Below are 50,441 nucleotides of genomic sequence, written 5' to 3'. Positions count from 1 at the left end.
TCCTGTATTCCAAGTATAATCACCACCACCAATAGCCGTTAACGTTACGTTTTCACCATTACATATTGAAACATCATTTCCTGCATCAGCGATAACGTCTACAACAACACTTACTGTAACTTGTTCAGTAACTTCACAACCTGTTACTGAGTAACCTGTAACCGTGTAAATTGTTGTTTCTATTGGACTTACCGAAATAGTACTTGAAGTATCACCTGTACTCCATTGATAAGTTTCTGCACCACTAGCAGCAAGGTTAACGATTTCCCCTTCAGTTATAGTTACATCTTCCGATAAGGTTAAACTTGGTAAGTCATTAACTGTCACTATTACACTATCAGTATCCGAGTTACCAAAATTATCCGTTACGGTCACTGTATAAGTCGTTGTTTCTATAGGACTCACAGTTACCGAAGCACTTGTATCTCCTGTATCCCAGAAAAATTCAGGTCCACCCGAAGCTATTAATGTCACACTTTCACCACTACATATTGAAACATCATCACCTGCATCTGCAAGAACTTCCGCTATTACAGTCACTGTAATTTCTTTAGTAATTTGACAACTATTAAAAGAAAAACCTGTTACAGAATACGTCGTTGTTTCTATAGGATTAACTTCTACTGCACTAGTAGTTTCACCAGTAGACCATACATAAGAATCAGCCCCTGATGCTTCAATTATAGTTGAACTCCCTGAAACAATTGTCATCGCATCACTCACAATTAACTCTGGTGCAGCCATAACAAACACGGCAACATCATCCGTAGCAGAACAATCATTTGCAAACACTTCAACTGTATAAATGGTATCTTCATTAGGGTTTACATTTATTGCTGTAGTTGTTTCACCAGTACTCCATAAGTAAGAATCTCCACCTTCTGCTACAAGCTCAACTGATTCACCTTGACATATTGTTTTATCTTCACCAGCAAATGCTATGGGAAGAGAGTTTACTGTAATCGTAACATCATCTGTATCCGAATTTCCAAACCCATCTGTTACTGTAACTGTGTAAGTCGTAGTTTCTGTTGGTGAAAATGTTTGTGTTGCTCCTGTATCACCTGTACTCCATGTGTAAGTTATTCCTCCTGATGCATTTAATGTAACACTTTCACCGAGACAAATTGTAATATCATTTCCGGCATTGGCCACTAAATCTTCAACCACAGTGACAACCACTTCAGCTACACTTTGACAGCCTGCTTCCGAAAATCCTGTAACAGTATATGTCGTTGTCACATCTGGACTAACGGTAATTTCTGAAGTAGATTCACCTGTACTCCACGAGTAAGTGTTTCCGCCAGTCGCGGTAAGCGTTACAGAATTGCCATTCAACACAAAAAGATCTTCGTTAATTGAAATATTTGGTAAATCATTTACAAAAACGGTAACGTCATCAGTATCGGAATAACCAAATTCATTTTCTACAGTAACTGTGTAGGTTGTTGTCTCTGTTGGACTAACGGTTAATTCTGAACCTAAATATCCAGTATTCCATATGTAATTAGATCCTCCTGACGCAGATAAAGTGATGGTCTCACCACTACAAATTGATTCATCCCCTCCAGCAATGGCTATAAGCTCTGGAATTACGGTTACAGTAACCTCTGCACTATTTAAACAACCATTTGGTCCATTAGCACTCACCGAATAAGTTGTTGTATTAATTGGATTTACTGAAATTGATTCAGTAGTTTCACCTGTACTCCATGCGTAAGTTTCACCACCACTAACTGTAAGCGTCGTTGATTCCCCTTCCATAATCACAATATTCTCAGATATCAAAATTTCTGGTGCCGTATTTACATAAATTGTGACATCATCTGAACTTGAACAATAATCATTACTTACTTCAACACTATAAGTTGTTTCATAAGTTGGACTCACTTCTATTGAAGCAGTTGTATCACCAGTACTCCATAAGTATGACGTTCCACCTGTCGCTGTTAAAATAGTCGAACTACCTTCACATATAGATTGATCTTCTCCGGCATTTGCAGCTGGAATAGGGTTTACAGTAACTGTTACACTAACATCTTCTGACTGCTCAAAATCATCAGAAACTGTAACTATAAAAGACGTAGTTTCCTCAGGTGTAACTTCAATACTCTCGGAAGTTTCACCTGTGCTCCAAACGTAACTTGTCCCACCACTCGCTGTTAGTGTGGTGCTTTCACCTTCACAAATCTGTTGGTCAACACCTGCGCTCGGATCGAGCGCTTCAGGAAAAACCGTTATTTCGGAGGTGTCCGTAAAGTCCCCATCATCTGTTGTAAATGTTATGGTGACCTCACCTATAGAAATAGGTGTTACAAGACCATTAGCATCTACAATTGCAATGTCTTCATCTCCGGATGTCCATGTGCCTTCTTGATTAGTGGCATTTGATGGTGTAAATGTTGCTGTTAATTGTAGGCTATCGGTTATTATAAGTTCTGCAGTACTTGGAGTTACTGCTATGCTCTCGACACCTATGGCAACTGCCGAAACATCATTATCTACCCCATTTAGATATTCTTCTAATAATGTATAACCTGATGGTTGTATTTGATTATGAATAGTTACACTGCCTTCTATACCTCTATTTACTAAATAAGCTTCAGGTATATTAGGGTTACTTTGATAAAAGCTAGATGGTCTAGTATTATATGAAGTAGGTATTTCGGGAATTGTAATATCATAAGTAACGTCCTCAGAAGTATCTCCTTGAAATTCTGTTAGTGCTTTATTAATAGCAGAAGAATCAATTATGTCTCTATCCTCAATGACTACTCCATTATCGTTAATGTATTTATAAGATCCAACATAAGGTAAAACTTCAGTTTTTAAATCTAAAGAAGTTCTGATATTTAAAGTCTCAGAATTATTAAAGTTAAAAGCAGTACTTACGAAACTTGATTCTGGCAACGGATCTACTCTCGGCTGTGAGAAATCAGTCCATTCATAACCCGTAAAATTAGAGTCTAAATAATTATCATTATCATATATCGCTCCATTATTTGTTCCAAAATAAGCTGTATTTGCTAACTGTGTGCTTCTTCCTCCTGTCGAATAATAATTACCAATATGGTTGAGTGTATATGACCAATCATCTAATCTAATTAACCGAGCAAACCAATTATGAACTGTATTATTTATAATATCTAACCTTACAGCTCCTCCTATTTTTCCAGGAGACCTGTGACCTACATTTACAAAAAGGTTATTTATAATAGTGTATTCTTCGTTGTGAGAATCATTAGGTGGAGTTGTATCTCCTATTATAAACCCTAACCCTGAATCATATATTAAACAATTTTGAATTGTCTTACCAGATGCTTCGATATTTTCATTATTAGATACCATACTAAAGGTAACTTCTGCACTCTCAACATGACTGCCCGATAAATGATCAAAGATAACATTGTTTGCGTCTTGTGATTGTAAGCATCCAGAAACATTGGTTGTCGACCTAAACTTAACATACCTAATTACAACATCATCAATAGCTATTAAAAATATTTTACCACCTGTAATTGTTATACCTCCCTCAGGAGCAGTCTGACCAGCTATTGTTATACCATCAGCATAACCACCTTCGTCTCCAGGACCATTACTTGCATATATATTTGATTGTAATTCTATAACACCACTTACATCAAAAACGATAGTTCTACTTACTCCTTTGTTAGAAGCGTCTGTTAATGCCCATCTAAAAGATCCAACACCACTGTCATTTAAATTTGTGACATGAACTACTTCCCCACCTCTTCCACCTGTAGAGTACGCACCTGCACCCATAGCTGTAGGGAATGCCAATTGCTGCTGAGCACTAATACATAGAAAGCTAAAAGTTAGAAATAAAATTAATAATAGTTTTTTAGTATACTTTTGTATTTTTTTTAGGGGCATAATGGTTTATTTGTTCAGTTAGACTTATTAGGGCATGTACAATAAAATGAAAATATTCCGATTAAAAATATTAAACGCAATAAAATTCGATGAAATGTTCATAAAAGTAAGATTAAACTTATTATTTTATAATCTTTGCATTTAACACTTGTATTTACGCTAATAAACGAGATAAGGATTATATCAATGTCAACTTTAACTAAATACATTTTTTTCTTACAGAACAAAATATAGAGACTAAGAATAAATTCTTAGAAAAACTTAGAAATACGAAAATTTAACCTCGAAAAAGATGTGGAATTGTACATTCGACGTCTATAATTGTTAATTGACAAAAAAATTCAACATTATAGTTTCATTTTCTAATATTAGCAACCTATTAACTTCGTATATAAAACTATATGGTTAATTTTTCTTATAGCTTATTGAAAAAAAAATAAAATGTCTAGAGTCTCCAAATCTTTAAAAAACGCAAAGGTTGGTGTGTTTTTTTTCACCATTTCAATTTTTATTCAATTTTTTTCTAGAAAAATTTTCTTAGATGAACTAGGTGATGACTTTATTGGTTTAGAATCAACTTTAAGAAGTATTCTCGGTTTTTTAAATTTAGCAGAATTAGGTATAGGAACTGCAATAGGTTTTACTTTATATAAACCCTTATATACCAACAACCAAAAGGAAATAAATAAAATTATAGCATTATTAGGTGTACTTTATAAAAAAATTGGTACATCCATACTTGCTGTAGGTATAATTATTTCCCTATTTTTTCCATGGATATTTTCTGACACTAAGTTTTCATTATTTCTAATTTATTTTGTGTTTTACGCTTTAATGATCTCAACACTCTTAGCTTATTTTGTAAACTATCATGCTAGTTTATTTGGTGCCGATCAAAAAGGGTATATAATTCAGAAGTATTTTCAAAGCTTTCATATCGTACGTGTATTACTACAGGTTATTATAGTTCTTTATTACAAAAATTTTTATTTATATATCATTTTAGAACTTATCTTCAGCATCATTTATAGTGTATTACTTAGACGAAAGATATCACAGACTTACCCATGGCTTATGATCCATTATAATGGAAAATCATCCGTTATCAAAGAATATCCAGAGATTATAAAAAAAGTAAAACAAGTCTTTTTTCATAAAATGAGCGACTTCGTTAAGAGTGGAACAGACAACTTATTAATTTATGGGTTAATTAATTTGCAAAGTGTAGCACTTTTCGGTAATTATTTTTTGGTGTTTTCTAAATTAAATAGTCTTATCATGATGGCCTTTGCTGGCACTGGCTCTGCGGTCGGGAACCTAATTGCTGAAGATGATAAAGATAATGTGAATAAAGTATTTTGGGAACTGGTTTCAATTCAATTTTTTATTGCTGGCTTTTTTAGTTTAGCAATTTATTATACCATGGATGAACTAATTTTACTTTGGTTGGGTGAAAAATATGTGCTTTCAAAAATTATTCTTATTTTATTTATTTCTAATTTTTTCATGATGCAAATAACGGCAACTATAAATCGCTTTAAGAACGCCTACGGTTTGTATTCTGATATATGGGCTGCTATATCTGAAGCCGCAATAAATTTAATTGTTTCTTTTACTCTAGGTAGCTTCTACGGTATCTCTGGAATTGTAGCAGGGACAGTAAGTAGTCTTTTTATTATTGGTATTTTATGGAAACCGTATTATTTATTTAAACACGGTTTTGAAAAAAGTGTTTTAATTTATTGGAAAGGATTGACATCTATACTGATAAGCTTCGTATTATCTTGTTTATTTGTAGATTTTTGTATTAATCATTTTATATCTCGAGAGTATGACATGAATTTTTTAAATTGGGTTATATATAGTTTTAAAGTAAGTTTATTCATTATTTTTATCTACGGTGCACTTTTATACATTTTTAATAAAAGTTTTAGAATATTTTGGACACGCATAAAAATCCTATTGAAAACGACCTTTAAACTAAATTAGTTTAAATTTAAATTAATGATGTATAAAATAAATGATACAAAATAAGATTGATTATAGTAATTATTTGGAACGTGACCGTATTGCTTTAGAGATTAATAACGATAACGTATTGAGTAAAGTAAAAAACTTACTTTTGCCAAATCCTATTTGGCGTTTTCAAAGATTAATGAGGAAACTAGAATATTATGTTAATTGCAAAAATAAAGGCCTATACAAATTATACATAGTATATCTGAAATATCGTTATAGGTCAATGTCTGTGAAACTTAATTTTTCTATTCCAATCAATATTTTTGGCCCAGGACTGTCAATAGTACATTATGGCACGATAATAATTAATTATACGACTAGGATTGGTGCTAATTGTAGAATACATGCTTGTGTCAATATTGGTGCTTCTGGTGGTGAAATTCAAGGTCCAATTTTGGGTGACAACGTATACATAGCTCCAGGCGCTAAAATATTTGGAAATATTAGGATACCTAACAATACAGCTATAGGTGCTAATGCTGTAGTAAATAAGTCATTTGAGGAAGAACATACAATCATAGCTGGAATACCAGCTAAAGTATTAGGCAGTGTAGACATAACAAAATTAATAAGGCATGAGCTATTTAAAGAAAAAAACCATTAGAAGTAGAATTTCAAATTTATATCGAAATTCTGACTTGGGCTATAATTTACTGAGACCTTTCTACAAGCTATATGAATTTGGAATAAAACTTATCCCAGACAAGCTGTTTATAGAATGGTATTTCAAAAAATATATGGGCTACTCTATCGACCTAAATAATCCTCAGACTTTAAATGAAAAAATTACTTGGTTAAAATTATATGATAGAACAAATTTGCATACCCGAGTCGCAGATAAATACACAGTCCGATCATATATATCTGAAAAAATTGGAGACCAATATTTAATTCCACTAATATATCACACAAAAAATGCAGACGATATTAAACCTGAAAATTTACCTGATACAAGTTTTATTATAAAAAACAATCATGACAGTGGTGGCTATGTTATTGTTAAAAATAAATCTTCCGTAGATTGGAAGCAAGTACAAAAAGCATTTAAACGCAGCTTAAAAGAAAATTTTTACTATTCAACAAGAGAATGGCAATATAAAAATATTGAACCAAGAATAATTGTAGAAGAACTTTTGACAACTGAAAATGGTGAAATTCCAAACGATTATAAATTCCATTGTTTTAATGGTAAATTAGCTTTTGTACACGTAGATATTGCTCGTTTTGGAGACCGCAGGAGAAATTTATATGACCCTAATTGGGATTTTATTCCATGTGTATGGCAATACGAAAATGGAGAGTTAGAAGCAAAGCCAAAATTGTTTGAGAAAATGAAGGGTTTAGCTGAAAAAATAGCTAAAGACTTTATTTATTCAAGAGTTGACTTTTATGCTGTAAAAGGGCAAATTTACTTTGGTGAAATTACATTTCATCATCATTCTGGTACACAAAAATTCAAAACTGAAGGATGCGATCTTAGATTTGGACAGCTATTAAAATTAAATATTAATAATGGATAAAAACAAGATCAAAGTTTTCTTCGTTTTACCAACATTATATGCTGGTGGTGCAGAGCGCGTTATCACTTTTGTATCTAAAAACTTAAATAAGACTAAGTTTGATATCACTTTAATTGTTATTGGTTTTGAAAAAGATAACAAATACGATACTTCTGATCTATCAGTTATATATTTAAATAAAACACGTGTACTTTCTGGTGCAACAGGAATCATTAAATTATTAGCAAAGTGCAAACCTCAGATTGTAGTGAGTTCAATTACTCATTTAAATATAATGATGGGTTTAATTTCTAAGTTTTTTCCTAAGATAAAATTTATTGGAAGACACGCTACCATTACCAACATTGCTTCTAAATACAAAAAGCAGAAGAAAAAATCATTAATTTCTTACTTAATTAATACCGAACAGATTGGTATTAAAAATCTTGATTATATTATTTGTCAGTCTACTGATATGAAAGACGATTTTCTTCAAATTTATAATATTAATGAGAACAAAATAAAAATTATTCACAATCCTGTAACTCAAATTAGTGTTTTAAAAAAAGACAGTAAGAAAGTAAATCACGTTAAAAAATTTATCACGGTAGGAAGAATGGTCAAAATAAAAGGCCAAGCCAGGCTTTTAAATATTCTCAGCCGACTTACCATTCCTTTTGAATTTACCATAATTGGTACAGGTAGTAATAAAGAAGACATTTTAAATAAAATTAATGATCTTAATTTAACTGACAAAGTTAATCATATTGAGTATTCTGACGATGTGTTTAGCCACTTAATTAAACACGACATGTTTTTACAAGGATCTTATTCTGAAGGGTTCCCAAATGCTTTACTAGAAAGTTGTACAGTAGGTTTACCTGTTATAGCATTTAATGCACCAGGAGGAACAAAAGAAATTGTTACCAATGGTATAAATGGCTACATCGTTGAAAATGAAAATGAGTTCTTAAAAAAGCTTCAAGAAGAAAAAGTATGGAATCCGAAAAAAATCAGTGAGCATGTAAATAAAAAGTTTAATAAAGACAAAATAATACGAGATTATGAACAACTATTTCTAGACCTCTTAAATTAAAATATTCTTAACAACTTAATTTTTTCAACTATAAAAATCAAAATATTCCCTTTGTAAGAAAAAAATCAGTCGCTAATTAAGCTATTAAACATTAAAAGTGCTCAAGAAATCGAAGAAATGTTTTTTTAAAATATGTACCACTTATATTTGACACCGAAGGTAATTAAGAATTATTTTTTATTCATATATAGACCTAACTATTTTTGAATAATTATTGTAGAAGAATGAATAAATTATGGCCCCAAACTCAAAACAAAATATTAGCATACTTTGCATATCTCTAGGTAGTGGAGGTGCCGAAAAGGTGATCAGTCTACTCCTTAAGAAGTTAGTACATAATTATAATGTATATTTAGTTATATTTTATGATGAGGTTCATTTTCCAATTCCAGAAGATGTTAATGTTATTGTCCTTTCTAATAAAGGGCCTGACAGGCCCTTCTATTTAAAAATTATCGATGCCTATAAGTTTATAATAAAGTATTATCGTTTAGTTAAAACAGAGCATATCGCTATCTCAGTCTCTTTTTTAGCCTTTCCAAACTTAATCAATGGTATTATTTCTACATTCAACAAAAAGGTAAAGACTATTATTAGTGAAAGAGGTTTTCCTTCCGATAATGTATCCAGTAAGCTATCACTTTATATTTCTAAATTATTTTATCCAATTTTTTATAATAGATGTGATAAATTATTTTCAAATTCTGTGCACATAAATAGAGATTTAAAAGATAACTTTGGTGTTGATATCCCAATGGAAGTTATTTATAACCCTATAGAAACACCTAAATCATTAATAGATTCTGAAAAATTAAATACTTCTGTGGATACATTAAAAGTAATCACCGCAGGAAGTTTAATTAAAAGAAAAAATCAAATAATGGTTATTCGAGCAATAAATGAATCAGCTTTTAATTATAACTTTTCAATACTTGGAAGTGGAGATTTAAAGGATTATTTGCAAAATGAAATAAACAAATTTCAACTTGAAGGCAGCATCGCTCTAATAGGGAAAGTAAAAAATGTGAATGATTATTTAGTAGATAGCCAATGTTTTGTACTTTCATCTTTCACCGAAGGATTTCCAAATGCGTTAATTGAAGCTATGGCCATGGGTCTACCTAGTATATCAACTAATTGTTTGTCTGGCCCACTAGAATTATTAAATGAAAACAATGAAGTCAATATTAACAACGGTGAGTTTTTTATTGCCAAATACGGCTTACTTGTCAATAATGATGATGATATTGGATTAAGTAAAGCTTTAGATTATTTTCATAATAATCCAAAACAAAGAGAAAAATTTAGCAAGTTGAGTTTACAACGCTCAAAAGACTATGAGTTAAAAAGTATTTATAAAAAATTTAATTTCTTTATACAGAATTAATAATAGAATAGATGTGTGGAATTAACGGCATCATCGCCAAAACGAACAGAAAAAAAGACGACATCACCTCCATCCTTAACTCCATGAATGACCTCATTATTCATAGAGGACCAGATGAAGACGGCGTATTTTCTGAAGAAAACGACCAATTAACAGTTGGTATGGCAATGCGTAGGTTGTCTATTATTGATTTATCATCAGGTCAACAACCTATCTTTTCAGATGATAAGCAAATTGTTATTGTATTCAATGGCGAAATCTATAATTACAAAGTCTTAAAATCGAAATTAGAATCCGAAGGCGTAACTTTTGAAACATCTAGTGATACCGAAGTAATCTTAAAAGCCTATGAAAAATACGGAGTAGAATCCTTTCAATGGCTAGATGGCATGTACGGTTTTAGCATCTATGATAAAAATCTTAACAAACTATTTATTGCACGCGATTTCTTTGGAGAAAAACCATTGTATTACACGCATACTGACAAGGAATTTATTTGGGCGTCAGAATTAAAATCTATAATTAATACATTAGACTTCAGACCTAACATTTCAAAAAAAGGCTTAAATCTTTATTTTAGACTAACATATATCCCAGCACCACACACCATCTACGAGAATATATTTAAGCTTGAAGCTAATCATTATATTGAATATGATTTATCATCACATAATACTACAATCCATAAAATAAACGCTGAACCTAAACCTAAAGCGTCTAACATTTCTTTCGAGGATGCTAAAGCCAAAACCAAAGATCTCGTATATAAAAGTGTAGATAGCAGATCTATCGCAGATGTTGGTTTAGGTACATTTTTATCAGGTGGTGTAGATTCCTCTATTATTTCCCTGTGTTTAGCACAGACCACAGATAAAAAAATTGATACGTTTTCAATTGGATTTAAAAAAGCATCCTATGATGAGACTGATAAATCGAGAATAGTAGCCAAACAATTAAAAAGTAATCATCACGAATTTATAATCGATGAGAATGATCTTAAAAATAACATTCATGAAATTTTAATAAATTTTGACGAACCTTTCTCTGATACCGCTGCTCTCCCTACCCACCTACTGTCCGAAAAAACAAGAGAACATGTTACTGTCGCTCTAACTGGTGATGGTGGTGATGAAGTGTTTGGTGGCTACAACAAGTATTACATTGGTAAAATGAATAAAAAATATACTAGTGTTATTCCAAAAGGGCTTCATAAATCTATTGCAGGTTTAAGTAACAAATACCTCATTAATAAGGATGATACGCGTGGTAGAAAATTTCAAATTAATAAACTTCTAAACTCTATTGACTATGACGGGGAGTTCTATTGGAATATAGTTTCTTTAGCAAATACAAGTAAGCAATTAGAGGAAAGTATGTCTCCAGATTATTTCGAATCTAATATTTTTAAAGAATACAAAGCGGTCTTAGGAAAACAAAAAATTGAAACCTTAACCGATTTTAGGCTTGTTGACAAAATACTGAGTTTAGAAGGAGGAATGCTAGCCAAAGTAGATAGAACGAGTATGCTCACCTCTTTAGAATGTAGAGCACCTTTTCTAAATAGAGAATTATGGGAATTTACAAATACCTTGCCGGAAAGCTATTTAATGAAAGGTTGGAACAAAAAACACATTCTAAAAGAAGCATTTAGAGACCAGTTTCCTAAAGATTTTCTTGAAAAAGGTAAAAGTGGATTTGGTAGTCCTACAGGAGATTGGTTAAGACAAAGCCTTAGAAAAGAATTAGAAAGTTATATTGAACCACAGTTATTAAAATCTCAAGGTATATTTAATGCTGAAGTGATCACTAAATTAGTTACAGATCATTTAGAAAGCAAAAAAGATAGCACGTTTAGAGTTTGGTCTTATTACTGTTTCCAGAAATGGTACAAATTTAATTTCTTAAAACAAGCCTAGTTAAAGATGGATAAAAAAAGAATATTACTTATAGCATCTCTATCGGGTTCTTTAATAAATTTTAGAGGAGACTTTATTCAGAGTTTAATAAAGAATGGGTATGAAGTTTTTACTGCCGCACCAGAGCATCCTGACGATATATGTACTAAACTTAAAGAATTAGGTGCAATTCCTGTCGAATTCAATTTAAATAGAACAGGCCTTAACCCTATCAAAGATCTTCAATCTATAAAGGAACTAAAAGCTCTTATTAAAAAGCACCATATAGATCTAGTATTTCCTTATACCGTGAAACCCGTTATTTATGGCTCAATTGCCGCTAATCAATGTAATGTCCCGGTTATTTCTTTAATCACAGGTTTAGGATACGCTTTTACTGGTTTATCTACTAAAGCTCGATTATTACAGCGATTCAATGAAACTTTATATAAACTTTCTATTCGAAAAAATAAAGTTATTGTTTTCCAAAACAAGGATGACCACCAATTATTTTTAGATAGAAAAATTATATCTAAGAATCAAAAAGTGGCGTTTGTAAGTGGCTCCGGCGTTAATCTTAACCGATTTAGTTTTAAAGAAAAACAATCGTCAGAGCATGTTAGTTTTTTATTAGTCGCGCGGCTAATAAAAGAAAAAGGTATAGCATTTTACATGGATGCAGCTAAAATATTAAAAGCTAAATATCCTAAAACAGAATTTCATTTAATTGGTTCACCCGAAACGTCTCCTTCCGCAATTAGTGTAGACGAACTAAATACACTACACCAAGATGGTATTATCGTATTTCATGGTGAACAAAACAATATCTCTGAACATCTTCATAATAATGATATTTTTGTATTACCAAGCTACTATAGAGAGGGTTTACCAAGAACAACCCTAGAAGCGTGTGCTTGTGGAAACCCAATTATCACAACGGATTCAGTAGGTTGTAGAGAATCTGTAAAAGAAGGAGTTAACGGATTTTTAATTCAGCCTCAAAATTTAGAAGCCTTAATTAAACCGATGGAATTTTTTATTACACATCCAGAAAAAATCAAGGAAATGGGTAGGAATAGTAGAACGTATGCTGAAGAACGATTTGACGTTACCATAATAAACAACGATTTGTTACAATTGATAAAAGCAGTTCTTAAATCATAACACATTATGAATATCTATAAGACACTCATCAAACGTATTTTCGATTTTTTAGCGGCATTTATCGGGCTCTTAATGATTTCTCCCTTATTTTTATTTCTAGTTATTAGTCTCTTAATATTAAATAATGGTAAACCTTTTTTCTATCAATTACGTGCTGGTAAAAACGGAAAGCTTTTTACAATTATTAAGTTTAAGACTATGACCGATAAAACGGACAACGAAGGCAACCTCTTGCCTGCTATGGAACGTGTTACTAAAGTTGGAAGTATTTGTAGAAAATTATCGTTAGATGAATTGCCTCAACTTATCAATATCATTAAAGGGGACATGAGTTTAATTGGCCCAAGACCCTTATTACCAGAATATTTAGAACGGTACAGTAAAACTCAAAATAGAAGACACGAGGTACTACCAGGAATCACAGGTTGGGCTCAAGTCAATGGAAGAAATGCCATAAGTTGGGAACAAAAATTTGAATATGATGTCTACTATGTAGATCATCAGTCGTTTGCATTCGATTTTAAAATTATACTCAAAACTATTGACAAGGTGATTAATAGAAAGGATATAAACAATTCAGATAATATAGATATGCCTGAATTTAAAGGCTCTACAGAATCGTAATATCTTTAAAGTTCTCAATAAATTCGTTTGGTGCGCATTCTATACTCATAAATTTATGAGATTCAAAATGGATATTTTTTCCATTATCAATGAGTGCTACGCTTTTCCATCCTAAAGTGTTAGGAGCAATAAAATCCTTCTTCAGATTATCTGCGATGTAGTAGTATTGTACACCTGATAATGCTTGTTCAATAGCCTTAAAATTAGCTGAATCGGGTTTTTCTTTACCACTTTCTTCAGAAATAACAATGAAATCTAAATAATTTAAAATACCTAAACTCTTTAATTTAGCCCTTTGCGTTTTTGATCTACCATCGGTAATTATCGCTATGTAACCACCTTTAGACTTTATTGCTTCAAAAATATCAAGAACTCCTTCAAACAACTGAATTTCTGGCTGATGATTTCTATACAAGTCCACTAATACGCTTAACTCTATATTATGCGATTCTGCAAGAGTTTTAAACACATTTATTTTACAGCGATACAACGAAAACATCTTTGAATACAATGGTTTCCAGTTGTCTAAGTCCAAAAACTCAGCTATTGATCTGTATGCGGATTTTAAAAAATCTAATTCGTTATATAAAGTATCATCTAAGTCAAAGACAACTACCGTATTTGTATCAACCTTTATATCCATGCACTAAAACTTCATCATCATAACGAATCATTAATAAATCACTTTCCCAACTCTCAAATTGATCGCCTATTGTCTTATTGAGAAGATATTCTTCAATAATCCATTTAGAAAAATTAGCGCCCGATAAATACGACAGTGGATATCCTCCACCAAATCTTGGGTTAATTTCTATAGCATAAATTTTTTCAGAATCATTTTTGTGAACAAAAAACTGAGCGGTTAGGCAGCCAGCAGCTCCTGTAATATGCTTTAAGTTTTTCTTTAAATAAGACACCAATACATTATTAGAAGTCAAAGCTTTATACACTTCACCATCTCTCACTTCTAATCGTTTACGAGGTACTACACACCTCAAATTATGATCCTTACTAAAATATAAATCACATGTAAATTCATCAAAATCATCATGATCTAAATATTCTAAAAACATTAATTTATTATTAGTAAAATGATAGTCTATAAGCTCTTCTTCAGCTTTAATAATATAAGTGTCCACACTTCTACTCCCATCTATAGGCTTAATAAAAAGTGGCAATTCATAGTTGTCTTTAGCGTATTCCTTTGCTACATTTACGTTATGTTCTATAAAAAACTCATGAATTACACGTTTATTTCTACATTTAGACACAAAATCAGCCGATGAAATAACAACTTCAATACCCTCTTGTGTAAAAATTTCTTTGTTTTTAGCAAGTTCAAGAAGTTCTGTGTCAATTGTTGGTATAACCAACTTAATATCGTGAAGTTTACAAAACCCAATTAAATCTTCAATATAATTAGGATCATCTAACCGCGCTACTTTAAAAAAACCATCTGCAATTTGACAAGCTGCTGACAATAATGGCTCAGCATCTGCGGCATATACTTTTGAATTCGGATATGTTCCTTTTAATTCTTTCTGAAAAGATCTAACCAAAGACACCCTTCGTCCTGCTGAAGTAATTAAAATATTCATGTACTTAATTTATTTTCAATGGTTTAATACATAATATTAAAGTAGTATGTAACATAATTTATGTATAAAAAACACATATTATATGCACGAATTTAATGGTAAAAATACGTTATATCTAATTAAATTAAAATTTTATAATGTTATGAGTTAATAATAGATTTGTTAATATCACAAATATTATTTGTTTCAAAACTGCATTCAAAGATATTTTAGATTAATCGAAACAATAATATATTGTCATTAAGGACGTAATTATTTACTTTTCATCGTATTAATTTGTATTAAATCAAGATAATAACAGATATTTACATTATTGAATTTGATCGTGTCCCAGATCCCTCTATTGACATGAAATTGAATAGTAATATAATAATTACTTAACAATTTTCACTTATGAAACCTAAAATATGGCTATCCTCACCACACATGAGTGGTAACGAATTATCTTATATTAATGAAGCTTTTAAGTCCAACTGGGTAGCACCATTAGGTCCAAATGTTAATGGCTTTGAAGATGATATAAAATCATATTTGAGCAAAAACCGACATGTTGCCGCTTTGGCTTCTGGTACTTCTGCTCTGCACCTCAGTCTTATTTTGCTAGGAGTTGGCTATGGGGATGAAGTCATTTGTCAAAGTAAAACCTTTTCTGCATCTGCCAATCCTATTGTTTACCAAGGCGCCTCACCTGTGTTTGTTGATAGTGAAAGTGAAACTTGGAATATGTGTCCTATTCAACTAGAAACGGCTATTAAAGATAGAGTTGCTAAAGGAATCAAACCAAAAGCAATTATTGCTGTGCATTTATACGGCATGCCTTATAAAGTTGACGAAATTAACAAAATTGCTTTAAAATATAATATCCCAATAGTTGAAGATAGTGCAGAATCATTGGGGAGCCAATATAAAGGTGAAAATTGTGGGACATTTGGAGATTTTTCGATCCTATCTTTTAATGGTAATAAGATTATAACAACATCAGGTGGTGGAGCTTTAGTTACTAAAACATTAACGTTTAAAGAAAAAGCTATTTTCTTAGCGACACAAGCTAGAGATAATGCTCCGCATTACTTACACTCTGAAATTGGGTATAATTATAGAATGTCTAATATTGTTGCAGGTATTGGCCGAGGACAAATGACAATTTTAGATAGTCACGTTGCAAAACGTCGCTCTAATTATAAATTCTATGTAGATGCACTGAAACACATTGATAGAATTACTTTTCTCAAGGAACCTGAAGGACATTTTTCTAACCGTTGGTTGTCTTGTATTCTTTTAGACTCAAAAGAGACTCGCGAGGGCTTAAGATTAGCATTGGAAGAGGAAAACATAGAATCTCGACCGTTGTGGAAACCAATGCACCAACAGCCCATTTTTAAAGAATATTCTAGCTACCTTAACGGTGTTTCAGACGAGCTTTTCGAAAGAGGATTATGTTTACCTAGTGGCTCAAATCTTACTGATAATGAATTAGAAAGAGTTATTTCTGCAATAAATTCGTATTTTGTAACATGATAGTTAAACTTCTAAATAAAATATCGAAAAAATATGCTTCAAAATGGCTTGTACTCTTATTTGATGTTATAATTGTAGTAGCTTCATTCTTCCTTGCGTATTTAATTCGTTATAATTTTCAAATAGATTTTGATTTCATTAATCTATTAAATCAGATTCCATACGTGGCATTAATAGCCATTATTAGTTTTATTGCAGTAGGCTCATATAAAGGTGTTGTTCGATTCACAGGATTTAAAGACATCATAAACATTGTTATCGGCGCAAATATTTTAGCGACTATTCTCATATTTTGCACATTTTTAACTCGAAAAACATTAGGACAAGATAGTATTTTTAATATATCTGGCTCAATTATTTACATTCACTTGTTATTAAATATTCTATTTCTAATTGGTGCAAAACTGTTTATAAAATCAATTTACAACCATATCACTCAAGATTTTAAATCGATTTCTAAAGTGTTAATTTTTGGAGCAGGAAATTCAGGAATGTTAACATATGATGCTATTCAAAATGATACTAAAAGCGGCTTTGAGGTTGTTGGTTTTATTGACGATGATGAACGTAAAATAGGAAAAAAGATAAATCTACTAAAAGTATATAGCTTAAAATCAATAGATGAAAACTTCATTGAAAATCATAATATTAAAGACGTTATAATTTCAATTCAGAATATTGACCCTACACGACTGCTTCAAATTACCGGTAGCCTTTTTTCATTAGGTCTAAAAGTTAAAATAGTACCTCCTGTGCAAAGCTGGATAGATGGTGATTTAAGTGTAGGTCAAATTAAAGAAGTTAAAATAGAAGACCTTTTAGGGAGAGATCCTATTAATATAAAAAATCCTGATTTAGAGGAACAATACGATAACAAAGTTATTTTAGTCACGGGAGCAGCTGGCTCAATAGGAAGTGAAATTTGTAGAAAAATTAGCTTATATAACTATAAGAAATTAATCTTAGTAGATAACGCAGAGTCTGCACTTTATGATATTCAGCAAGAATTCAGACAACAAGGCCTAGAAAATATTGACGCTATAGTAGCTGATGTTCGTAATAGAACTAGAATAGACCAAATATTCAATCTGTACAAACCTAAAATAATTTTTCATGCGGCTGCATATAAACATGTACCTTTAATGGAAAATAATCCATATGAAGCCGTAAGCGTTAATATTGGTGGCACTAAAAATGTTGCTGACATCGCAGTAAAACATAGCGTCGATAAATTTGTTTTAATTTCCACAGATAAAGCTGTAAACCCAACAAATGTAATGGGCGCAACTAAGCGTATAGCGGAACTTTATGTTAGCTGTCTAAAAGGTAAAGGGCATACAAAGTTTATAACTACTAGGTTTGGAAATGTTTTAGGTTCAAATGGATCTGTCATTCCATTGTTTAAGAAGCAAATCGAAAAAGGAGGTCCACTAACAGTAACCCACAAGGAAATTACGCGTTATTTCATGACTATTCCAGAGGCTTGTCAGCTAGTTTTAGAAGCAGCAGCTATGGGTAATGGTGGTGAAATTTTTGTCTTTGACATGGGTGAACCTATTAAGATTTTTAACCTTGCTACTAACATGATTATTTTGTCTGGACTAAGGTATCCAGAAGATATAAATATTAAAATCACAGGCTTACGACCAGGTGAAAAAATTTACGAAGAACTTTTAGCTGATGGTGAAAACACAAAAAAAACCTATCACGAAAAAATTATGATTGCAAAATCAAGACACGTCGATATTTATAATGTCGAAAATCAAATAAATAAACTAACATCTATAAATTCCTTAACACAACCTTTAGAAATAGTATCTTCCATAAAACAATTAATACCTGAATATGTATCTAACAATTCAACATATGAAGTTCTAGATATAAAAAAATAATCAGTGCCTCTAATCAATCTTATAACAATCACTCAATATGAAAACACGCATTCTAATTATCTTAATACTAACAATAATTACAGCAACTTCTTGTCGTTCACGAAAAGATTTTATCTACTTTCAAGATGAACCACTTTCAGAAGGACAAATATCATCTGAACCAGCAGAACTAATTTACAAGCCCGACGATATTTTAACAATTAACGTAACTGCATTAGACCCAGCTACCGTTATCCCCTTTAATTTACCTGTCGCTTCTCATAACACCACAAACTTAACGAGTGCCCAAGGTGCATTAACCCAACAAACTTATTTGATTGATTATAATGGTAATATTGAATTTCCTGTTTTTGGAACCTTAAAAGTTGGAGGGCTAACACGAGCAGAATTAACAACTATGTTAGTAGAACGCATTAGTCCTATGGCAAAAGATCCTATTGTAAATGTTAGATTGGCAAACTTTACCATAACTATAATTGGAGAAGTTAATCGACCAGGAACTTTTACGATGCAAGATGAAAGAGTGACTATATTAGAGGCTCTAGGTTATGCTAGTGATTTAACCATTTATGGAAAACGAAAAAATGTAAAATTGATTAGGGAAGTTGATGGAAAAAAGAAGTTCGCTAATATTGATTTAACATCAATTAATTCTGTTAATTCACCACTTTACTATCTCCAACAAAACGATGTTATATATGTAGAACCAAATAATGCAAAAATACGTTCATCAACATATAACCAAAATAATAGTGTCTTAATTTCAGCCATAGGAACTTTAACAACAGTTATAGCTGTGTTTTTAATAAAATAATTTAAGCTTTTACAATCTTAATATTACATGGATACAAAAAACATTTTATCTACGAAAGTCATAAAAAAAACACTTAGTCTTTATCTTTCCCGATGGAAGTTCATTTCTTTTTTTGTCATTATTGCTTTAGCGCTGGCTTACACGCATTTACGATATTCAACTAAACAATATCAAGCATCTGCTACAATAAGAATAAAAGATGATCAGGAATCTCAAAAACTACCAAGTTTAGCAGAACTAAGCGGAAGTAGTCTTTTATCTGGCAAATCATCTGCAATAAAAGATGAAATTGCAGTTATGACCTCTAGAACATTAATATCTAATATTGTAAAGGATTTAAAGCTGAATATTACGTATTATAAACAAGGTAAAATAAAAGAACAAGAGATTTACAAAAATCCTCCCATAAAAATAAATTTTTTTGCTAACGATTCCGTTATCCATCAAATAGACACAACGCTTTTTATTAAGATAAAATCACCCTCAGAGTTTTTAATGTTTAAAGATGATGGGAATTCACTCATAAATCGTGATGATGCTTTAGGTAAATCCTTTTTATTTGGTGACCGAATTAAAACAGGTTTTGGTGATATCGTCATTGTTCCTAATAGTGGAAAATACAGTCCGGAAACAGGAAGTAACTTAAGAGTATCAATTAATCGTATTTCTTCATCGATAAGTCGTTATAGTAAAAAGCTTTCAATATCAACTACAGACGAATCTAGCGTAGTAAGATTAGGGCTCGAAGATAACATCCCAGAAAGAGCTATAAATTTTTTGAATCATTTAATTAAAGAGTACAATAATGACGTTATTACAGATAAAGAAGAAGTCGTTAAAGTAACATCTGACTTTATTAATAATCGGCTAGAATTGGTGTTTAAAGAATTAGAAGAGGTGGACTTCACTGCAGAGCAACTGCAAAAACGAAATAATTTAACAGCTCTTGGAGCTCAGGCAGATATATACCTGCAAAGTGAAAGACAAAATGAAAATCAAATTAATAATACTGCTAACACGATTCAACTAATCGATTACTTACAACAAGAAATACAAGAAAAAAATAAAAATTCTGATCTTTTACCTGCAAATATTGGAATATCTGACGGAACTATAAGTCAAGTCACTCAAACACATAATGAATTAGTTGCAGAACGTGATAAGCTTTTAAAAAATTCATCTGAAAGCAACCCAGTTGTCATCAATTTAAATAATCAAATTAATTCTTTAAAAGAAAATCTATCGAGTTCACTTGAAAGCATGAAAAGATCAAGTGAAATTACACTTAACAGTTTAAATAAAGAGGATGCCAGAATTAGAGGTCAATTGTATTCTGCCCCTACTAAGCAAAAACAACTAAGAAGCATAGAACGCCAACAAAGCATCAAAGAATCACTTTACTTATATTTATTAGAAAAACGGGAAGAGTCAGCTATTACACTTGGAATGTTCACATCCAATGCTAAAATTATCGACAATGCCTATTCGTCATATTCGCCTGTTTCACCTAATAAAATGATTACCTATTTAGCTGCTCTAATCCTAGGTTTGATGCTTCCCATTGGAATTATTTACCTAAAAGACCTATTAGATACCAAAATTTATGATAAAGACGACCTATTAAGTGTTCTAAACATTCCATATATAGGAGATATCCCATTGACTAGTAAAAAAACAAAGCTAGTGTCTAAAGTTGATTATTCAGCAAAAGCTGAAGCTTTCAGAATTATTAGATCTAACATAGATTTTCTATTAAAAAATAATAATTCTAAAACTAAAAAAATATTTATTACATCCACAAGAGCGCAAGAAGGCAAATCACATACGAGCACCAACTTAGCATCATCTATTTCTTTCTCAGAAAAAACGGTGTTACTAATTGAAATGGATATCAGGGTTCCTAAAATTATGAAATATCTTAATGAGAAACCGACTACTGAAGTTGGCTTATCAGATTATATTGCGAATAAATCAATAAAACCAAATGAAATTATAAATAAATTAAAGAGCAATCCGTATTTAGATGTAATTTCCTCAGGAACAATACCTCCTAACCCTTCAGAATTATTGATGAGTGATAGAGTTAAAGATTTATTTGATTATTTTGAAGATAAATATGATTATATTATCGTAGATACTTCGGCTGTAGGCTTAGTAAGTGATACAATGTTAATCTCAAAATTTGCAGACATGTTTATTTATGTTGTTAGTGCAAATAATGTCGATAAAAGACAATTATCTGCAGTAGCTAAACCGCTTTATAAAGATAACAGGTTGCCCAATATGAATCTGCTTTTAAACGGAACTAATTTTGATAAAAAAGGCTATGGTTATGGCTACGGTTATGGCAATAATCCACAAAGGAAGAAAAAATGGTATAGCTTCTTTTCAAAATCAAAGTAAACTAAAAAAACACTATTTATGAAAACCTTAATGCTACACAGTATTGGTTGTGAAAAAGAAAATTGGTATAGAAAATGGCTTTCTATTTCAATAATTCATTTTGAGAATTTCTGCAAGTATTTAGTTGATAACAACTATGAAACTGTATTTCTTGACTCTTGGGAAAAAGACTCAAATTCTAAAAAGAAAATAGTACTTACTTTTGATGATGGTTATTTAGATAATTGGGTATATGCTTTTCCAATACTTAAAAAATATGGTTTGAAAGGCACCATCTTTGTTAACCCAGAATTTATTCCTGATGGTACTGATATCAGACCTAATTTAGAAGATGTTTGGAACGGTAAAATTAAAAGATCTAAACTTCAACCACTTGGTTTTTTAAATTGGGCAGAGCTTAACACTATGCAAAAATCTGGTGTTATTGATATTCAATCTCATAGTATGAGTCATAACTTTTATTTTTACTCTAACAAAATAATAGATATATACACAGGTCAACCCAAATATAATTGGCTATCGTGGCTATCACAACCAAATAGGAAACCATATTATATTAATGAAAATCAATCAAAATTCACTAAATATGGCACTCCAATTTTTGAATATGATAGGGCTTTAAAAGTTCGAAAGTATATTCCCAATGAAAAATTTATCGAACATTCTATTAATGAATATTCTAATACTGGAGGTACGATAAACAAAAAAGAGTTTATTAAAAAATTAGATCAAAACCTAAACCAATTCCCTGGACAATTTGAATCCGATAAAGATTTGCGAGATCGCTATACCTATGATTTAGTGGAAAGTAAAAGGATAATTCAAGAAAAACTTAACAAACCTGTAAATTTTATTTGCTGGCCAGGTGGTGGATTTAATCAATTGAGTGTTGATATCGCTATAGAAGCTGGTTATAAGGCCATGACTGGTTCAGAAAGCAAAGTAAAATCTCTAAATATTGAGGGCATACAAAATATAAGTAGAAACGCATTAACTTCGTTTATACAAACTCAAAAGCGAGATCATTACATTAAAAACCCACAATTTTTAGTGAATTTATTCAAATATCATGATGGAAATAGTTTTAGTAAATACAAGTATAAAATGCGAAAATTAATCCTCATAATTATAGATAAAATACTCTAAAACAACAATTTAGATAGTCGTAATTACTACTATATAAATCTTTATCGCCCTAAGGATGAGAGAAGCACAAAATAATGTAGCGTATTGACAATCTAAAATAGAAACTACGAAAAGTAAAATTTTAGAATAAAACTCAATATATAACACTTAAATCGCGTATAAAAAAACTACAACTTACGCCTTAATCGCTCTGCCTTCAACAAAGTCAATTCCCGACTCGTTTGTCCTGCAACAGATGTATTTTCCTCTGCCCTTCTAATTAAATACGGCATCACATCCTTAACGGGTCCAAAAGGAATATATTTCGCTACATTGTAACCTTGAGCTGCTAAATTAAAGCTAATATGATCACTCATGCCATATAATTGACCAAACCAAACGTTATTATCTTCTTTAGATATATTATTAACCTCCATAAGTTCCATTGCTAACAAACAACTCGCTTCATTATGTGTTCCAATAAAAACCGAAATATCATTTAAATTGTTCAAAATATAATTTAAAGTATCGTTAAAATTATCGTCCGTAGTTTTTTTATTTTCACAAATTGGAGACTCATATCCTTTCTCTATAGCACGTTCACGTTCCTTCTCCATATATGCACCACGAACTATCTTCATCCCTATTTTAAATCCTTTTCCTTCTGCTCGTTGGTGTAAGTCTTTTAAATATTTTAAACGATCCCAACGGTACAATTGTAATGTATTGTAAACAATTGTAACCTCTTTATTATAGCGGCACATCATTTCTTCTACCAAATCGTCAGCAGCATCTTGCATCCAACTTTCTTCTCCATCAATTAAGACTTCAACATCCTTTTCTTTTGCTAATTTACATACCTTATCAAAACGATTGACTATTCGTTGCCATTCCGCTTCTTCTTCAATAGTTAATTCTACTCCCTCTGTCTTTTTTTGATATAGTAAAAACCTTCCAAAACCCGAAGGCTTAAAAACCACAATAGGCATCGCTTCTCTATCATCGCAAAAATGAATAATCTTTAATATCTTCTCTAAAGCATTATCAAATTGATTTTCTTGAGCCTTGCCTTCAACGGAATAATCCAAAACAGAACTTACACCTTCAGTATACAATTTATCTATAACAGGCAAACAATCTTCTTCACTAACCCCACCACAGAAATGGTCAAAAACAGTAGCTCGTATCAATTTCTCAACTGGTAAATGCGCTTTTAGTGCAAAATTTGTGGCCACTGTACCAATCCGAACTAAAGGCTCAGAAGAAATCATTTTGAATAAAAAATAAGCGCGCTCTAATTCTGAATCAGATTTTAAAGTAAACGCCGTCCTTGTGTCCTCAAAGAGAGATCTATTTATCATGAGCTAAAAAAATATAAATGCAAATATATTTATTATAGTGTTACATTTTTTTCTAAAAAGGAAGTATTTTCACGTCATATTTCGCACATAATTATTCATATGGAATCTATTTCAACAAAAAACGCAATAGTACACTTCAACTCTGGGGTTTATACTGAGTTAAATAACTACATTAAAACAACACAACCTTCTAAGATTTTTGTTCTTGTAGACACAAATACGCATGATTATTGTCTACCTAAGTTCTTAGAACGCCTTGAATCTGGAGAAATAGCCATAGAGATTATGGAAATGCCAAACGGAGAAGAACATAAATCCATTGATATTTGTACTGGTGTTTGGGAAGCATTATCAGAATATAATGCAGACCGTAAAAGCTTACTCATTAATTTAGGTGGTGGAGTCGTTACGGATTTAGGCGGTTTTGTAGCTAGCACATACATGCGAGGTATATCGTACATCAATATTCCAACATCTTTATTAGCCATGGTTGATGCATCAGTTGGAGGGAAAACTGGTGTTGACTTAGGGGCTTTAAAAAATCAAATTGGTGTTATTAACGAAGGAGAAATGGTTGGTGTAGACACTTCTTTTCTCGATACACTTCCTCAAAACGAAATGGTTTCTGGTTTTGCTGAAATGCTAAAACATGGTTTAATTTTTGACGAAACCTACTGGAACACCTTAACACATCTCGAAAATTTAGATCTTTCTGATTTAGATCGCCTTATTTACGAATCCATCGTTATTAAAAATAAAGTTGTTACTTCTGACCCTACTGAACAAAGCTTAAGGAAAATTTTAAATTTTGGGCACACTTTAGGCCATGCCATAGAAAGCTATTTCATGGAAAATGCTGATAAAACTCCCTTATTACATGGTGAAGCGATTGCTATAGGCATGATTTTAGAAACCTATTTATCTACTAAAATTTGTGGGTTAGGTACCGACGACTTGGAAACAATTACCGATGGGATTTTAAAAACGTTCTCTAAAGTTGAAATCACTAAATCTGATCAGGAACATATCATCGAATTATTAAAATACGACAAGAAGAATAGTCATGGTGTTGTAAAATTTGTACTTCTAGAAGCCATAGGAAAACCAAAATTAGATTGCGTCATTAGCAATGAACTTATTTTGGAAGCATTTGATTATTACGCTAATTAGAGATAACGCTCTTTTATGATTTTTACGTGATGATTTTCATGTCCTCTAATTATATAACCAATTGCTCTAACCGAAACTGGGAATCCGGACGCTTCTCCAATACGAAGTAAAGTTTGCTCATTAAATGTGGTGAACAATGTAATCGTTGCTCGTCGCACGGCTCCAAACTCTTCTAATAAACTATCCATAGAGCGATTTTCAGCAAAGGCATGCAAGACGTAATCATCTTGTTCAAAACCTGCCAGTGGTGTTTTGTCTTCTCTAGCAATTCTCAAAGCTCTATAAGCAAAAATACGCTCCGTATCAATAATGTGAATCAAGACATCTTTTATAGTCCATTTACCTTCATCATAGGCATAATTATGTTTTTCTACTGGAATATTCGAAAAAAAGGAAACTACGGTATCTAAATTTTGATTTAAACCTTCAACGATACCTAAATCATTATCGAGAGCATCTAAATAAGGCTTATAGTAAGCGTTGTATTCTGTAGTGTTAATAGAATTCATGATATATATGTTGAATAAAAAAAGCCCTAAGTCATAATAACTAAGGGCTTTGATTAATGTATTTTATTTTGATTACAATTCATTAAAAATTGTATGCATCAAACGTTTTTTATCATTGAGACTCTCTTCTAAAGAAATCATTGTTTCCGTTCTATAAACACCATCTATATCATCTAACATAAAGATAATATCCTTTGCATGCATAGTGTCTTTAGCTCTAATCTTACAGAAAATATTAAATTTTCCTGTAGTAATATGCGCTACGGTTACATAAGGTATATCCGAAATTCGCTCTAAAACAAATTTAGTTTGCGATGTGTTTTGCAAGAAAACACCAACATAAGCTATGAATGAATAATCTAGCTTCTGGTAATCTAATGTTAAAGATGACCCCATAATAATCCCTGCTTCCTCCATTTTCTTAACTCGAACATGAACAGTACCAGCAGAAATCAATAATTTCTTTGCTATATCTGTAAAAGGAATACGCGTATTATCGATAAGCATATCGAGAATTTGGTGATCAACTTCATCTAATTTAAACTTTGCCATAATTATATAATCTTTAAACTAAACGCAAAAATAGAATATTTACATTAACAATTATGCATTAAAAATGAATATTTTTACGGTTTTAATGATATTCTTTCATTTTTCAGTATTACGAAATCGATTTCGGAACCTATATTTAGTTCAGATTCCCCAATTGCCTCAACCAAAAACTGATTGGCTTCTATTTCTTTATGTCCGAATTTGGAATTCAATTTTGAAATTTCCTCAATAATCGGAATAAACTCCAATTTCCCTTGTTTCAATACTTCTTTATACTGAATTGCTATATCAACACAACCTTCCATGGTTCTACATTTTGCATTTCTTATGATAATATCATAGAAGCATTTGGCGTTTTCTGGAATATCAAAATAAGCTTTATACGCATCAGCATGGACTCCATTTACAATCACCTCAAGCCCTTTTAAAACCGCTATAAACATTAATCTCCTCACCTCTTCTCTATCATAATCATTTCTGTAATGTCCTGCTTCATATAATAATGTAGGTACACCAAAACTCTGAAACGTATCCCCAACACAATTCAAATTAAAACCATCATCGTAGCGTCCAATTCCATTCGGAATCTCAGCTTGTAACAATTCATTAATTTGAGCAATAATCACCATAGCAGCTTTCCTATTAGCTGTTAACTGTCGTTCTTGGTCTTGCGCAGGGGACAAAAACGACAAAGTAGCAACCTTATTTGTTTCACCAGCACTAAAAATAGTTCGCTGACCATGAAGGTTAAAACAATAATCAGGCTTAAAATCTATATATGCCTGACGTAAGATTTTACTTTCTGGCTGAGACAAATCTTGAGCATCTCTATTTAAATCAACTTCGTTGGCATTGATCCGCGTATAACGTTCAGCACCATCAGGATTTAAAATAGGAATGACCTCTAAAGTACATTGTTCTAAAATCTGTTTTGAGATTTCATGTTCAGTTTCAAAAACATTAAAACAATCAAAAAGTGTTTTAGTGGATGTCGATTCATTGCCATGCATTTGGGACCATAACAAAATTTTAATCGGACCATTACCAAATTTCAAACTATATATTGGACGCTCCTCAACAGAATATCCCAGTGTAGAAATTTTAGGTTTTGATAAATTCTCTAAACATTTTTCAATATCAGAATTGGTGATATACCGACCATGCAATCCCGACGTTTTAACTTCGGAAAAAAGAGTATTTAAAAGCATTAAATTCATAAGACATTTTTAGTGGTTACAAATGTAATCATTTGATTGATTACATTTGTAAACAACAATTTATATAGCTTTTGTTACAATCGTAAACAATGCACCCATTAAAATTGTACCTTAAAAATAAATTCACTGATAATTTTTTAACGAATAAATAATTATAATATTAATTTATATATTTTCAGTAAGTTACACTAATAAAACAAACCTAAAGTTTAATACTTATGAAAATTATTTGACCGATTTAACAATTGTAAAAATACTATTGTTTACATTTGTATCGTTACATTTACAAAACTCAAGTTTACAATGATAAACTCTGCTGATTTCACCAAACGCTTACAAAAAGTCATCGATCTCTACAATGAATCAGCCTCAAGTTTCGCTGAGAAAATTGGCGTACAACGCTCTAGCATTTCACATATTTTAAGCGGAAGAAACAAGCCTAGTCTAGACTTTGTAATGAAGGTACTTCACTCCTATCCTGAAGTTGAACTCTATTGGCTAATGAACGGAAGAGGCGACTTCCCAAGCAAGCCTAAAATATCCGAATCACCAAATTCAAACACACCAGTAACAGATACCAAACCTCAATTACCAGATATCAAACCTCAATTACCAGATTCAAACACAACTCCAGATGAGAGTTCTGAAATTGATAAAATTGTGATCTTTTATAAAAACGGCACTTTTAAAAGCTACAAGCCTTAATACTAACTGCACTATTTACTACCTTTGCAAAAAGGATTTATATGAAGTTTTTTCTTTCAATTTTAATACTAACACTATTAACGAGTTGCTATTCCGTAGAGCGCAATTGTTCGGATTTTAAAACCGGAACTTTTGAATTCACATATACCGTTAACGGTACTGAACACACCTCTCGATTTAAACGTACCGAAGATTTTAATATTGACTATCACGAAGACATAGCCGATTCGTCATCCATCCGCTGGATTAATGATTGCGAGTTCATCCTGAAGAAACTACACCCTATTAGCAATTCTGAAAAAGAGGCGATTCACATGAAAATCCTAACCACAACCGATGATTCATATACTTTTGAATACAAACTCGCTGTAAAACGACCTAATAGACCTTCACGTACAGAAAAAGGTACCGCAACACGAGTAGATTAACAATCACTGCTTTTAAGTCTAAAAAAAACACCTCGTACACAAAAAAAATAATGCTAAAAGAAGCGCTCTGTCCCGCTTCTTTTAGCATTATTACAATTATAATATTTCAACAACATAAAACCGAAAGACAACTCTAAAACAAGGTAACCTGCCCTTGCTCATCCGCACCTAAATCATCATTGTCATCATCCTTAGATGATTTGTCAGATTTCGATTTAGCTTCAGATGTATCACTTTCAATAGTTTCTTCACCTACAACCTCTATTTCATCCGCAGGCGTTTCTTCTGTAGATTCATAAGGTAACGACTCTAATAAATTAATCTGATTTATCTTATCTCTAGTTAACTGATTACCAAGAGCAGTAATACCTTTTACCGAAATAAACTCTTCAAGATCAACCTCCATGTTAGGCTTACGGTCTTTACCACGCTCTTTGGTGAATTCTACATCCACCATTGGTCTCCAATCGGTTGACACAATCTCTAATTGCGAATCTGGATGATCTGAAATAAAATCATCTTCCTTACCTTCATGCTCTATTATAAAACGCTTTACATAATAACGTTCTTTTTCACCATCATAATAAATAGCTGAAATTGGTTTTTTAGGAATCCACTTCTCTAAAACAATCATATCACTATCAAAATGCGTTGTCAATTCAGGAATGATTGTTTTAACAACCCCAGACTGATTAATAACAAGCAATCGATCTTCACCTCTAAACTCACCAATCAATTCACCTCTACCGTCTACATTTAGACGTTGAACCGTGTCATCAAACCAAATTTTACGTGGCTTTAACGTGGACACCCCTTTTTCTTTTAACTCAACACGTTTAATTGCGTATTTCGTTACCGTATTCCCTTTAGAAGCTCTTCCTTTAATAAGAACTTCAGCAAAATCTAAATCCCACTTTAATTTCTTTATACTACCCACTTGTCGTAACATAATTGTTACAACCTCAGCTTCACCATTAGGGTTCGCAGAGAAATACCACAAAGCAGAACCTTTGTTTCCGTTAGTTAAATCGTATTCACGATCTCGTGTCATACTCGTTACCGCAAATCGTTTGACGTAAGAAGGACCACCTTTACCATCACGATAAATCATATTGTAAATGGTGCGCTTATCTTTTTTCTTAAATACAGCTACGTGAATAATATTCTTTCCAATAAAGGTTTTAGAATCCACTTTTGTCACCATCATTGTGCCTTGATTCGTAAACACAATTATATCATCAATATCACTGCAATCACATACGTATTCATCGCGTTTTAATGCAGTACCAATAAATCCTTCCGCTCTATTAACATAAAGTTTCGTATTACGAATCACCACTTTTGTCGCATCTACGTCATCAAAAATTCTGATCTCCGTTTTACGCTCTTTCCCTTCTCCGTAATCCTTTTTTAATCTTTCAAAATACGCTATTGCATAGTCGATTAGATTAGCTAAGTGATGTTTTACTTCAGCTATCTGATCTTCTAAAGCATCAATCTTTTGCTGCGCTTTATCGATATCAAATTTTGAAATACGCTTAATTCTTATTTCTGTTAAACGCGTAATATCTTCAACGGTTATGGCCCGCTTTAAATGTTTAATATGCGGCTGTAATCCTTTATCAATAGCATTGATAACACCATCCCAAGTTTCTTCTTCTTCAATATCGCGATAGATACGCTTTTCAATAAAGATACGCTCAAGAGACGCAAAATGCCATTGCTCTTGAAATTCACCTAACCGTATTTCTAACTCACTCTTTAAAAGCTGCACTGTATTATCCGTAGAACGACGTAGCATTTCAGTAACCCCTACAAAATAAGGTTTGTTATCCTCAATCACACAGCCCAATGGAGAAATAGAAGACTCACAACTTGTAAACGCATATAAAGCATCTATCGTTTTATCTGGAGACAACCCTGACGGCAAGTGAATTAAAATCTCTACCTCAGCTGCCGTGTTATCTTCAATCTTTTTAATTTTAATCTTCCCTTTGTCATTCGCCTTTAGAATAGAGTCAATTAATGACGATGTTGTGGTTCCATAGGGAATCTCAGTGATCATCAGCGTATTTTTATCACGCTGCGAAATCAACGCACGCACCCTCACCTTCCCACCACGCATACCATCATTGTAATTGGTAAAATCAGCGATACCAGCCGTTGGAAAGTCTGGCAAAATGGTGAAGCGCTTTCCTTTAAGATGCTTTACAGACGCATCAATCAATTCAATAAAATTGTGTGGTAATATTTTTGTAGACAATCCTACAGCAATTCCTTCCCCACCTTGCGCTAGCAACAACGGAAACATTACGGGAAGATTTATTGGTTCCTTACGTCTTCCGTCATAAGACGCCTGCCACTCTGTGATTTTCGGATTATAAACTACATCTAAAGCGAACTTAGAAAGCCTCGCCTCAATATAACGTGATGCTGCTGCACGATCTCCTGTTAATATATTTCCCCAGTTCCCCTGAGTATCGATTAACAAATCTTTCTGTCCGATTTGCACCATCGCATCAGCAATACTTGCATCACCATGTGGATGATATTGCATGGTATGACCTACAATATTCGCTACTTTATTATAACGACCATCATCCAAGTCTTTCATAGAGTGCATAATACGACGTTGAACAGGCTTAAATCCATCTTCAATCGCGGGTACAGCACGTTCTAAAATTACATAAGATGCATAATCTAAGAACCACTCTTTATACATTCCGGTAACCTTTGTAATCGTTTCTTGGTTACCATCATCCTCATTTAACAACTCGTCATGTTCTTCTATCATCTATATCTCCAGCTTTTTGCTTTTATTTTCCTTTATAATCTTTTTCAAAGACTGTCTTACATATTTCACTTTTTTATGTTTTAAAAGCGTAATATTAAAGCGATTCCTAGCAACTTTACCATTACTTTGCGTAGTGTAAACCACTAAACTTTTATAGAAATAATAATTGATAATTCTATACCCTGAAATTTTATGTCGCGCTACTTCTACTTTATTTTCTCTATAGTTAAAATGGTCTGTAAGAATTAGTCCACTATTGGTTATTATAACATTCGCTCCATCACTATCATACTCAAAATATCGCGCTACAAAATGCACTATAATCACAGTGAGAAGCAAGCCTAATAACGCATAAATGGAACTTCCCTCTACTAAATTATACGACTGAAAAACCGTCGCCAATAAAACGGCTGCGATAATTAATATAAAATAAATAGAAATAATGGTGTTTTTGATGTCTCTATTATCTGTTCTCATACTATTTATACTGTTTCCTCAATAACATCAAGTTCAACTTTAAGATTGTCAATAATAAATTCTTGACGCGTCGGTGTGTTTTTACCCATATAGAACGACAACAATTCCTCAATAGACATCTCTTTATCTAACATCACAGGATCCAAACGAATGTCTTCACCTATAAAATGCACAAACTCATCTGGTGAAATCTCCCCTAATCCTTTAAATCGCGTAATCTCCGGTTTTGGCTTTAACTTCTCCATAGCGTTACGTCGTTCTTCTTCAGAATAACAATAAATGGTCTCCTTTTTATTCCGAACTCTAAATAAAGGCGTTTGCAAAATATACAAATGCCCTTCTTTTATCACTTCAGGAAAGAATTGTAAGAAAAAAGTGATCAGCAACAAGCGAATATGCATACCATCAACATCGGCATCCGTTGCAATAACCACATTATTATAACGCAAATCCTCAAGGGACTCTTCAATATTTAAAGCCGCTTGTAAAAGGTTGAATTCTTCATTTTCATAAACAATCTTCTTACTTAAACCATAACAGTTTAATGGCTTACCTTTTAAGCTAAACACCGCTTGTGTATTTACATCTCTAGATTTTGTTATACTACCAGATGCAGAATCACCCTCCGTGATAAACAATGTTGTTTCTAGATTACGCTCATTTTTTGTATCACCAAAATGCACACGACAATCGCGCAACTTCTTATTGTGAAGACTTGCTTTCTTTGCTCTGTCTTTGGCTAATTTTCTAATTCCAGATAATTCCTTACGCTCACGTTCAGCTTGAAGGATTTTGCGTTGAATTTTCTCAGCAGTATCTGGATTTTTATGTAAGAAGTTATCGAAATATGTTTTTACAAAATCATTGATGTAGGTTCTAACTGTTGGCAAATCGCCCCCCATATCTGTAGAGCCTAGCTTCGTTTTGGTCTGACTCTCAAATACAGGCTCCATTACTTTTATTGCAATAGCCGAAACAATTGATTTTCTAATATCTGAAGCCTCATAACTTTTACCATAAAACTCTCGTATCGTTTTTACCACAGCCTCTCGGTATGCGGATAAGTGCGTTCCTCCTTGCGTAGTATTTTGCCCATTAACAAAAGAGTGATACTCTTCACTATATTGCGTTTTGCTATGTGTAATTGCTATTTCTATATCATCCCCTTTTAGATGAATAATTGGATACAACATATCAGATTCGTTGATGTTTTCAGACAACAAATCTTTTAACCCATTTTCACTATAAAACTTTTCGCCATTGAAAACAATAGTTAATCCAGGATTTAGATACACATAGTTTTTAAGCATCTTAACCACATACTCGCTTCGATACTTATAGTTTTTAAATATAATTTCATCAGGAATGAAAGACACTTTTGTTCCTTTTCTTCGAGAGGTATCATCTAACAACTCTTGATTGGTAAGATTTCCTTGTTCAAATTCTGCCGATGCCGACTTGCTATCTCGTGTAGATTCTACTCTAAAATAAGACGAAAGCGCATTTACTGCTTTGGTACCAACCCCATTTAACCCTACAGATTTCTTAAAGGCTTTAGAATCATACTTACCACCTGTATTCATCTTAGATACAACGTCCACCACTTTTCCTAAAGGAATTCCACGACCATAATCGCGAACAATGACGCGCTCTCCTTGAATGGAAATTTCAATGGTCTTACCAGCTCCCATCACATATTCATCAATGGAATTATCTAAAACCTCCTTTAACAGAATGTATATACCATCATCTGGAGACGAACCATCACCTAATTTACCGATATACATACCAGGTCGCATTCGAATGTGTTCTTTCCAATCGAGTGAGCGTATGTTATCTTCAGTATAGTTTGACTGTTCTGCCATAGTAGTTAGGACGAATTTAATGATGGAACGCTAATATAAGACTATAGCTTAAAAAATGAAATATGGTTGACGTAAAGTAATTAACAAGTTATGAGAAATTCAGGTTCAAACTTAAAATTAAGATAAAAACGAACTAAATTATCACCTTTTACAGGACGTATTACTCCTTTTAGTGAATGACGATAGAGATTCTCTGCGTTTAATTCACAAAATGCTACAGAGAAATTTTCAAGAAAGAAATTAAAACGTTCGTTTCGACATAGCGTTTATTAAGTTACCGCATGCACTAAGTTTTCTGCTTTTAGTTTTAGATATTCATTTCTGGTTTTTAACAAATTCCTCATATAACGTTCTAAAAACATGAAATTTGCAATCTTTCCCAAGATACCTAATGGCGACTGAAACTGAAATCTATCGATCATTAACGTGTAATTGCCATAAAACTGGTTATCCGTTCGTGTTTCAAAAATATGCTCGTGCTTAAACGATTTAAAAGCTCCTGAAGTCATTTCATCTACAAAATAATGCGGACTTTTAAAAGCTGTGATTTTTGAGGTCAATTTTTGTTTCACACCAAAATGAGTAGCTTCCCAGGTTACAGATTCCCCTAACTCTATTAAACCCGAAGTTTTTCCTGCAACCGCTTTTTCATTAGAATGCGCAAGCGAATCTTTATGAAAATCAATATTACGCGCTAAATCAAAACAGGTTTTTATATCAGCTTGGATGATTGTTTTAATTTCAATTATAGCCATGATTCTATTAATTAAAGCATTAAAATGTCTTATTGTTTTTTATACAATTCCATAAAAACCCCTAATTGTGAATATCGCTTTACCAATTCCCAATTCGACATAATTTCATGGAGTTCTTCGTCTTTAGTCTGATTATCTATATTAGAAAGTAATATGAAGGCATTGGACGCTGTATTAAAATCCGCATAACGATCCGCTTCTGTCAATACTTTAAACTCCGAATAGTTTCGTGCATTCAATAGAATTCGCGTTCCTATTCTAGAAGGCTTAATTCCAGCAGAATCAATATAACGCTCCATTTGGTCTTCGACCTTGTAACTATTTAAATATGCTAAAGATCCATCCCAAGATTGAGAAATCGTTGCAGGATAAATCCAAAAATGACCAGAAATAAACATAAGGATCATTGTAGCATAAAGCAATGGTTTTTTAGCCAAATTATAATGTGCAATTAAGTTGATAAGCAAAATAATTGCCAACAAATAGCAAATCATAAAATACCGATCACCAAACGGATTAGAAAAAGGCACCATACCGACAAAAAGCACGAACGCAAATACCAAAAAGCCTATAGCTATTCTATCGATTTTAATTGATCTATTTGATTTGTCTTTTAAGTATTTCACCAATAAGGGTATTAAAAATACAGCAATAATAAAACGTCCGTATTCTAGAAAGCACTTAGCGTATACAACACTATTAACAAACCACTGTTTTAAACCTACAGATTGCCTATGTGCGTTATAGTTTTCATTCTGAGAAATTAAAAACCAACCTAATTTTTCATATTGAAACCAACAAAACACGGCAAAACTTATGAACGCAAACACGTACCCCCAATAGATGGGTTTTGCATTTTTAATTAATTTTAATCGTGTGTAGACAACATGAATTAAAGCTATAGCTATAACCGCATAAATACCTCTAAGATTAGTAAATAGCAAACCCGATAATGCCAACGCAAAAAAGAATTGTTGAGATTTAATGAGCGTATTTAATCCTAGTAGGGTAAAAAACAACAGCAACATATCGTTGTTTAAATTAGTAGTTTGTGCTACAAAGGTAGGTTCTAAACACACTAGTAAAACTGCAAAAACCGAAACCGTTTTTAAAAAATTAGATTTACAAAATAATATTAATTGCCAAACGACACCAATATTTACTAACAACAATAATAATCGTGATGACCAAAGGGCTTTTTCAAAAATGGTCCAAAACAAAGCCAATAAGGTAATCCACAATGGAGGGTGTCCGGAGTTATATTCAGTAGGGACAATAAATTCGGTTAGTCCATTGGCGTAAATCCAACTCGCACGCGATGATTTAGTAATGCCATCCCAAAAAAAAGGTGTCTGTTTTAGCAGTAGAAACTCTACAACTAAGACACACACCAAAAAAAATAAAATCGTTTTAAAGCTTATCTTTTTTAAATCCTTTATCATTTGTGCAAGTTACACATTAAACAAGAAATGCATAACATCGCCATCCTTAACAATGTAATTCTTCCCTTCTACTTTCATTTTACCAGCTTCTTTTACTTTAGCCTCGCTTCCGTATTGCACATAATCATCATAAGCAATTACCTCTGCTCTAATGAATCCTTTTTCAAAATCCGTATGAATAACACCAGCTGCTTGAGGACCAGTTGCACCAACATTAACTGTCCATGCTCTTACTTCTTTAACTCCAGCCGTAAAATACGTTTGTTGATTGAGTAACTTATACGCAGAACGAATCAACTTTGCAGAACCTGGTTCTTCTAATCCGATATCAGCTAAGAACATTTGACGCTCTTCGTAATCGTCTAACTCATTAATATCTGCTTCTGTACCGACAGCTAACACTAAAACCTCAGCGTTTTCATCTTTAACAGCTTCTCTCACTTTTTCAACGTATGCATTTCCAGTAGTTGCAGCCCCTTCATCAACATTACAAACGTACATTACAGGTTTATCTGTGATAAATTGAGATGGTTTTACGTAGTCTTCGTAATCTTCTTCAGAAAATTCTAATGCTCTAACAGAAATACCTGCTTCAAGGTTTTCTTTTATTTTTAAAAGTACCGCTTCTTCTTTTTGCGCTTCTTTATTTCCTGTTTTAGCAGCACGTTTTACTTTTTCCAATTTCTTCTCTGCAGTTTCTAAATCCTTTAACTGCAATTCCATATCAATAGTCTCCTTATCTCTAATCGGGTTAATGTTGCCATCTACATGAACAATATTGTCATTATCAAAACAACGCAATACATGCAAAATAGCATCAGTTTCTCTAATATTAGCTAAAAACTGATTTCCTAAGCCCTCACCTTTAGAAGCCCCTTTAACCAAACCTGCGATATCCACAATCTCTACGGTTGCTGGCAACACGCGTTCTGGCTTTACCAATTCTTCTAACTTTTGCAATCTTGGATCTGGCACATTCACCACACCAATATTAGGTTCAATGGTACAAAACGGAAAGTTAGCACTTTGCGCTTTAGCATTAGATAAACAGTTAAATAAGGTTGATTTTCCTACGTTTGGTAATCCTACAATTCCAGCTTTCATCGAGTAAATTTATTTAGTAGTTTCCGCCAATACGGAAATCTCTTTTTTGCGATTGCAAATGTAGTTAATTAGTGGAATAGTTAGATTATATTTTTTTTAAATGATTAGTGTTAGGATTTTTAGTTCTACACCGCATTTAAGAAACGAATCGTTTAACGCATCTTCTATTTATAAAAAAGTAAAATCCACCGTAGACTACTCATGTTCTATATTAATGAGACACATTACAATTAAGTTTAATAGAACATAATCATAGTGCCATTTTAACTCACTTTAACTATACGGAAGCAAAAACAGCATTATGTTGATTTTAATTTAATAATCAACCTTTTATTTTTTGCGTTTTTCACTTGTTCATTTAATAATTTCAAGTCTTCAAATTTCTCACTAGGAATTGTACTCTCAAGGATATTGTAATAGGAATCCATCTTAAGTTGGTTGTCCTGATTCTTTTTAAGCTTAAATGTATATTCCCCAATATCAGAATTATAATTAATATTACTATCCTCCATACCTAAGATTTCAATTGCGCATGGGAATTTTAAATTAAATATTAAGATATCAGAATATTCAAAATCCAAAAAATAACTTAAATCCGAAGTTTCAGAACTAGTCTCTAACGTTTTGTGATTGATTAATTTATCAATAGAAAGACTCACTAAACTATCATTAATAAAAGTCACCGCATTATTCAAGGTACCTTCCCCATTAATTATATAAGCAAACGGCTTATCCCTATTTAATGTTCTATTTAAGACCGTATCAATTTGAATGGTGTTATCCTCTCCTTCATACTCAGTTAAAGAATCATAAAAATTACTTATTTCTTCATTTTGATCGAGCATACTAAAAAAGGATCTTAACTCTGTAGAGGGTCCACCCGAAGCTCTAAACCGGTATTTAAAGGAGGTCGTTTTTTGCTCAATATCCACAGTGCCATAAATTGTTTGATTAATAGTGTTTTGATATGAATTCATTTCTGGTAAACCTATAACACTTACTGATACAGAATCAACCTCTGCTAGCTCTAAATCTCTATCAATAAACTTATCCTTTCTTTTCTTCTTACCACTATAGAACGGCTTAACTAACACAGCCTCTGTGCTATATAGTTGTGTGGGGATTTCATCAATTTGATACATATAAAAATCCTCATGTGGATACAAGAATTTTAAATGACCATCCTCATTTTCGAAGGCAAAAAATATGTGTGCGAATTCTCCCTTTCTAATTAAGTGCTTATCTATTGGCCCCAAACGTTTTTCTCTTCCGAACACCGCCCAATAGTCAATTTCTAAATCTTCTAATAACTGTCTGTAAAAACGTCTAATACTAAACGGATCGAATCTTTGTTCCTTTAAAAAGTAACCATTAGATTTTATAAACTCATCTTCATTAGTCGGTTGCATCGTAAAGTTACTTAATACTTCATTATATAATATATTAAACTTGTAGTATTTAGAACTATCTTGAGCTGTGCCAAGCACTCTACGCTTCCATCTTTTGTAATACGATGACCTATCAGAATCTAAGGCCATTGGTTGCGTTAGAAAATTAAACTCTAAATTATAGACATCTTTCCAAGTTTTTAGTTCACTGTCTTTATTTTCTAATGCGTAATAAAAGTATGGCTTTTCACATGGTAAACAGTACAAATCATTAACTACAATACCTTCAATTTTATCTTTTGAAAATTGCAAATACACCATTGAGTCATTTACAACTATTTTGGGCTTTGGGAAATCGTTATACACTTTATAACGTACCGTCATATCTCGAGCCGTTTTTACTGAGTATTGCGAATTTATACTCGGTAATTCCGAATATAAATCAACATAATTTAACAACTCTGACTCTTTCAAGTTTTTATAATACACATACGAGGTCTCTATGGTATCACCAGGTTCTACTGCAGGCACAGGATAGCTTATATCACCAAATCTTTCTTTTTTAGAACTTCGTTTAAAGACCAAACTAGAATCTAACTCTACAACAGAGCCATCTGCTTTTAAAGTTCTAATTTTAATGGACTTTAAATGGTTACTCACATATTCGTCTAAATTCAGAAACGCATAATCTTCTACTCCTTTGGTTGTATTAACAACAAGTTTATTATTAACAGAGACATACATTTTGTATCTCATCCAGTTTTTTCCATAAGTAACATCTTTGTAAGAATGTAAATAATAAGCATCTGAGTTTTTACAAAGTTCCGTAAATGGGTCTTCTGTTTTAAATTCTAAAGGTTTAAGACTCATAAAAAGAAGACTTAAACTTATAAAAATTACACTAATCTTTAAGTTTCTTAAGAACAATCGGTTCATTAATTATTGTTTTAAATGAATTCAATATTTTATTAATTGGATCGATATTTTCCTTTTCCACAAAAATATGATTAAGGCTAAAATCGTAATAACATTCAATTTCTAAATTAGAAATAGCACTAACAGTAAATCGCAATGACATTCCTTCTTCCTCATAATTATACGTTATAGGTTCAAATAAGTCTATAGCCTCGTTTAATTTTATTTTTGCAGTGACAATTTTATTAAAGGTATTATTTAAATACGTTCCCTCTATTAATGTTTCTCTACTTTCTGAATCTATAAGTCTTGGCAGAAAATCAATAAACAAATACCTATTCACACCATCGCTAAACGTTTTTCCATTAATAGAAATATCACTTTTAAAATCTAATTCCTTTGGCACATCTGAGATAACCAAATTAGATAGTTTTTGATTTCCTAAAATCTCTTCAAAAAACGTATTACTAAATGTAGCAAAATCCTTTTGATCTTCATAATCTTGAATACGTCTTAAATAATTCCCTGAAACCCCTGTATAATCTATTTGAACTGTCCCTTCAATTAAATCATTAGTAGGATTAATTTTTAAATTTAATTGGTACTTAATTTTGTTCTCTTCTGGTTTAAAACGCTCAACCTTATAAAAATCACCACCCTCTGCATTCACAATTAAAATGGTACGATCTTGCAAGCTTTGTACTGGTGTACCTTGCACATGAATAGGGTCTGTGGGATCTAACAATAGTTTTTCATCATCAATATACGCTACACAAATCACATGATTAGCAGAACTTAACGAAGGAAAGTCACAATCACTAATATGATCAAAAGTTGCAGCCAAAGCCAAATCGCAATGAATACCTTTATAGCGTAATGCTTCTGACAAAAAGTTTGAAAGATCCTTACAATCGCCTTCTTTGTTAGAAAAAACAGTATTACTATGCGTCGGAATAAATGCTCCCATCCCTATTTCTATAGCTACATATTTAAAATTAGTCCTCACGTAATCGTAAATGATATTAACCACTTCTAAAGAATCTGAAACATTATAGGTTAATTCATCTAATTTTTGTCTCACCGCTGTATTTAAACCTTTTTGTGGTAGAACATTTTTAAAATACCAATCGTTCATATATTTAGTAGACTGGTTTTCATATGATTTTGGCATAACTAAAACACGCATTAATGGTACTTTCATGTTTTTATAAATCCCAAAAAACTGCAAAGGGTCTGGCTCTACTTTCATCGGTGCCACCTTGACTTTCCATTGATAACCATGCTCAGAATGCATAGAATCTATAGAGTGAGATGTTATTAGGTCTTTATGAATAGTATTGTGGTTTAGCACAAACTCATTAGGAACATCTATCTTATAATTTAAGGTGTCAATCTGATTATATGAAAACAACGGCAAACTAGAAAAATACATAAGTTCTCTGCAGGATACCTTATAAATTAACTGCACTTCTGTTTCTGCCGGAATAAAAACAGATTTCACCTTTTGACTCGTTATATAATCTAAATTAACTTGCTCTTCTTTAATCTTTTTTAAAGTTATTTTTTTTAAGCGCCTTCCTTTGATTTCAAAAAGCTGGATATCTGAAACTTTTTCTAACTCTGTATCGTAGAAAATTGGATACAACCGTGGTTCATCGCTATATGGAAAATGAATCGTAATCTGATTTGTAAAAGATGAATCTTTAAGAATCTGAATGTGTTCTGACTTCGATTTTATATGCATATCTTGGGTAAAACCAAGGGCATACACACACATTAAAAGAATTAATATTGATACCCTAAACATAGAATTCATAAAAGAGATAGACATTTTAGTAAACTTACACCATCCTGCAATATATATTTAATTTGTTTCTTTATAAAACTTACTAAATTATAATTTAAACAGAATCAAAACATTGTTTATCCATACGATAAGCAAAAGAATTCAATTAAAAACCCCAAGTCCAAGACTCAGGGTTAAAAACTTAGCACCATCATAAAAACTACATGCGGTAGTCATTCCGAGGTTAAAAGAATCTCATCACAGTAATCAATTCAAATTATGGGATTTCTCACATGCGTTCGAAATGACAAAGCAAAGCTTAATTGTTACTGAAAATCTATTGATTATCATCTACGCCTAAAGCCTATCAATTTTTAAATACTTTCATCAGGCGTAATCCAATCTGCATTTCTTACAAAAAACACATATTGCGCGTAATCTGTGGTTGCTGTACCCTCTAAAATATCATATCCGTCCCAAATAGTGATGAGCTTCTTAACCTTTGTTCCTCGGGTAGAATTTAAGTACGGTGAATCTTTAGCGTCTAATTTTAATAAGCTAATAGAATTTGGTTCTGTTACACGTTTATAATCCGCTATACCTTGAATATACATGAACAATCGATTATCTTGCGAATACTTAAATCGTGTAAAGTCCTGACCTTTATCTTGCATGAATTTTGGCAATGCTCTACTGTCTACCGTTAATTTAGAATCTACATATAAGGCATTCATGCTTACCATTTTATTATGATATGGCATCGTAGTATCCTTTTTTATTTTCCCTGCTAACATATAATCATAGGCTTGTAAAGTGTGTGCAAATCCAAAACCACCATAAATATTTTCGTCTTTCCAATGGTTTTGAGTGTAATATCTTTTGAAATTTTGATACATGAATTGATCTCTAGACCTTATGTTCTTATGGTTAACTAAATTAAATTGAATGTTTTTAAGAAGGTTAGCATCCTCTATTGTTAGCTTTGATTCTTCTGACGCTATGATGGAAATTAACTCCTGTTCGGACCAAATTATTAATTCTTCATCATCTGTTGGAATTGTTGATTGATATACTACTGGTAATTTCTCATTTAATAATTGTCTTAAAAGATTGAAATCTGAAATTTTATCGATAGCCACAAGCTGAAATTTAGAAGCTTCTGGAAGTGTGGCATAGTACGTTCGCATTTTCACCCATTTGTTTCGGTATTGCTCAGAGATACTTCCGATATAAACTACCCATTCTTTAAGGATATCTTTTAATTCATGTTCATCGGATCCTTCTAAATACTTCTGAAGATAATAACCTTGAGCAATATCCATCTCCGCTAAGTAAATATCTATGTTTACTTTCTCGTTAAGTTGCGTGAACATGGCATAATCAATTCGTGGTGATGACGCTACTTCGTGAACCTCTCCTACAAAAAAGAGTTTGTTATTATAAAAGTCATCATCTAAGGAATTAAATTGAAGCGTATCTGCCATTTCTACCACTTCGGTATGGTCTTTTAAATAGTTAACATATTTACGCGAAGAACAGCTCGTTAATACTACGATTAAAATTGTAAAGCTTAAGATTTTGAAATTTTTCATTGGTGTTGTTTTTAATGTTCCCTACAAATAGAACGCATAAAAACCACTAAAAAAAAAGAGTGTGATGAACCTGAGGATTTTGTGTCGAAATTGAAACTTCAGGGCTAATATTGAAGGTCTTGGGACGAATCCGAAAGCCGTTTAGACAAGGCTGCATAGTACTTCTGGGAAATTGGGATACTTTCTTCGATATGAGAAATTTTCATGAAACGCTTCCTAGCATTTCCTTCTACAGCTGTTAAATAATCTAAATTCACTAAATACGAACGGTGAACTTGCCATGCATTTGGTAATTGTTTTATAATGTTAGAAAGTGTACTTCTTAACATTTTTTGTTGCACCTCATCTTTTGTGAGATAAAAGACTTCAACATAATTTTGTTGGGATTGCGCATAGATAAAATCCGACTCTAAAATTGTGAGGGTTTCAGATTTACTTTCGCCTTGAATCGTTATGCTTTTTTCTACTATCACATTCTTTTTATCTTGAAGTGGCACTTCAATTACACCATACTTTGAACGCAAATACAACCACAAAGGCACAATGATTGGTGTAAACGGCAATCCGAACGTTCCAATAAAACCCCAGATATAAGATGTGTTTAAAGTAGAAGCTCCACTAACCACATAAAAGTGATAGAAAAAACAACATACAAATATTAAGAATAGTGTAACAAGTATATAAAGGAATTCATTTAGCACAAACCAACGCTTCACTTGCCGCTTATATACATAATTTTCAAATGGGTGAACTACGAGAATAGGCAGTACAATACAAATCGCATAACCTGCTAACCTTAAGTGTTTATAAGAAAAACTATTACTGGTATCAAAAGGCTCTAAAGTAATAAGTAATAATGGGAGAATTGCACCAACTAATAAAGCGATCCACAAGGTGTGTTTCCATGTTTTAGTGTAAGCAATGGTTTTGTTAAATGCTATCATTTGCACTTTGTCAATAGTTTTGTGTGCAGTAAAAATAACAAAACCTAACTAAGGTTAAAAATTAGAAATGAAAGGATAGTCCCCTAACCTTGTATTATATTTTTAAACGTTGGAGCCCCTTCTACAATACTACCGACTCCTTTTTTGTTCACTTTAAACGTGACATCTTTTGTCGTCGTAAAAAGTAATACAGATAGAAATGACGTTTTTAAATGTTGATTAATAATAGGTAATGCAGCTTCTAAGCTCATCTCCTCCTCTATATCTTCAACCTCTCTTGGTCTAAAACTGTATTTTAGCATTACTCTAAAATCATCTTCAGCATAGATGGGTCTTAGAAAAATATTCTTTAGCTCAGGTTTCCCTATGGTTTTAGCCATAGTTAATTTAGCAAAAGTACCTTCATCAATACTTGCTTTTACCTGTTCCCAAAATTCTATAAATACATCTTGATACGTCATACATTTAAAACTATAAAATCAGTAGATTCTTATTCGCGATCTAAAAGCTTTTTAGACACTTTATAAGTCGCAGCATACACTAATCCTTCTTGGCGTTTCTTAAAATCTGAAAATGCTTTGGTGTACCATTTCGGATCTGTGGCTTTCTTTTTAAAAGCATCATGATTTGAAGTATCGAAAGCCTTACCATCTAAAAACGTTTCAATTTTATAAATACTAAGTCCAAAATGTTCTGCTTTTTTTAAAACAGCATCAAAATCAGATTCCGAAAAATAGTGCATGGACGTATCCTCAAAGCCATCGCTAACATTTTCTAAACCATTAAATATATGTTGTTCTAAAAATTCTGATTGTTTCATAGGTGTTATAATTAAATCACTCGGCTTAAATAGTTGTCGCCAGTAAAGTGCAAAGTTAGTTGTTCTGCGCCTCATATTTACCCAAAGCACCATATAAATTTAACAAAAAATCCTGAGCCAAAGACTCAGGATGCCATACTACAAACCGTATGTATTATTTAGCGTAAGCACCAGAAGAATAGGTTAACTCGTAACTGTGCGTGTAGATCTCGAAAACTATTCCAAAAGGATCTTGAACGTAAACCATCTTATAAGGTTTGTCCTCTGGATAATACTCACGGATAGGCATGCGTTGTTTTCCTCCGTTGTCCACAATTTTTTTAGTTAATCCTTCAATATCTGGATCTTGGATACAGAAGTGAAATAATCCTGTATTAAAAGGATTAAACTCAGGCGCCTCTTTAACACCATTTGGAAAAGAAAACAATTCAATACCAATACCATCTGAGGTTGACATATGTGCTATTTCAAAGGTTTCCCAATCCTCTCCAAAAACATCAATACACATCAAACCAATGGCTGTTTCTGTTTCTTTCTTAACTGTTGAAGGCTCCATAATTATATACCATCCCATAACTTCGGAATAGAATTTTACAGCTTTTTTAATATCTGGAACCGTAATACCAATATGTGAAAATGATTTGGGATAAGTTTTATTAATAGTCATAACGAATAATTTAGGTAACAAAATTAATTTATATTTGCCTTACAGGCAATAACTTACCAAAGAGTACCATAGTTACCTAAACGAGTAAAATATTGATTAACAACTTGATAAACTTAAAATTTTGAATAAAAAAAATACCTGTCCTTTAAATTATACCATGAATCTAATTGGTACAAAGTGGAAACCTTTAGTCTTATTTCATTTATTAGACGGCGGATTACGCTCTGGAGTGTTACAAAAGAAAATTTTAGGCATTTCTAATAAAATGTTTACGCAAACCGTGAGGGAATTAGAGAAAGACCGATTAATTATTAGAACCGTTTTTCCTGTAGTTCCACCAAAAGTAGAATACAAATTAAGTCAAAGAGGAGCATCTCTAGAACCTATTTTAAGGAGTTTAGATAAATGGGGTTTAGACAATTACGACAACTAATAGCGTCTCTTTCGCTAAAAAATTTAATAAAATCATCGAGTTTCGTTTAAATTAAAAAAAATAAAAAGAGGATAGCTCTAAAAACTACCCTCTTTTCAACAATCAACCAATCAATCTAATTTCACTCTCGTATTATAATTATTCAACATCAATGATACCAACCACTTCATAAGCTCTTGTGCCATCTACTTGTACTTTTTCATATAATATATTGGCATACTCATAGTATGTTTGCCCATCTATAGTTACTTTTTCATAATCATTTGGCAATTCATACACAACGGTTCCTATTTCTGGTTCCACAACTTCATATTCATTATTAATGTATAGATAAAACGTACCACTTACATTATAATAATTGTGCGAATTAAAACGGACTCTTTTATAATTTGTTGGTAGTGATTTTATTCTAAATCCTACTTTTGGAGCAATGACAATATAACGTCCTCGCGATTGTGTATAAAACTTATTATTTCCGTAATAGTAATTCTGTCCTTTATGAGTAATAACCGTTCTATTAGGAACTGTTCTAACAGAGACTACTTTTTTTGTCGGTTTTTTGTAAACTACTTTTTTACTAGATATTCTATTATTGTTTGTTGAAGTTCTAGTTGTTGTAGAAACCGTTCTAGTTGTTTCAACTTTCTTTGTTGCATTAGTTCTTTTTGTTTGAGCAGAACCTTGAGATGCAACTGCCATGATAAATAATGATGGTAAAACAAATGCTTTTATAAATACTTTCATAATTTTAAAATTTTAGTGATTAAACTTTTTCGATCAATACTAAGACTTCATTTAACATTGATAGTTTAAAGATATCTGTATTTATACTGAAATAAAAAGCAAATAGACGGCTCCTTTCATTGTCTCGACTAACGTGATTATTTTATAGATGGCCCCTTTTAATTAGAAACTCTTTTAAGAAAACACAATAAAAAAAGGCATACTATAAATAGTACACCTCTTTCAGCTATTAATCTAGGGGTAATTATTTTAAAAAACTCAATAATCCAGTTAATTCAGTAAGATTTAAACTAGAACTGCTATCTGTGTCCAGCACATCAAAATTATCAGCAACAGAACCAATTGCTTCCGTTGAGCTAATAGCTTCATCATTATTAGTATCTAATAAACTAAAAAGACTTGTAATCTGTTGCACAGTTGAATTAGAGCTCAATGAACTTAATAAAGTTGCTGCTTGAGATACTGTTGAAGTATTGACGTCTTTTACGCTATTACAACTAAACATAGTGACTACTACGGCTAGTGATAAAACTATTTTTTTCATGTTTTGTGTTTTAAGGTTTTAAGGTTTTAAGCTGCACAAATGTAAGATTGATTCATTGCAAAAAAAACCGAAATAGACGAACAGGACCTTTTCATCTCTAAATGAAGCGATTGTCTAGACGAAAAAAAACTCAGAAACTTATAACGAGTGATTATTGATGTATTCTAAGAATTTAGGCTTGTATTGCTCAGAAACTGTAATGCGTTGATCGTTGATAATAATTTGACTACGCTCAATAACATCAATATTATTTAATGAAACAATGAAAGAACGGTGTACCCGCATAAATTGTGTAGCTGGTAATTCTTCTTCTAAAGACTTTAAACTCATGAGTGTCAATATAGGCTTTGGATTGTCTTTTAACCAAATTTTTATATAGTCTTTTAAACCTTCAAAATATAGAACATCGGCAAGTTTAATACGCAATTGTTTGTATTCGGATTTTACAAAAAGGAATTCTTTTTCTTCCGATAAGATACTTTGACGTTTACCTTTTACTAATTCAAACCAGGTATTGGCTTTGTTGGCCGCAGCTAAAAATTCAGCATAATCAAAGGGTTTTAAAAGGTAATCTAAAGCTTCCACTTTAAACCCTTCTAAGGCATAATGATCAAAAGCGGTAGTAAAAATAACACGGGTTTCTTTGGGTAGCATTTTAGAAAACTCAATGCCTGTTAAGTCGGGCATTTGAATATCCAAAAACAATAAATCTACAGGATTAGATTTTATGTATTCCATAGCTTCAATAGCACTACTACACTTCTTTTTAAAATCTAAAAAAGGTGTTTTTTCAACATAACTTTCTACAAGATTAAGCGCCATTGGCTCATCATCTACAACCACACAACTTATTTTTATACTACTCATTTTATTTAGCTGGTTTCAATGTCTAAATGTACAGAAAAACGATCAGCTTTCAGCCGTGTTTTAAATTCATGTTTCTCCGGATACAATAATTCCAACCGTTTCACCAAATTCTGTAAACCGATACCAGACCCACTTTTATCTTCATTAAGTTTTGGGAAATTATCGTTTTCTATATTAAATGTTACCGTTTTATCATCGCAGGTCATATCTATAGAAATTAAGCTTTCTTTACTAGCAGACACACCATGTTTAAACGCATTTTCAATTAACGATATAAATAATAATGGTGCAATTTTTATACCTGTCTCTTTTACAGGAAAGCTATAATTAACCACCGTTTTATCTGAAACACGCAGTTTCATGAGGTCGATATATTTTTTCATAAAATCGATTTCTTTCGATAAAAGAATAGATTCTACATTGGTTTCGTACAACATATATCGCATTAACTTACTTAAGCTATGAATCGATGTTTTTGCCTGATCTGGGGAAATATCGACCATGGCGTATATGTTATTCAAAGAATTAAAAAAGAAATGCGGTTGCAATTGATAATGTAAATGCTGTAACTCAGACTGTAATTTATAGTTTGTTGCTTCCTTTCGCTCTGCTTCTGTTCTTATCCAACGTTTTGTGGTTTTAACTGCAATCGAAAACAATAAAGGCGCCATATACATCAGTAGTTGTATGTAAAGGAACATTTTAAAAGGTGGTTTTTTACTTTCCTCTTCAGAGCCGTTATTTATTAAGTCTTGAAAATAAATAGTTTCTATAAATTCTTTTAAAAATATTGCACAACCAATCATGATTACATTGATTGTAATAAACAAAACCATTTTTTTAGGAAATAAAAATCGATCGATAATGATAAAATAATTGCTATAAAATATGATAGCTGAAAACACTAAAGGAATCCAGAAATGCGCTATTATTCTATACATATCTTGCTCCTGTCCGTAAGACAATAAATACGGCATGCATAATAGCATAAGCCACACGAGCAAATGAGAGAGGATTGTTATATTTTTATTTTTATGCATTTTACTATATTTAATTTAATCCCATGTATTTGATTTGGACACAGCGTATTTTCCTGATCCTGTAAAGAACAATACTAAAGCTCCAAAAGCATATAAAAGAATGAGTTCAATTTCTAAACCTCCTGTTTTTGATAGCGCAAACATGTTTTCTGAATGTGCCAAAGACAAAGCTGTTACCATACCCAAAAAAAAAGTAATTGAAGCTAAACGTGTTCTCAACCCAATGATCATTAAAATTGGTGCTATTACCTCTGTTATATAAGACCCATATGCCATAAATTCTGGAAGCCCATTAGCGCTCAGCATCCCTTTAATGCCATCGAGATGGCTAAGTTTAGCAACACCATGAAACAGCATTAATCCTGCTACAGTTATGCGTAATAGCAATAAGCCTAAGTCGGTGTTCTTTTTCATAAAAATTTTATTTTATTTTCCGAGACATCGGAAATCTATTTTTGGTTTTACTTTACCTTTCAAAGGTAAATTTAATTATGCTATATTTTTAATGTAATAGATAGTTTGGACAATTTACTATACCAAAACGACGTTTATATCGATTGGAATTTAACCTTATTAACAAAAAAATGCCTTAAACTTAACTAAGGCATTTTACGTTCTGTTACTAGTTTTTCCAACCTCCACCTAGTGCTCGGTATAATTGAATTACCGCTTGTAATTCTTGCTGTTTATCACTAATGCTATTTAATTGTGCTGATAGTAGGTTATTCTGTGACGTTAATACATCTGTATAATTTGTAGTTGATGTATATTCTAAAAGTGCTTGCGTAAACTCTACAGATTTTTCTAAAGCTACAATTTGATGTGATCTAGACGCTTGTTTTTCTTTAGCTTTTTGATAGGAAAATAAAGCATCTGATATTTCTCCACCTGCCGATAACCAAGCAGATTTATAATTATAAAACGCTTGCTGTTGTACGGATTGATTAATTTTTAAACGTGCTTTATTTTCTCCATTAGCAAAAAAGGGCTGCGTTAAACCCCCTATAAGATTATAAAAAATTGAATGATCAAAAAAGTCTGAAATGCTTAAAGATGAAAGTCCACCAGTGGCTGTAATTGTTAACGCCGGATAAAAATAGGTTTTGGCCATATTTACATCTTCAAAAGCACTTCTAAACTCCATTTCTGCTTCTTGAATATCTGGTCTGTTTTTTAATAGAGCAGCTGGAATTCCGATATTTAAATCAGAGTAAGACTCCTGTTCCTCTATAGCACTCCTTTCAATAGCTCCTGTAGTTCTTCCTAATAAAATAGAGAGTACATTTTCTTCCTGTAAAATAGCCAATTCTATATCTGGAATAGTCGTTTCTATTTCATACCGACTTGCTTCACTTTGAACTACCGCTGCTCCATCAACAATGGCTGATTCTTTA

43 protein-coding genes are annotated in these 50,441 nt (G+C 32.2%); 17 read left to right on the top strand and 26 right to left on the bottom strand.

The genetic code is table 11. The features are described 5' to 3' along the window. Positions 1 to 3,894, bottom strand: a 3,894-nt coding sequence (locus KO515_RS17965; RefSeq protein ID WP_215937723.1) for an Ig-like domain-containing protein, incomplete at its 3' end; no start/stop codon positions are given. Between the two features lie 441 nt (positions 3,895 to 4,335). Between KO515_RS17965 and KO515_RS17960 the strand changes: the two genes are divergently transcribed. The 8 genes from KO515_RS17960 (at position 4,336) to KO515_RS17925 (ending at position 13,578) form a co-directional block, all read left to right on the top strand. Next, a complete protein-coding gene (locus KO515_RS17960; protein WP_215937722.1) occupies positions 4,336 to 5,883 on the top strand; it encodes a lipopolysaccharide biosynthesis protein in 1,548 nt (515 codons plus the stop codon). 31 nt (positions 5,884 to 5,914) lie between these two features. Further along, the gene (locus tag KO515_RS17955) at positions 5,915 to 6,517 is read left to right on the top strand and encodes a serine O-acetyltransferase (RefSeq protein ID WP_215937721.1); all 603 of its coding nucleotides are present in this window, start codon (positions 5,915 to 5,917) and stop codon (positions 6,515 to 6,517) included. After that, positions 6,489 to 7,433, top strand: a complete 945-nt coding sequence (locus KO515_RS17950) for an ATP-grasp fold amidoligase family protein (RefSeq protein WP_215937720.1) — start codon at positions 6,489 to 6,491, stop codon at positions 7,431 to 7,433. Before KO515_RS17955 ends, KO515_RS17950 begins: the two co-directional genes overlap by 29 nt. Next, a complete protein-coding gene (locus KO515_RS17945) occupies positions 7,426 to 8,508 on the top strand; it encodes a glycosyltransferase (protein ID WP_215937719.1) in 1,083 nt (360 codons plus the stop codon). The genes KO515_RS17950 and KO515_RS17945 overlap by 8 nt, the downstream gene beginning before the upstream one ends. A 235-nt stretch (positions 8,509 to 8,743) precedes the next feature. Further along, the gene (locus KO515_RS17940) at positions 8,744 to 9,895 is read left to right on the top strand and encodes a glycosyltransferase (protein ID WP_215937718.1); all 1,152 of its coding nucleotides are present in this window, start codon (positions 8,744 to 8,746) and stop codon (positions 9,893 to 9,895) included. 11 nt (positions 9,896 to 9,906) lie between these two features. Then, entirely contained in the window at positions 9,907 to 11,811 is a 1,905-nt protein-coding gene (gene asnB / locus KO515_RS17935; RefSeq protein WP_215937717.1) for an asparagine synthase (glutamine-hydrolyzing), read from the top strand. A 6-nt stretch (positions 11,812 to 11,817) separates the two neighbouring features. Next, the gene (locus KO515_RS17930) at positions 11,818 to 12,954 is read left to right on the top strand and encodes a glycosyltransferase family 4 protein (protein ID WP_215937716.1); all 1,137 of its coding nucleotides are present in this window, start codon (positions 11,818 to 11,820) and stop codon (positions 12,952 to 12,954) included. A 12-nt stretch (positions 12,955 to 12,966) separates the two neighbouring features. Then, on the top strand, positions 12,967 to 13,578 hold the full coding sequence (locus KO515_RS17925) for a sugar transferase (RefSeq protein WP_215937725.1): 612 nt from the start codon (positions 12,967 to 12,969) through the stop codon (positions 13,576 to 13,578). On the opposite strand, the gene KO515_RS17920 is transcribed toward KO515_RS17925, so the two are convergent. Both KO515_RS17920 and KO515_RS17915 read right to left on the bottom strand, forming a co-directional pair. Beyond that, entirely contained in the window at positions 13,565 to 14,221 is a 657-nt protein-coding gene (locus tag KO515_RS17920; RefSeq protein ID WP_215937715.1) for an HAD family hydrolase, read from the bottom strand. The genes KO515_RS17925 and KO515_RS17920 overlap by 14 nt on opposite strands. Then, positions 14,205 to 15,176 carry an ATP-grasp domain-containing protein gene (locus KO515_RS17915; protein ID WP_215937714.1) on the bottom strand — a complete coding sequence of 324 codons (972 nt, stop codon included), beginning with the start codon at positions 15,174 to 15,176 and terminating at the stop codon, positions 14,205 to 14,207. The genes KO515_RS17920 and KO515_RS17915 overlap by 17 nt, the downstream gene beginning before the upstream one ends. Positions 15,177 to 15,569: 393 nt before the next feature. On the opposite strand from KO515_RS17915, the gene KO515_RS17910 reads away from it, so the two are divergent. Genes KO515_RS17910 through KO515_RS17890 form a run of 5 tightly spaced genes read left to right on the top strand, consistent with a single transcriptional unit; the run spans position 15,570 to position 22,949 of the window. Then, positions 15,570 to 16,694, top strand: coding sequence for a DegT/DnrJ/EryC1/StrS family aminotransferase (locus tag KO515_RS17910; protein ID WP_215937713.1), 1,125 nt, complete (start codon positions 15,570 to 15,572; stop codon positions 16,692 to 16,694). Then, positions 16,691 to 18,586 carry a polysaccharide biosynthesis protein gene (locus tag KO515_RS17905; protein ID WP_215937712.1) on the top strand — a complete coding sequence of 632 codons (1,896 nt, stop codon included), beginning with the start codon at positions 16,691 to 16,693 and terminating at the stop codon, positions 18,584 to 18,586. Before KO515_RS17910 ends, KO515_RS17905 begins: the two co-directional genes overlap by 4 nt. A gap of 37 nt (positions 18,587 to 18,623) precedes the next feature. Beyond that, the gene (locus tag KO515_RS17900; RefSeq protein WP_215937711.1) at positions 18,624 to 19,400 is read left to right on the top strand and encodes a polysaccharide biosynthesis/export family protein; all 777 of its coding nucleotides are present in this window, start codon (positions 18,624 to 18,626) and stop codon (positions 19,398 to 19,400) included. A 27-nt stretch (positions 19,401 to 19,427) separates the two neighbouring features. Further along, positions 19,428 to 21,803 (top strand): GumC family protein, encoded by a 2,376-nt coding sequence (locus tag KO515_RS17895; RefSeq protein ID WP_215937710.1) that lies wholly within the window; start codon positions 19,428 to 19,430, stop codon positions 21,801 to 21,803. An 18-nt stretch (positions 21,804 to 21,821) separates the two neighbouring features. Further along, a complete protein-coding gene (locus KO515_RS17890) occupies positions 21,822 to 22,949 on the top strand; it encodes a polysaccharide deacetylase family protein (protein WP_215937709.1) in 1,128 nt (375 codons plus the stop codon). A gap of 167 nt (positions 22,950 to 23,116) precedes the next feature. On the opposite strand, the gene KO515_RS17885 is transcribed toward KO515_RS17890, so the two are convergent. Then, complete coding sequence (locus KO515_RS17885; protein ID WP_215937708.1) at positions 23,117 to 24,289, bottom strand: proline dehydrogenase family protein; 1,173 nt, start codon at positions 24,287 to 24,289, stop codon at positions 23,117 to 23,119. Positions 24,290 to 24,388: 99 nt separating this feature from the next. On the opposite strand from KO515_RS17885, the gene aroB reads away from it, so the two are divergent. Further along, positions 24,389 to 25,459: a 3-dehydroquinate synthase gene (gene aroB / locus KO515_RS17880; RefSeq protein WP_215937707.1), complete on the top strand. Its 1,071-nt coding sequence runs from the start codon at positions 24,389 to 24,391 to the stop codon at positions 25,457 to 25,459. On the opposite strand, the gene KO515_RS17875 is transcribed toward aroB, so the two are convergent. The 3 genes from KO515_RS17875 to KO515_RS17865 all read right to left on the bottom strand — a co-directional run bounded on the left by KO515_RS17875 (position 25,456) and on the right by KO515_RS17865 (position 27,737). Continuing rightward, positions 25,456 to 25,968, bottom strand: coding sequence for a DinB family protein (locus KO515_RS17875; protein WP_215937706.1), 513 nt, complete (start codon positions 25,966 to 25,968; stop codon positions 25,456 to 25,458). The genes aroB and KO515_RS17875 overlap by 4 nt on opposite strands. A gap of 72 nt (positions 25,969 to 26,040) precedes the next feature. After that, a complete protein-coding gene (locus tag KO515_RS17870) occupies positions 26,041 to 26,520 on the bottom strand; it encodes an Lrp/AsnC family transcriptional regulator (protein WP_092443151.1) in 480 nt (159 codons plus the stop codon). A gap of 74 nt (positions 26,521 to 26,594) precedes the next feature. Next, the gene (locus tag KO515_RS17865; protein ID WP_215937705.1) at positions 26,595 to 27,737 is read right to left on the bottom strand and encodes a M14 family zinc carboxypeptidase; all 1,143 of its coding nucleotides are present in this window, start codon (positions 27,735 to 27,737) and stop codon (positions 26,595 to 26,597) included. Between the two features lie 303 nt (positions 27,738 to 28,040). Here KO515_RS17865 and KO515_RS17860 point away from each other — a divergent pair, with 303 nt between their 5' ends. Beyond that, on the top strand, positions 28,041 to 28,442 hold the full coding sequence (locus KO515_RS17860) for a helix-turn-helix domain-containing protein (protein ID WP_215937704.1): 402 nt from the start codon (positions 28,041 to 28,043) through the stop codon (positions 28,440 to 28,442). A 41-nt stretch (positions 28,443 to 28,483) separates the two neighbouring features. Continuing rightward, the gene (locus KO515_RS17855; protein WP_215937703.1) at positions 28,484 to 28,870 is read left to right on the top strand and encodes a hypothetical protein; all 387 of its coding nucleotides are present in this window, start codon (positions 28,484 to 28,486) and stop codon (positions 28,868 to 28,870) included. Between the two features lie 133 nt (positions 28,871 to 29,003). Here KO515_RS17855 and KO515_RS17850 read toward each other — a convergent pair whose 3' ends face one another. The 13 genes from KO515_RS17850 to KO515_RS17790 form a co-directional block, all read right to left on the bottom strand. Next, the gene (locus tag KO515_RS17850) at positions 29,004 to 31,664 is read right to left on the bottom strand and encodes a DNA gyrase/topoisomerase IV subunit A (RefSeq protein ID WP_215937702.1); all 2,661 of its coding nucleotides are present in this window, start codon (positions 31,662 to 31,664) and stop codon (positions 29,004 to 29,006) included. Then, positions 31,665 to 32,141, bottom strand: a complete 477-nt coding sequence (locus KO515_RS17845; RefSeq protein WP_215937701.1) for a hypothetical protein — start codon at positions 32,139 to 32,141, stop codon at positions 31,665 to 31,667. Positions 32,142 to 32,146: 5 nt separating this feature from the next. Continuing rightward, positions 32,147 to 34,006, bottom strand: a complete 1,860-nt coding sequence (locus tag KO515_RS17840; RefSeq protein WP_215937700.1) for a DNA topoisomerase IV subunit B — start codon at positions 34,004 to 34,006, stop codon at positions 32,147 to 32,149. Between the two features lie 269 nt (positions 34,007 to 34,275). After that, positions 34,276 to 34,761 carry an SRPBCC family protein gene (locus KO515_RS17835; protein WP_215937699.1) on the bottom strand — a complete coding sequence of 162 codons (486 nt, stop codon included), beginning with the start codon at positions 34,759 to 34,761 and terminating at the stop codon, positions 34,276 to 34,278. Positions 34,762 to 34,790: 29 nt separating this feature from the next. Then, the gene (locus KO515_RS17830; protein ID WP_215937698.1) at positions 34,791 to 36,203 is read right to left on the bottom strand and encodes a glycosyltransferase family 39 protein; all 1,413 of its coding nucleotides are present in this window, start codon (positions 36,201 to 36,203) and stop codon (positions 34,791 to 34,793) included. A 9-nt stretch (positions 36,204 to 36,212) separates the two neighbouring features. Further along, positions 36,213 to 37,307 (bottom strand): redox-regulated ATPase YchF, encoded by a 1,095-nt coding sequence (gene ychF, locus KO515_RS17825; RefSeq protein WP_215937697.1) that lies wholly within the window; start codon positions 37,305 to 37,307, stop codon positions 36,213 to 36,215. A gap of 299 nt (positions 37,308 to 37,606) precedes the next feature. Continuing rightward, positions 37,607 to 39,565: a DUF3857 domain-containing protein gene (locus KO515_RS17820; RefSeq protein WP_252723908.1), complete on the bottom strand. Its 1,959-nt coding sequence runs from the start codon at positions 39,563 to 39,565 to the stop codon at positions 37,607 to 37,609. Between the two features lie 31 nt (positions 39,566 to 39,596). After that, a complete protein-coding gene (locus KO515_RS17815) occupies positions 39,597 to 41,426 on the bottom strand; it encodes a transglutaminase-like domain-containing protein (RefSeq protein ID WP_215937695.1) in 1,830 nt (609 codons plus the stop codon). Positions 41,427 to 41,770: 344 nt separating this feature from the next. Then, positions 41,771 to 42,988 carry a hypothetical protein gene (locus tag KO515_RS17810; protein WP_215937694.1) on the bottom strand — a complete coding sequence of 406 codons (1,218 nt, stop codon included), beginning with the start codon at positions 42,986 to 42,988 and terminating at the stop codon, positions 41,771 to 41,773. Between the two features lie 104 nt (positions 42,989 to 43,092). Continuing rightward, positions 43,093 to 43,932, bottom strand: coding sequence for a LytTR family DNA-binding domain-containing protein (locus tag KO515_RS17805; protein WP_215937693.1), 840 nt, complete (start codon positions 43,930 to 43,932; stop codon positions 43,093 to 43,095). A gap of 83 nt (positions 43,933 to 44,015) precedes the next feature. Continuing rightward, complete coding sequence (locus KO515_RS17800) at positions 44,016 to 44,393, bottom strand: hypothetical protein (protein WP_215937692.1); 378 nt, start codon at positions 44,391 to 44,393, stop codon at positions 44,016 to 44,018. Between the two features lie 29 nt (positions 44,394 to 44,422). Next, positions 44,423 to 44,752, bottom strand: coding sequence for a hypothetical protein (locus KO515_RS17795; RefSeq protein WP_215937691.1), 330 nt, complete (start codon positions 44,750 to 44,752; stop codon positions 44,423 to 44,425). 154 nt (positions 44,753 to 44,906) lie between these two features. After that, the gene (locus tag KO515_RS17790) at positions 44,907 to 45,419 is read right to left on the bottom strand and encodes a lactoylglutathione lyase family protein (RefSeq protein ID WP_215937690.1); all 513 of its coding nucleotides are present in this window, start codon (positions 45,417 to 45,419) and stop codon (positions 44,907 to 44,909) included. Between the two features lie 157 nt (positions 45,420 to 45,576). Between KO515_RS17790 and KO515_RS17785 the strand changes: the two genes are divergently transcribed. Then, positions 45,577 to 45,852 carry a winged helix-turn-helix transcriptional regulator gene (locus KO515_RS17785; RefSeq protein ID WP_215937724.1) on the top strand — a complete coding sequence of 92 codons (276 nt, stop codon included), beginning with the start codon at positions 45,577 to 45,579 and terminating at the stop codon, positions 45,850 to 45,852. A 138-nt stretch (positions 45,853 to 45,990) separates the two neighbouring features. Here KO515_RS17785 and KO515_RS17780 read toward each other — a convergent pair whose 3' ends face one another. The 6 genes from KO515_RS17780 to KO515_RS17755 all read right to left on the bottom strand — a co-directional run. Beyond that, on the bottom strand, positions 45,991 to 46,596 hold the full coding sequence (locus KO515_RS17780; protein WP_215937689.1) for a DUF6515 family protein: 606 nt from the start codon (positions 46,594 to 46,596) through the stop codon (positions 45,991 to 45,993). A gap of 244 nt (positions 46,597 to 46,840) precedes the next feature. Next, complete coding sequence (locus KO515_RS17775) at positions 46,841 to 47,140, bottom strand: hypothetical protein (protein WP_215937688.1); 300 nt, start codon at positions 47,138 to 47,140, stop codon at positions 46,841 to 46,843. 138 nt (positions 47,141 to 47,278) lie between these two features. Next, positions 47,279 to 48,007 carry a LytR/AlgR family response regulator transcription factor gene (locus KO515_RS17770; RefSeq protein WP_215937687.1) on the bottom strand — a complete coding sequence of 243 codons (729 nt, stop codon included), beginning with the start codon at positions 48,005 to 48,007 and terminating at the stop codon, positions 47,279 to 47,281. Between the two features lie 5 nt (positions 48,008 to 48,012). Next, positions 48,013 to 48,984: a sensor histidine kinase gene (locus KO515_RS17765; RefSeq protein ID WP_252723906.1), complete on the bottom strand. Its 972-nt coding sequence runs from the start codon at positions 48,982 to 48,984 to the stop codon at positions 48,013 to 48,015. A gap of 78 nt (positions 48,985 to 49,062) precedes the next feature. After that, positions 49,063 to 49,461 carry a DoxX family protein gene (locus tag KO515_RS17760; RefSeq protein WP_215937685.1) on the bottom strand — a complete coding sequence of 133 codons (399 nt, stop codon included), beginning with the start codon at positions 49,459 to 49,461 and terminating at the stop codon, positions 49,063 to 49,065. 208 nt (positions 49,462 to 49,669) lie between these two features. Further along, on the bottom strand, positions 49,670 to 50,441 hold a 772-nt coding region (locus KO515_RS17755; protein ID WP_215937684.1), incomplete at its 5' end, for a TolC family protein.

This window comes from Winogradskyella psychrotolerans (assembly GCF_018860545.1).
GTDB classification, from domain to species: domain Bacteria; phylum Bacteroidota; class Bacteroidia; order Flavobacteriales; family Flavobacteriaceae; genus Winogradskyella; species Winogradskyella psychrotolerans_A.
This window is presented reverse-complemented; position numbering and strand designations above follow the sequence as displayed.

What these genes read in the sequence shown, in the direction of transcription:
- KO515_RS17845 (WP_215937701.1), bottom strand. Translation starts at nt 32,141, where the DNA reads ATGAGAACAGATAATAGAGACATCAAAAACACCATTATTTCTATTTAT.
- KO515_RS17895 (WP_215937710.1), top strand. Translation starts at nt 19,428, where the DNA reads ATGGATACAAAAAACATTTTATCTACGAAAGTCATAAAAAAAACACTT.
- KO515_RS17780 (WP_215937689.1), bottom strand. Translation starts at nt 46,596, where the DNA reads ATGAAAGTATTTATAAAAGCATTTGTTTTACCATCATTATTTATCATG.
- KO515_RS17790 (WP_215937690.1), bottom strand. Translation starts at nt 45,419, where the DNA reads ATGACTATTAATAAAACTTATCCCAAATCATTTTCACATATTGGTATT.
- KO515_RS17795 (WP_215937691.1), bottom strand. Translation starts at nt 44,752, where the DNA reads ATGAAACAATCAGAATTTTTAGAACAACATATATTTAATGGTTTAGAA.
- KO515_RS17900 (WP_215937711.1), top strand. Translation starts at nt 18,624, where the DNA reads ATGAAAACACGCATTCTAATTATCTTAATACTAACAATAATTACAGCA.
- KO515_RS17930 (WP_215937716.1), top strand. Translation starts at nt 11,818, where the DNA reads ATGGATAAAAAAAGAATATTACTTATAGCATCTCTATCGGGTTCTTTA.
- KO515_RS17820 (WP_252723908.1), bottom strand. Translation starts at nt 39,565, where the DNA reads ATGAGTCTTAAACCTTTAGAATTTAAAACAGAAGACCCATTTACGGAA.
- KO515_RS17810 (WP_215937694.1), bottom strand. Translation starts at nt 42,988, where the DNA reads ATGAAAAATTTCAAAATCTTAAGCTTTACAATTTTAATCGTAGTATTA.
- KO515_RS17850 (WP_215937702.1), bottom strand. Translation starts at nt 31,664, where the DNA reads ATGATAGAAGAACATGACGAGTTGTTAAATGAGGATGATGGTAACCAA.
- aroB (WP_215937707.1), top strand. Translation starts at nt 24,389, where the DNA reads ATGGAATCTATTTCAACAAAAAACGCAATAGTACACTTCAACTCTGGG.
- KO515_RS17760 (WP_215937685.1), bottom strand. Translation starts at nt 49,461, where the DNA reads ATGAAAAAGAACACCGACTTAGGCTTATTGCTATTACGCATAACTGTA.
- KO515_RS17855 (WP_215937703.1), top strand. Translation starts at nt 28,484, where the DNA reads ATGAAGTTTTTTCTTTCAATTTTAATACTAACACTATTAACGAGTTGC.
- KO515_RS17765 (WP_252723906.1), bottom strand. Translation starts at nt 48,984, where the DNA reads ATGCCGTATTTATTGTCTTACGGACAGGAGCAAGATATGTATAGAATA.
- KO515_RS17840 (WP_215937700.1), bottom strand. Translation starts at nt 34,006, where the DNA reads ATGGCAGAACAGTCAAACTATACTGAAGATAACATACGCTCACTCGAT.
- ychF (WP_215937697.1), bottom strand. Translation starts at nt 37,307, where the DNA reads ATGAAAGCTGGAATTGTAGGATTACCAAACGTAGGAAAATCAACCTTA.
- KO515_RS17775 (WP_215937688.1), bottom strand. Translation starts at nt 47,140, where the DNA reads ATGAAAAAAATAGTTTTATCACTAGCCGTAGTAGTCACTATGTTTAGT.
- KO515_RS17955 (WP_215937721.1), top strand. Translation starts at nt 5,915, where the DNA reads ATGATACAAAATAAGATTGATTATAGTAATTATTTGGAACGTGACCGT.
- KO515_RS17785 (WP_215937724.1), top strand. Translation starts at nt 45,577, where the DNA reads ATGAATCTAATTGGTACAAAGTGGAAACCTTTAGTCTTATTTCATTTA.
- KO515_RS17945 (WP_215937719.1), top strand. Translation starts at nt 7,426, where the DNA reads ATGGATAAAAACAAGATCAAAGTTTTCTTCGTTTTACCAACATTATAT.
- KO515_RS17830 (WP_215937698.1), bottom strand. Translation starts at nt 36,203, where the DNA reads ATGATAAAGGATTTAAAAAAGATAAGCTTTAAAACGATTTTATTTTTT.
- KO515_RS17865 (WP_215937705.1), bottom strand. Translation starts at nt 27,737, where the DNA reads ATGAATTTAATGCTTTTAAATACTCTTTTTTCCGAAGTTAAAACGTCG.
- asnB (WP_215937717.1), top strand. Translation starts at nt 9,907, where the DNA reads ATGTGTGGAATTAACGGCATCATCGCCAAAACGAACAGAAAAAAAGAC.
- KO515_RS17905 (WP_215937712.1), top strand. Translation starts at nt 16,691, where the DNA reads ATGATAGTTAAACTTCTAAATAAAATATCGAAAAAATATGCTTCAAAA.
- KO515_RS17860 (WP_215937704.1), top strand. Translation starts at nt 28,041, where the DNA reads ATGATAAACTCTGCTGATTTCACCAAACGCTTACAAAAAGTCATCGAT.
- KO515_RS17885 (WP_215937708.1), bottom strand. Translation starts at nt 24,289, where the DNA reads ATGATAAATAGATCTCTCTTTGAGGACACAAGGACGGCGTTTACTTTA.
- KO515_RS17950 (WP_215937720.1), top strand. Translation starts at nt 6,489, where the DNA reads ATGAGCTATTTAAAGAAAAAAACCATTAGAAGTAGAATTTCAAATTTA.
- KO515_RS17920 (WP_215937715.1), bottom strand. Translation starts at nt 14,221, where the DNA reads ATGGATATAAAGGTTGATACAAATACGGTAGTTGTCTTTGACTTAGAT.
- KO515_RS17815 (WP_215937695.1), bottom strand. Translation starts at nt 41,426, where the DNA reads ATGAATTCTATGTTTAGGGTATCAATATTAATTCTTTTAATGTGTGTG.
- KO515_RS17770 (WP_215937687.1), bottom strand. Translation starts at nt 48,007, where the DNA reads ATGAGTAGTATAAAAATAAGTTGTGTGGTTGTAGATGATGAGCCAATG.
- KO515_RS17915 (WP_215937714.1), bottom strand. Translation starts at nt 15,176, where the DNA reads ATGAATATTTTAATTACTTCAGCAGGACGAAGGGTGTCTTTGGTTAGA.
- KO515_RS17800 (WP_215937692.1), bottom strand. Translation starts at nt 44,393, where the DNA reads ATGACGTATCAAGATGTATTTATAGAATTTTGGGAACAGGTAAAAGCA.
- KO515_RS17875 (WP_215937706.1), bottom strand. Translation starts at nt 25,968, where the DNA reads ATGAATTCTATTAACACTACAGAATACAACGCTTACTATAAGCCTTAT.
- KO515_RS17890 (WP_215937709.1), top strand. Translation starts at nt 21,822, where the DNA reads ATGAAAACCTTAATGCTACACAGTATTGGTTGTGAAAAAGAAAATTGG.
- KO515_RS17960 (WP_215937722.1), top strand. Translation starts at nt 4,336, where the DNA reads ATGTCTAGAGTCTCCAAATCTTTAAAAAACGCAAAGGTTGGTGTGTTT.
- KO515_RS17910 (WP_215937713.1), top strand. Translation starts at nt 15,570, where the DNA reads ATGAAACCTAAAATATGGCTATCCTCACCACACATGAGTGGTAACGAA.
- KO515_RS17940 (WP_215937718.1), top strand. Translation starts at nt 8,744, where the DNA reads ATGGCCCCAAACTCAAAACAAAATATTAGCATACTTTGCATATCTCTA.
- KO515_RS17835 (WP_215937699.1), bottom strand. Translation starts at nt 34,761, where the DNA reads ATGGCTATAATTGAAATTAAAACAATCATCCAAGCTGATATAAAAACC.
- KO515_RS17805 (WP_215937693.1), bottom strand. Translation starts at nt 43,932, where the DNA reads ATGATAGCATTTAACAAAACCATTGCTTACACTAAAACATGGAAACAC.
- KO515_RS17870 (WP_092443151.1), bottom strand. Translation starts at nt 26,520, where the DNA reads ATGGCAAAGTTTAAATTAGATGAAGTTGATCACCAAATTCTCGATATG.